The following is a 57,671-nucleotide window of genomic DNA, read 5'->3' on the forward strand; positions in this document are numbered from 1 at the left end:
CACCGGCTGACCGTGTCGACGCCGTCGATCAGCCGGCGGACCTGCGGATGCCAGCCGTCGTAGGCAGCGGCCAGATCGCCGGGGGAGCCGGCGGCCGTCCACGACTCGGTCCGCCACGTCGCGGCGGGCATGGTCGCCCCGAAGCTGACCAGCCGCCCGCCGGCCACCGGATAGCTCACCGCGTGCTGGTCCGGCCCCAGCCAGAGCACCACCTTCGGATCCACCAGCAGTTCGGGCACCCGGCCGGCGGGCACCAGCGCCCGGTGGATCGTCTGCCCCGAGAACCGCGGCCGGTCGGTGGCGAGGCCCTCCCGGACCGCCGAGTGGATGCCGTCGGCCCCGGCCACCAGCGTCGCCGTGTCCGTGGTGCCGTCCTCGAAATGAAGTGTCGCTCCGTGATCATTCTCGGTCACAGAGACGCATCGGGACGCCGGGCGCACGGTGCCCGGCGGGAGCAGGCCGAGCAGCGCCTCGTGCAGGTCGGCCCGGTGCACGGTCAGATAGGGGGCGCCGAACTGCCGTTCGCACGCGGTGCCCAGCTCGGTGCGGGCGATCACCGCGTCGTCGTCCCACCGGCGCATCTCGATCGCCGACGGCCGGACGGCCGTGTCGCGCAGGCGGTCGCGGAGTCCGAGCCGGTGCAGCAGGCGGGTGGCGTTCGGCGCCAGCTGGATCCCGGCACCGACCGTCCCGAACGTGCGGGTCTGCTCCCACACCCGGACCGGCACTCCGGCCTGTCGCAGCGCGGCGGCCAGGGTCAGCCCGGCAAGTCCCGCACCGACGATCGCCACGTCGTCCATCGATCACCTCAATGAAGATCGTCAGTAGTAGAGGATCGCCTTGTCCCAGTCCTCGTCCGGCCCGAACAGCGTCCGCGGCTTGAGGATGTCCTGGTTGACGGTGAGCGTGGCGTGCGGCACGAGCGTCCCCGGCGCCAGTGCCCGCACCACCGCGTCGACCCCCGGCCCCGACCGGATCGCCGCGGTCAGCGCCCCCACCGCCTCGGCCCGGTGCGCCTCGTCCACCTCGATCTCGACGACCAGTTCACCGTGCGCCGCGCGCGCCCGCCAGAACAGCACCCCGAGCCGGTCCGGCAGCGTGAAGACCAGGGTCTCCAGGTCGTTCTGGGTGATCCGGGCGCGGCCCACCGGATGCCCGGCGCCGGCCCGGCCCAGCACCCGGATCGTCGGCAGGTGCCAGCCGCACTCGCAGTCGCGGTAGGTGAGTTCGACCGCGTCCTCCAGGTTGTACCGCAGCAGCGGCATCGCCTCCCGGTACAGCGGGGTGACCACGAGCTGCCCGCTGCCCTCGGCGACGACGGTGCCGTCCGGCCGGTAGATCTCCGGGATCGCCCGGTCGGACCAGAAGTGCAGGTGACCGGCGGGGCACTCGCCGGCCAGGCTGCCGGTCTCGGTCGACCCGTACTCCTCGATCACCGGGACGCCCCAGATCCGGCTGATCCGGGCGCGCCGGGCCGCCGTGACCGGTTCGCCACCGACGTAGAGCGCGCGCAGCGCCGGGAAGTCGCTCCCCGGGTCGAGGCCGGCCAGGCGGGCGGCGGCCGCCCAGATCAGCGTCTCGGCCGGCATCGACCAGGTCAGGGTGACGTCCAGATCGTGCAGCACCCGGATCACCCGGGAGTAGGGCATCGCCAGCGAACGGTTGTCGCCGGGCACCACGGTCGCGCCGTGCATCCGGGCGGCCCGGTGCGCCAGATGCCCGGTGATCATCAGGGCGTAGGGGGTGCGGACCAGGAACATGTCATCCGGTCCGATCGGGATCCACTTGCGGGCGAACCGCTCGGCCAGGTCGATCCAGTCGTCGTCGGTGTAGTAGGAGGCGGTCGGTTGTCCGGCCGTGCCACTGGATTCGTGATAGGTCGCGAGCCGGGATCTTTCAACACCGAGGAGCCCGAAGGGGTACGCCTGCCGTAAGTCCCGTTTCGTCGTGATCGGCAGCGCGTCCAGCGGCGGTGGACCGCCGGACAGTGGATCCCGGTAGAACGGCGACCGCGCGGCGGCCTCCAGTGTCCGGGGCAGCCGGGCGGCCTGGAGTGCGGCCAGTTCCTCGAAGCTCGTCCAGTCGCCGAGTCGGGGCAGGTCAGAGATGGTCGATGGCATCCGGCACCTCCAGGCCGAGCACGCGGTGAGCGTTGTCCCAGGCGATGGCCGTCCACTCGTGCGGGGCCGGGCCGACCGCCCGGACCTTGGCCAGTTCCACCTCGGGGTGTTGCAGCGGGAACTCGGTGCCGAACAGCAGCCGGCCGGCACCGAGGCGGCGCAGCGCCGTGGCCAGGACGACGGAGTAGCCGCCGGACGTCTCGAACAGGATGTTGTCCCGCGGCGCGATCACCTCGATCGCGTCGACGTCGAGCTGCCCGGTGCCGCTGTGCCCGAGCACGAACGTGGTGTCCGGGAAACGGGCGGCCAGGGTGGCCAGGTCGCGGACACCGCAGCCGTCCCGGATCAGGCAGACGGTGTAGACCGGGTGCCCGGCCGCGTCCGCCACCCGGACCAGGTCGTCGATCCGGTCGTCGGTGAGCGGGACACCGTGGACGGCGGGGGAGATCTCCAGGCCGCGGACGTCACCGGCGGCCTGCTCGTAGACGACGGCGGGCCGGTGCGGGTTGGCGAACCAGAACGGCGTGAACCGGCCGCCCGACCCGCGGCAGGCGGCGATCACCGCGGCGTTGTCGGCATCGGTGGTCAGGTGGCCGCCGACGACGAGCTGGCGGGACAGCCGTTCGACGGTGATCGTGCCACCGGCGCAGAGGGCGGCCCGGCTGATCCCGGCGGCGTCCAGAGCCGTGGTCAGCCGGTCGAGGGCGCCCGGTGCGGGCGCGAGCCGGGCGTGGAAGTCGAAGATCCGCTGTGCCATGGCCCTCCGAGGCGAATCGACAATTATCTCTGCAATAGTGGTCCGTTCGACGTTATCGCTCTGCCCCAGGGGCAGAGCAAGACGCAAGAGCGCCAAGACCGGTGAGAGTCTCAGCGCCCGCAGTAGGAGGGGTCGACGGCTGTCGGGCGATGCCACGACTCCTGGAGCCCGGCCGGTTGAAGGGTGCGGCTGAAAGCCTCCCCCCACGGCCCGGACCCGGAACTCTGATCGAGGAAGTCACGCAGCTTCTCGGTGATCATGCGGCAGACCTCCGGCGAGCCGTCGGGGAGGCCGACGCCGTACAGCTGAGTGTTCTCCGACATGCCGGAGAAAGCCGGCTCCGGCGCCACGTCGGCACTTCCGAAGGCCTTCAACATGCTCCAGTCCGAGATGACCATGGAGATGTCGTCCGGTCCGGAGGAGTTCGTCTCCAGCGCCTTCTCGCAGGCGAGAAGGGACATCTCCTGCCGCGTCCGGAACTGTAGTCCGAGAACCTGCTCGCCTGACCAGTCGCGGGTGAGCAGGTCGGCGGCCTCGGCGCTGGTGGTGCCGCTGGTCGAGCAGACGCCGATGGTCTTCTCGCCGGCCTGCCGGAGGAGCTTGGCAGCGTTGAACTGGGAACTCGTCACATCCATGTAGTAGGGGCCGGCCATGTCTATCTCCTCGAGGCGCTGGTCGGTGATCGAGAAGTTCGAGATGACCATCTGGACCTTGCCCTCCTTCAGCGCCGAGGCGCGGTGCGGCTGAAGGATCGGAACCCATTTGATCTCCCGCCATCCGAACTGCCGTTTCAGGAACTCGGCGAGTTCGATGTCGAATCCGGAGGGCCCGCCTTTGCCGTCGCCCGCGTCGCTCCAGCCCGGCAGTTGGCCGTTGTAGCCGATGGCCACCGTCTGATCGGCGCCGATCTTCCACGGGGCGAGGCCGGAATGCGGATCGGGCATCCTGGCGGCCATGATCCCCATCGGCGCCAGGGCGCACACGGCGGAGAGAGCGACGGTCCGGCGGCGCACCGGTGGGCGAGCTTTCACCGGGCCGGTGAGGTTACGGGCGACCAGCACACTCGCGGCGATGGCCGCCACGGCGAGGGGGAGCGCGAGGATGGTCGCGTGTCGTTCCCCGTCCTGCTGCCATTCGAGGAGGAACGTGCCGCTCAACGCGAGGGAGAACAGCGGGAACAGCCAGAGCAGATCTCTGCGGAACTGTCCGGCGCGATCGGGGCCGGTCCCGCCGGCCGGTGAGGGCGTCACGTGCGAGAGATGGGTCACGAGGCGGAAAGCTAGCAACGGAACAGTGGCAGCCAGGGGTTGCTGATCTGTCGGCGACAGGACTGACCGGTGTTGAACCTGCGATGTCCGACCGGGGTGTGAACGGGGGTTCGGTTCGTAGGCCGGTCACCGTTGTCACCCCGGTGGAGGCACGGGTGAACGTGAGCACCATCCGTGATCGCCGTCGTCCGTTCCGGGTCGCACGGGCGGGCAGTGTTGTCGGGTGAACAGCGGGTGGGGAGCGGCAAACGGGAGGGGCTGCGGTGCGAGACGGCTTCACGCGTACCCGGAAGGGACGTCTCGCACCACGGAGAAGGAGAGGGCCTACTCCTCGGCCTCTTCCTCCTCGTCGTCCTCGAAGACCTCGTCGATGAGCTCTCCGGCGAGGTAGCCGGCGGCGAGACCGCCGGCCGCGCCCATCAGGACGCCGCCCATCCCGGAGCCGCCGCCGTGCCCGCCGTGGTGCTGGTCGTGGCCGTAACCACCGTGGCCGGGAGCGCCGTAGCCGGGAGCGCCGTAGCCGGGCTGACCGTAAGCGGGCTGACCGTAACCAGGAGCGCCGTAGCCGGGCTGGCCGTAACCGGGCGCGCCGTGCCCCGGAGCGCCGTAGCCGGGAGCGGACTGGCGGTGCTCGATCGCCTGCCGGACCCAGCCGTCGACCTGCTGTCCCCAGTCGACGCTGTCGGCCGAACCGTGCTCGACCGTGTAGCGGCCGATGGCGTCGTGACCGCCGGTGAACAGGCCGCCGCGCTTGTCGAACTCGAGGATGACCTGGACGGCGTGCGGCGTCGTCACGAAGGTCAGCTCGGCCTCGCGGATGGCGTGCGAGTACTGCGGGGCCGCGAAGTATTCGATCTCCTGGTAGAACGGGAGCGTCTGCGGCGCGCCGGCGATGTGGCCGTATTCCAGGTCGGCGCCCTTGAAGGTGAAGCCGAGCCGGGTGAACGCGTCGAGGATGCGCTGCTGCACGGGCAGCGGGTTGATGTAGATCGCGTCGAGGTCGCCCTTGTCGACGGCCTTGGCGATCGACACCTCGGTGCGCACGCCCATCACCATGCCGCGCAGCGGCTGGCCGTTGACCGCGGTGATCGGCGTCTCCCACGGCAGCGGGAACTGGAACGGCAGCGACAGGTGCTGGCCCTCGGCCAGGCGCATCGGGCCGCTGACGGTGACCCGGTGGAATTCGCCGGCGGCGGTGGCCTCGTGGTCGCCGCCCTCGACCTCCATCCGGGTGACCAGGCTGAGGGTGATGTGCTCGATCTCCACGTCGTGGCTGCCGCCGGTCAGGTTGACCTGGCCGGCGACCGGGCCACCGGGGTGGGCCTGCGGGTTGGCCAGCACGGTGTCGACGCTGGGACCGCCGACGCCGAAGGCGCCGAGCATCCTCTTGAACACAGTTTCTCCTGTGGTGAGAAAGGGATAGGAGGCGCTTGGCCTCGCAAAACGGACACTATCACGTGGCGCTGTATGGTTGCTGAATGTCAAACTGTACCGACCGTACGGTACAGTTTGAGGCATGGTGATCTCCCGTACCCGGCGCTGGGCACTCCTGGCGACGGTCAGCGCCGGCCTGCTACTGATCACGCTGGACAACGCGATCCTCTACACGGCGCTGCCCACGCTGGCCCGGGAGCTCGGCGCCACGCCCGCCGAAGGGTTGTGGATCATCAACGCGTACCCGGTGGTGATGGCCGGTCTGCTCCTCGGCAGCGGCACGCTCGGTGACCGGGTCGGCCACCGGATCATGTTCCTCGGCGGGCTCGCCGTGTTCGGGGCGGCCTCGCTGCTCGCCGCGTTCGCACCCGGCCCGGGCACCCTGATCGGCGCGCGGGCGCTGCTCGCGGTGGGCGCGTCGGCGATGATGCCGGCCACCCTGGCCCTGATCCGGGTGACCTTCCACGACGAGCGGGAACGCAACATGGCCATCGCGGTCTGGGGTTCCCTGGCCGTGGTCGGCGCGTCGCTCGGGCCGATCGCCGGCGGGCTGCTGCTGGAGTGGTTCTGGTGGGGCTCGGCCTTCCTGGTGAACGTGCCGGTGGTGGTGATCGCCCTGGTCGCCGGTCTGATCCTGGCGCCGCGCGGTGCCCCCGACACGGCCCGGCACTGGGACGCGCCGTCCTCGGCGCTGGCGACGCTGGGCCTGGTCGGCGCGGTCCTGGCGGTCAAGGAACTCGCGCACGTGCCGCCGTCCTGGCCGCTGGTCGCCGCCGGTACGGCCGCCGCGGTCACCGGGTTCACGCTGTTCGCCCGGCGGCAGCGCCGGCTCGCCGACCCACTGCTCGACCTGGGCATCTTCCGTAATCCGGTGTTCAGTTCGGGCGTGGCGGCCGCGGCGTTCTCGATGTTCACCATCGCCGGCCTGCAACTGGCCACCACCCAGCGGTTCCAGGAGGTCGCCGGGTTCACCCCGCTGCAGGCCGGGATGCTGGTCGCGGTGGTCGCGCTCGGATCGTTGCCGACCTCGCTGCTCGGCGCGGCGGTCGTGCACCGGACCGGGGTGCGCCCGTTGATCGCCGGTGGGCTCGCCTGCGCGGTGCCCGGCGTGGCGCTGACCATGACCGGTCTGGCGGCCGGGCTCCCGGTGCTGGTCGCGGGCATGGCGCTGACCGGCGCGGGCCTGGGTGCGGCGATGTCGGTGGCCTCGATGGCGATCATGGGTAACGTCCCGGCCGGCCGTGCCGGGATGGCGTCGTCGGTGCAGGAGGTGTCGTACGAGTTCGGTAGCCTCACCGCGGTCGCCCTGCTCGGCAGCCTGCTCGGCCTGGCCCGGGACGTGTCGGGCGACATGGACACCGCCTACCTGGTGGTGCTGGCGGTCGTGGCCGTCGCGCTGGCGGCCGGCGCCGGACTGACGAAGGGGGCGGCACGCTGATGCGGCAGAGCAACCGGTCGAAGATCCTGGAGGCGGCGATGCGGGTCGTCGAACGTGACGGCGTCACCGCGGTCACGTTCGAGGCGGTGGCCGCCGAGGCGGGACTGACCAAGGGCGGGCTGCTCTACCACTTCCCGGCCAAGGAGGCGCTGATCGAGGCGCTGCACCGGGACATGGCGGAGCGCTGGGAACGCGCCCTGGAGGCCGAGGGCGGCAACCCGGCGACGGCGTACGTGCGGCTGGCCGCCCGCACCGCGACCCGCGCCGAACTGGCCCTGATGGTGGACGCCGCGTCCCAGCCGCAGCGGCACCAACCGTGGGCCGAGGTGGCCGAGCGCTGGGCGCCGACGCCGGTGGAGCCGGACGACGCCGGCCTGGACCGGATCATCGCCCGCCTCGCCACCGACGGGTTGTGGCTCAACGAGTCGGTGGGCGCCACCCCGCTCGACCCCGCCCTGCGTCAGCGGGTCATCGACCGGATCTGCTCACTGGTGGACCGGGCCGAACCGGACCGTTCCCGACCCGGCCTCGAACACCGCGACGTCGCCGTCCACCCCGAGTGACCGGACGGCCCCGGTCACCCGGTAGTGGTGACCGTCCACCACGGGCAGTTCCAGCCGGGCGGTCACGTTGACCGGGATCGTCGCCTCGCCCCGGACCCCGCCGCCGACGCGCTGCCAGCTCAGGCCGATCTCGCCGCGCTGGGTGGGCACCGACCCGGAAGCCCGGTCGAGTCCCGACGCCGGCGGTTTCAGGACCGCCCCGGGCCGGATCCCGAGCAGCGTCTCGATCACGTCCACCGCGGACTGCGCACCCCACCCGTGCGACTGGCTGTAGTCGCCGGGTTCCGGATCCCACGCCTCCCAGGTGAACGTGCCGCCCTGATCCAGGATGCGCGCCCAGCCGAGATCGTCGTGGTCGGTGAGCAGCGCGAGCACGGCGTCCGGACGGCCGGCCTCGGCGAGTGCGCTGAGCAGCCAGTGCGCGGTCATCGGGCCTTGGCGCATGCCCATCCCGGCGATCCGCTCGGCCAGCGCGGGCAGGTCACCCTCCGGTGCGATCCCCAGAGCCATCGGGTACGCGGAAGCGTGCTGTCCCGCCGCCGCGGACGGGGTCCCGTCGGCCAGCAGGCCGTCCACGTAGGCGCCGTCGGCCCGGCGCAGACGCTGGTTGATCGCCGTGGTCAGGTCCCGCTGTGACGCGCGCAGGGCGTCCACCTCGCCGGCCGGCCGGCCGAGGACGCCGGCGATGTCCGCGGTCCGCCGCAGCACGTCGACGCCGAGGGCGTTGACGGTGGTCCGCGCGGCGGTGGTCATGTCGTAGCCGAAGCGTCCCGGCGCCGGCCAGTCGACGATGCCGTGGAGGTAGGGGCCGCTGCCGCCGCTGAGGTTGGTGACGAGCCCCGCGGTGGGCCCGCCGGCGGGAATGTGGTTCACGATGTATCGCGACGTGTCGCGGATTGCCGGATAGGCCTCAGCGAGCAGCCCGCGATCGCCGGTGACCTGGTAATACCGCCACACCCAGTTCGGAAACAACTCCGAGAAATCGGGGATGTCCCGTTTGCCGTCGCCGTTCGGATAAACCGCGTTGTATCTTCCCGTATCGGTTGCCCAGTACCGGCGGTTCGACGCCAGGAATTCACGGATCGCCTTCCGGGTGGCGGCCCGCTCGCCGAAACCCTGCATCGTGGCGTAGGAGATGTTCGCCGCGTCCGCGAGGAACTGGCCCTTCTCCCGGGTCGGCGTGTCGACGAACTGCTCCTGCACCGAGTACAGCGCGGACCGCTGCATCAACTCCCATACTCCGTCGAGAGTGGCGTCATCACTGTCGAAGCGGGCGGCCGGACCCTCGGTGGCGGTGTGCACCAGCACCGCGCGTACGTCGGCCGGGGTGATGTCCTCGCCCGCGCCGGGGATCTCCAGATAGCGGAACGCCAGATGGGTGAAGGCCGCGAACGTCTGGGCGCCGCCGGCCTGCGTGTAGGGGTAGGTCATGGTCGTGCTCTGGGTGGCGCGCCCGGTGGTGGACACCCGTCCGTCCGCTGCCAGCTCGTAACTCGCCCGCAGGGTCAGCGTGCGGCCCGCCACCCCCTGATCGAAATCGACCACGGGCCGGGCCGGGATGACCACGCCGAAGTCCGCGACGGGGGTGCCGTCGGCGGCGGTCAGGATCCTCTTCGCCGGCACCATGACCTCACTGACCAGGGCGTCCAGGGCGCTCAGATGGGTGAACGGTGCTGTCGGATGGGTGCCGGCGACCGCCACCGGACTCCAGGCCGCGTCGTCGAAACCGGCCTGCTGCCAGCCTCGCACGGCCTGCGCGCGGAGCCCGTCGGCGTGTTCGATCCGGTCACCCTCGCCGTTGCGCAGGGCGCCCTGGCGGTACGGGCCCTCGGCGGTGCGCCACGAGGCGTCCGAGACGACGGCCTGCCGGGTGCCGTCGGCGTACTCCACCACGACCGTGACGAGCAGCCCCGGGGCGCCGGCGGCCCGGCCCTGGCCCGGGCCGTACCAGTGCAGCAGTGCACCGAGGGTGAGCGTCGCGGAGTGCCGGACCGCGGAGGTCACGTCCGCGGCCTGGTAGAAACCTTCGCCGGGATAGCCGAACGAACTGCCCCGGCCGGCCCGGGTCCCGTTGACCCACAACTCCCACGTGTGGCTGCCGGCCACGTAGGCGCGGGCCCGCACCACCGTCGCCGCGTCACCGGTCAGCGGTGTCTCGTCGCGCAGCAGCGACCAGTCGTCGGCCACGCCGGTGGTCCGCCGGATCCACGCGGCGCCCTCCCAGCCGTCGTCACCGATGCCGGTCTCGAAGCCGGCCGGCCGCGCCCACGGTGACACCCGGCCGGTGCGGTCCCAGGTCCGGACGGTCCACGTCCAGGCGGCGCCCTCCGGCAGGGCCGGCCCGTCGTGCGCCTGATCGGCGGACCGGACCCGGCCGGAATCCCACACGGTCGCCCCGCGCGCGTCACGGACCCGCAGCTGGAAGGCGGTCTGGATCTCGCCGGGGTCGCGGTCGCGGGGCTGCCAGCCGAACCGCGGCGCCCCCTCGACGGTCAGCGGGCGGCTGAGGTCGTCGACGGTCAGCCGGGCCGGGGCGCCGGGGGAGTGGCCGCCGGCGGAGGCCGGGACGGCGATCAGCCCGGCGGCGAGAAGTCCGGCCGCGACGGCGGCCCGCAATCGTGCGGAGATCGGGGCGGTGGTCGGCCGGGCAGCGGCCCGCAATCGTGCGGAATCGATGGTAATCATCCTCCTCGACGGAATCTGAAACCTTTCAATTCATCCGACGGCAACGTTACGGAAATCAATACAACGACGTCAAGGAATGATTTGATTCACTGATCTCGATTCTGGATGTTCGGCCCATGTGCCGGTGCGCACCCGTGCGATCGGATGGCGGAGACCGCTAACGCCGTCCACAGAGGAGGTCCCGTGCGCACACCTTCGGGTGCCACGGCAGCATCCACCGCCGCGATCGTCGCGGCCGTCATCGTCATCAGCGCCGGCGCCGAGAGTTCGGCGGCCCCGGCCCCGCTCACCGCACCGGGACCCGCCGCCACCGGCTCCCAGGGCGACCACGACCACGGCCGGATCGAGGACAACCGCCGGGGCGAACTCGCCCCCACCGCACTCCAGCGCCGCAGCGCCACCGCATCCGGGGCGACGACCCGGTGGAACACCCTCGGCACACCCGCCACACTGACCGCCCGCACCGAGCCGCTGGCCACCGGACTGCCCGCCGAACCGGTCGCCGCCGCCGAGGCGTACGTGGCCGGCCACCTCGACGTCCTCGGCCTGACCGCGGCCGCCGCCGACTCCCTCGAACTACTGACCAGCGCCCCGCTCGGCGAAGGCGCCGCGGTCGTCTTCCGGCAGCGCTTCGGCGACCTCGTCGCCGGCACCGACGGCCTGCTATCGGTCGGCGTCCGCGACGGCCAGGTGTGGTACGTGAGCTCCTCGCTGGCCCGCGACGCCTCGACGCCCGCACCGGCCACCCTCACCGCGGCCGACGCCCAGCGCCTGGCAGCCGCCCATCACGGTGTCGTGGACCCCACCGTGCTGGGCACCAAACTGGTCGCCGTGCCGACCGCCGCCGGCCCCCGCGCCGCGTGGCAGGTCACCTTCGGCGCCGGCCTGACCGGCGACGCCCCCGAAGCGTGGACCACACACGTCGACGCCCGCGACGGCGCGGTGCTGGTCAGCGAGAGCATCGTGGACGCCGAGACGGACAACCCGCAGTGGGACGTCTTCCCGCACTCGCCGCCCGTGGACTACTCGTCCCGCGACACCCGGGTGACCTGGGGCGGCACCACCTGGGACGTCGACCCGGCCACCGGCACACCCACGTTCACCACCCGCGGCAACAACGCGATCACGGTGCACAACTGGACGTCGAACGACCCGTACAGTGTGGGCACCGAGACCGCCACGCCCAGCCCGACCCGCGACTACCGGTATCCGTGGGCCAACCAGTGGCACGAGGAGAGCTGCAACCCCGCGGTCTTCGACTCGCCGGAGCGCAACGACATCGACGCGGCCCGGGCCAACCTGTTCGCCATGCACAACCGGATGCACGACTGGTCCTACGGCCTGGGCTTCACCGAGGCGACCTGGAACATGCAGCAGGAGAACGGCGCCGCCGCCGGGCTCGACGGCGACTACGAGCAGGGCAACGCGCAGGCCGGCGGGATCAGCGGCGGCCCGCCCGGATTCGAGGCACGCAACAACGCCAACCAGATCACCCCGCCGGACGGCCAGCCCACCACCACCAACATGTACCTGTGGCAGCCGATCGCCGGTGCCTTCTACGCGCCCTGCGTGGACGGCGACTACGACATGTCCGTGATCGCCCACGAGTACACCCACGCGATCACCAACCGCATGATCGCCGGACCGGACGCCGGCCTCAGCTCGCCGCAGGGCATGAGCGAGAGCTGGTCCGACCTGCTCGCCGTGGAATACCTGTCCGAGTACGGCTACCTGCCGAAGGGCGCCAACGCGTTCACCGTCGGCCAGTACGTGACCGGCGACCCGAACGCGGGCATCCGCAACTTCAACATGACCCGCAGCCCGCTCAACTACAGCCACGTCGACTACGACTTCGTCGGGCTGCAGGTGCACGCCTCCGGGGAACTGTGGAGCGCCACCAACTACGACATCCGCAGCGCGTTCGTGAAACGGTACGGCGCCGGCAACGCCAAGCTGCAGAAGTCCTGCGCCGAAGGGAAGACGCCGGTCACCAAGTGCCCCGGCAACCGCCGCTGGATCCAGCTGGTGTTCGACTCGTTCCTGCTGATGGCCACCAGCGCCAACAGCCAGGTGGACGCCCGCGACGCGCTGCTCGCCGCCGACCGGGTCCGCTTCGGCGGAAAGAACCAGGACATCCTCTGGAACGCGTTCGCCAAACGCGGCCTCGGTGAGACGGCTGCCAGCAACGGCGCCGGCGACGCCAACCCGGCACCCGGGTTCACCTCGCCGCACGCCCGCGAGGCGACGGTCACGCTGCGCCCGGTCGACGAGACCGGCAAGCCGGTCACCGGCGCCAAACTGTTCGTCGGCGACTACCAGGCCCGCGCGGTCCCGGTGGCCGACACCGACCCGGCGACCACCCTGGCCGACCGGGTCAGCCTGGTGCCCGGCAAGTACACCTTCCTGGTGCAGGCCCCCGGGTACGGCCACGCCCGCGTCGCCGCCACCGCGGTCAAGGCCGGTAAGACCACGACCCTGACCGTTCGGCTGCCCCGCAACCTGGCCTCGGCCACCTCCGGCGCCACCGCCACCGGCGACGGCATCAACCTGGCCCGGCTGATCGACGACGACGAGGCCACCAACTGGGCGTCGTTGGGCAGTGCCGTGGCCGGCAAGCAGGTCACCGTCGACCTGGCCGGCGAGGCGCAGCGCGTCCGCCGGGTCCAGGTCAGCGCCCTGCTACGCCCGGCGATCACCACCGGGGACCCGGACGTGGGCACGCAGAACCGCTTCTCGGCGCTGCGCCAGTTCAAGGTCCTGGCCTGCACCGCGACGGCCACCGTGACCTGTGGCGACGCGGCGAGCTTCCGGACCGTCTACACCAGTAGGCGGGACGCGTTCCCGTCGGTCGCACCCCGGCCGCGCGCCCCCGAACTGCTGATCACATCGTTCGACATCCCGGACGTCACCGCGACCCACCTGCGCGTCGAGGTGGTCACCAACCAGTGCACCGGCGCACCCGACTACGCCGGTGAGCAGGACGCCGACCCGCGCGCCGGCACCGACTGCGCCACCGCCAGCCCGCAGGCGCAGAACGTGCGCATCGCGGAGTTCCAGGCGTTCACCCGGTAACCTCGGCGACCGTGACCGATCCCGAGGACCACGCGGCGGGCCTGCCGCACTGGATGGTCATGGTCGCCCGAGCTCCAGCCGGGTCGGCCCGCCTGCTCCACCGGGTGGGCCGGCCCGGCGTCACGCTGTTCGACGAGGAGCGGAGTCGCCAGGCCGGCCGGGTGACCGTGGACCGGTTCCCCCGGAACCGGGACGCCTCCATCGACTGGACCGGGGTGGCCGGGGCGGACACCGGTCAGACTGTCGAGGGTTTCCTTCGGGCCGGCCGCGGCGACGTGCTCGTCATCTGGGGCACCCGGATCGGGCCGGTGGCCCGGGTGACCGCGACGCTGCTGCTCGACCACCTGCCGGCGCTCCTGATCGACGGGATGCCGGTGTTCTGGCTGGTCCGCGACGGTCTCCTGCTGGAGTGCAACGGCCTGGAGGACACCGTGACGGTCATCCCGTCGCCGTCGGCAGATCTCCTGTCGTCCGGTGGCTTCGAGGGTGCCGCGGTGGTCACTGCGGTGCCGCCTCCGGTAGGTCTCCCGTCGTCCAGCGAGTGAGACGGCGCCGGTCGGCACCGCGGGTCAGCCAGGTGCCGTCGCCCAGGGTGATCGGCGGTGGTGCCGCGGCCGCGCCCTCGGCCGGGTCCGGCGGCGGGCCGTCCGTCTCGGTGGTGGTGGCGTCCGCCGGGTAGCGGATCGAGCCGATCACCTCGACCCGGCGGACGTCGACCAGCCAGTGCTGTACGTTGGCGTCGCCGTGGCCCTTGTCGCTGGTGCTCATCACCAGGCGGCCGTCGGCGGCCACGGTCAGGTCGGTCATGTCCCAGGCGCTGCGCGGGCCGTTGCCGGGCATCCGGTCCGCGAAGAACGTGCCGACCACGGCGTGGTCGCTGATCCGCTGGACGGCGAACTCCTCGTTGCGGGCGTGGCCGACGCTCAGGAACCGGTCGTCGAACGCGCCGAGCATCACCCGTTCGTCGCCGGTGACCCGGTCGACGTGCAGCTTTCCGTCGCGGAGCGTGCCCCACAGGGCGGGCGACCCGTCCTGGCCCTCGCCCACGCCCAGTCCCATCGTGGCCGGGTCGCGGTGCCCGACGTGGTGGGAGCCCTCGGTGGCGGTCGCGAGTTCGGCCTGGGCGAGGACGGTGCCCTCCTCCGCGTCCAGGACCACCCACAGTTCGCCCGTCGACACCTCGCCCAGTCCGCCCGTCGACACCTCGCCCGTCGGCACCTCGCCGGAGTCGGCTTTCGGGACGTGCGCCCACAGGGTCCGGCCGTCGCTGCCGAAGGCCACCGAGCCGCTGCTGGCCCACCGGTGCAGGTCGTCGTCGAGCGGCACGAGCGGTGTCTCGTGCATCTTCGAGCAGCCCCAGCAGGCGTGCCGGTATTCCCACCGGATCCGGCCGTCACGGTCCACCGCGCGGACCGCCGTCATCCCGCTGAACACGGCGACGTTCAGGTCCGGCCCGACCACCGCCGACCCGTTGCGGGAGCCGGGCCAGGGCTGGGCGAACCGGGCTACCGGCTCGTTGTCCCGGTCGACGTCGAACACCACCAGCTCGCCGGCGTTGCGAACGCTGACCAGCACCCGCCCCGGTGGTGCCGGGCTGAGTGGGCCCGCGACGCCTGCTCTGGCGAAGTCATTCGGCAGCGTGAACTCGCCCACCCGGACCGCCTCGATCTCCACCTGCCCATCATCGCGCAAGTCGGGGAGTGAGAAGGGAGTAGTTCGGCGGGTTCCGCTTGCATGAGGTGTCCGGCACCGCTAATTTCTCGATAATGAAAATCGCTTTCACTGGCAAGGGTGGCAGTGGGAAGAGCACCCTGGCCGCCCTCTTCGTCGGACACCTGCGTGCCGCCGGACACCGCGTCCTGGCCGTCGACGCCGACGTCAACGTGCACCTGGCACCACTGCTCGGGGTGACCGCCGAGTCCGGCGCCGCCCTGTCCCACCCGGACAACGCCGCCGCCGTCCGCCGGCACCTGCTCGGCGACAACACACTGATCGGCGGCCCGGACCGGTTCGTGGCGACCACCCCACCCGGCCCGGGATCCCACCTGGTCACCCTGGACCCGGCCGACCCAGTCCTCACCGGGCACGCGGTGGCCCTCGACCCGGCGACACACGTCATGCACGTCGGCACCTACGAGGCAGAGAACATCGGCAACGGCTGCTACCACGGGCACCTGGCGATCCTGGAGAACCTGCTCTCCCACCTGAACCCCGCCGACGGCGACTGGGTGGTCTGCGACATGGTGGCCGGCACCGACGCATTCGCGAACTCGCTGCACGCCCAGTTCGACGCGATCGCCGTAGTGGTCGAACCGACCCCGGAATCGGTGACGGTCGCCCGGCGCTACCGTGAACTGGCCGTAGCGGCGGGCGTCGACGACCTGCTCCTGCTCGTCGGCAACAAGGTCACCGACGAGGCGGACCGCGACTACCTGCGCCGGGAACTCGGCACCGACCCGCTGACCGCGCTGACACTGCAGACGGGCCTACGCCGGGCCCGCCAGTCCGGTCGCGCCCCGAGCCCCACCGACCTGGACGACGCCACCCCGCTGCGACTGATCGCGTCCCGGGTCCGTCCGGTCCCACACTCCCGGCGCGAGGCACGCCTGCGTGAGCTGCACCTGAAGCTGGCCACGAAGACCTGGGTGAAGGCCACCCACGGTGACGTGACCACGCAGCTGGCCCCAGCCACCGCCTGACCCACCGTCAATCCCACCTTATCGCGGGCAATCCGGCCTTATCACGGGCAATCACGTCTTGTCGGGGCAATTACGTCTTGCGCGGTCGATCCCGCCTTGTCGCGGTTAACCCTGCCTTGACGCGGTCGATCCCGTCTTGTCGCGGGCAACTCCGCAGCCGATCCGTGCTCCGGGCGCACCGGCACCCGTCGACGGGAGGGCAAGTGCACCCGGCTCGTGTTGTGGGTGCGCCTGCTGCCCTTCGGGGTGGTGCTTGCACCCGGCTCGTGTTGTGGGTGCGCCTGCTGCCCTTCGGGGTGGTGCTTGCACCCGGCTCGTGTTGTGGGTGCGCCTGCTGCCCTTCGGGGTGGTTGCTTGCACCCGGCTCGTGTTGTGGGTGCGCCTGCTGCCCTTCGGGGTGGTGCTTGCACCCGGCCCGAGTTTCGGGTGCTCCAACCGCCCTTCAGGGCGGAACCCGCACCCGTTCGCGTTCTGGGTGCGCCGACCGCCGTCAGCGGGAGGTCGGGCGCACCCGATCCGGGACCCGGGTGCGCCGACGTCGTTTATGGGCGGGTGGTTGCACCCGGTCGGTGTTTGGGTGCGGTGGCCGTCGCTCGGGGTGGTGCCCGTCCCCGGTGGCGGATCGGGTGCGCGGGCTGCCGTTGGTGGGAGGTTGGGTGCACCCGATCTAGGGTTCGGGTGCGGTGGCCGGCCTTTGCGGGAGGGTGAGTGCACCCAAGGCGCGACTGGGTGCGGGCACCGTCTCGAGGGGCGGCGAATGCACCCGGTCGCGCCGCGGGCGGGGTGGTGACTGCGCCTGGTCGTGCTTTGGGTGCGCGGGCTGCCGTTGGTGGGAGGTTGGGTGCACCCGATCTAGGGTTCGGGTGCGGGGGCTGCCCTTTGTGGGAGGGTGAGTGCACCCGAGGCGCGACCGGGTGCGGGCACCGCCTCGAGGAGCGGCCGGTGCACCCGAACCCCAGATCGGGTGCACCTGGCGCGCCCTGCCCGAGCCGCGATCGGGTGCGGCGACCGCCCTGTGCGGCGACCGCCCTGTGCGGCGACCGCCCTGTGCGGCGGGTCAGGACGCGGGGGCCGTTGCGGAGACCTCACGCAGGATGTCGTCCACCCGCTCCTTCGCGTCGCCGAACAGCATCGCGGTGTTCTCGCGGAAGAAGAGCGGATTCTGCACCCCCGCGTACCCCGCCGCCATCGACCGCTTGAAGACGATCACCTCGCCGGCCTCCCACACCGTCAGCACCGGCATCCCCGCGATCGGCGACGACGGATCGTCCAGCGCCGCCGGGTTCACCGTGTCGTTCGCGCCGATCACCAGCACCACCGACGTGCCGGCGAAGTCGTCGTTGATCTCGTCGAGTTCGAGCACGATGTCGTACGGCACGTGCGCCTCGGCCAGCAGCACGTTCATGTGACCGGGCAGACGGCCGGCCACCGGGTGGATGCCGAACCGTACGGTCACCCCGCGCTCGCGGAGCAGCGACGTCAGCGCCGCGACCCCGTGTTGCGCCTGGGCGACCGCCATCCCGTACCCCGGCGTGATGATGACCGACTCGGCGGTGAGCAGAAGGTCCGCGACGCCGGAGGCGGTGATCTCGCGGTGTTCGCCGTGGTCCTCGCTGCCGCCGGGCCCGGCCTCGATGCCGAAGCCACCGGCGATCACCGACAGGAAGGAGCGGTTCATCGCCTTGCACATGATGAACGACAGGTAGGCGCCGGACGACCCGACCAGTGCCCCGGTCACGATCAGCAGGTCGTTCTCGAGCAGGAATCCGGCGGCGGCCGCGGCCCACCCGGAGTAGCTGTTCAGCATCGACACCACGACCGGCATGTCGCCGCCGCCGATCGACGCGACCAGGTGCCAGCCCAGCGCCAGCGCCACCACCGTCGCCGCGACCAGTGGCCACAGGCTCGGCGCCACCACGAACCATGCGGTCAGCGCCACGAACACCACCAGCGCGCCGATGTTCAGCGCGTTCTTGCCGGGCAGCATCAGGGGACTCGATCTCACCCGCCCGGACAGCTTGAGGAACGCCACGATCGAACCGGTGAACGTGACCGCGCCGATGAACACGCCGATCACCACCTCGGCGCCGTGGATGCCCAGCATGTCCCGGCCCGCCAGCAACGCCGCCTCGGTGCCGTCCGGATCGCCTTCCACGTGCAGGTACCCGTTCCAGCCGACCAGTACGGCGGCCAGGCCGACGAAACTGTGCAGCAGGGCGATCAGTTCCGGCATGCCGGTCATCTCCACCCGGGCGGCCCGGTGCAGGCCGATCGCCGCGCCGATCAGGGTGGCGGCCACCAGCAGTCCCAGGCCGGTCGTGCCGATGTCCCGGGTGACGGCCAGCGCGATCGTGGCGATCAGGGCCACCGCCATGCCGGCGATGCCCAGCGCGTTGCCCGACCGGGCGGTCTCGTGCCGGGACAGCCCGGCCAGGGCCAGGATGAACAGCAGGGCGGCGACGATGTAGGCACCCTGCGCCGCGGTCTCGACGGTCATCATCGGCTCCTGGAGAACATGGCGAGCATGCGGCGGGTCACGGCGAAACCGCCGAAGACGTTGATCGAGGCCAGCAGTGTGGCGGCGACCGCGAGAGCGGTGACCGGGCCACCGCCGTGGCCGATCTGGAGCAGGGCGCCGACCACGATGATCCCGGAGATCGCGTTGGTGACCGACATCAGTGGCGTGTGCAGCGCGTGATGCACCTTGCCGATCACGTAGTAGCCGATCACCACGGCCAGGGCGAAGACGGTGAGGTGCCCGCGCAGGGCGGTCGGCGCCAGCGCGGCGAGCAGGAACACGACGGCTGCGCCGGCCCCGATCAGTATCGGTCGGCGTGCCGGTTTCGGTTCCGGCTTGGCGGGGGGCGGGATCTGTTTCGCGGGTACGGGTGACGCCGACACCGGCACGGGAGGAGGCGGCCACGTCAGCTCGCCGTCGCGGACCACGGTCACCGACCGCTGGACCACGTCGTCGAAGTCCAGCACCAGCCGCCCGTCCCGTCCCGGGGTCAGCAGTCTCATCAGGTTGACCAGGTTGGTGCCGTACAGCTGGGAGGCCTGTGCGGGCAGCCGGCCCGGCAGGTCGGTGTACCCGATGATCGTCACGCCGTTCGCGGTGGTCACCACCTCGCCCGGGACGGTGCCCTCCACGTTGCCGCCGTTCGCCGCGGCCATGTCGACGATCACGCTGCCGGGCCGCATCGACGCCACCATCGGCGCGGTGATCAGCCGGGGTGCCGGCCGGCCGGGGATCAGCGCGGTGGTGATCACGATGTCCACCTCGCTCGCCTGTGCCGCGTACAGCCGGGCGGCCCGTTCGGTGTAGTCACCGGACATCTCCTTGGCGTACCCGGTCGACGACACCTCCACGTCGTCCGCCTCCACCGCCAGGTATTCGCCGCCCAGCGACCTGACCTGGTCGGCGACCTCCGGGCGGGGGTCGGTGGCCCGGACGATCGCGCCCAGCGACCCGGCCGCGCCGATCGCCGCCAGCCCGGCCACCCCGGCGCCCGCCACCAGCACCTTCGCCGGCGGCACCTTGCCCGCGGCGGTCACCTGCCCGGTGAAGAACCGGCCGAACGCGTGCGCCGCCTCGACCACCGCGCGGTAGCCGGCGATGTTCGCCATCGACGACAGCACGTCCAGCGACTGGGCCCGGGAGATCCGCGGCACCGCGTCCATCGACAGCGCGGTGATCGGCCGGGCGGCCAGTTCGTCGACGAATCCGGGGTCGAGCCGCGGGTTGAGCATGCCGATCAGGGTGGTGCCCGCGGCGAGCCGGTCGAGGTCCGGCGGGTTGATGGTCAGCAGCACGTCCGCGGCGTACGGGTCGCCGATGCTCGCCCCGGCACCCGCGTAGGTGTCGTCGGTGAACGCGGAGGCCTCACCGGCGCCGGTCTCCACCACCACCTGGTAGCCGAGTTTCACCAGCTCGCCGACGGTCGTGGGGGTGGCCGCGACACGCCGCTCCGCCGGATGCGGGTCGCGCGGTACTCCGATGACCATCAATGTGACTCCCCTCGCCGGTAAAGGTGACATTAAGTGTTCGGGTCCCGGAATCCCAGGGTCCACCGGCCCGCGCGGCGAGGAGGACCGGCCCGGGGCGCGATCCGGCGGTAGGCTGACCGGCCATGCGGATCACGGCGGAGGACGGCCTGTCCCGGGACGAAACCCTGGAACTCTACGGTGCCGTCGGCTGGCACGGGTACGTCAACGACCCGGACGCGCTGCTCCGCGGCCTGGCCGGCGCACACGTCCTGCTGACGGCCCGCGACGATGACGGCCGGCTGGCCGGCCTGGCCCGCACGGTCTCCGACGACGCCACCGTCTGCTACGTCCAGGACCTGCTCATCCACCCGGACATGCAGCGCCGCGGCGTGGGCCGTCTCCTGATGGAGGAGCTGAAGAGGCGGTACGCCCACTGCCGCTTCTTCGTCCTCTCCACCGACGCGGCCGGCACCGAGGACGCGCAACGCTCGCACCCGTTCTACCGCGCCCAGGGCCTGATCGAGCATGCGGAACAGGGCATGACCGCGTTCGCCCTCCCGGTGCGCCGCGGTCCGACCCCGGACTGACCGGCCGGCGCGGAGAGAGCATCCTGCGATAAGACTTCCCCTGCCCGGACCGGCCACGATGATCGATATCTGTCCGTTCGGCGAAGGGAAGACGGGATGCCCGTCAGCCGTCAGATGCGTCTGCTCTCCCACCCGCCGGGCACCCGGCCGGTACCCGGTGAGGTGGCCCTGGAGAAGGTGGAGGTACCGGATCCCGGGCCGGGGGAGGTGCTGGTCCGTAACCTCTACATGGCCGTCGACCCGGGGCTGCTCCTGCGGATGCGGCCGCTCGACGGCCTGGTCCCGGACTTCCCGGTCGGCGAGGTGATGTGGGGCCACGCCCTCGGTGAGGTGGAGTCGTCGCGGGATCCGGCTCTGCGCCCCGGTGACGTGGTGCTGCACCGGCTGGCCTGGCGCGAGTTCGCGGTCGCACCCGCGTCCACCTTCCGCAAGGTGGACGCGGACGCGTACCCGTCGGTGTCGCACCATCTCAGCTCGGCGGTGGTCGCCTACGTCGGCCTGCGGCAGACCCGGATCGACCCGGGTGACACCGTGGTGGTGAGCAGTGCCGCCGGTGCGGTCGGCAGCGTGGCCGGCCAGCTCGCCCGGATCGGGGGCGCGGGCCGGGTGATCGGCAGTGTCGGCTCGGCCGCCAAGGTCGCGTTCGCGGTCGAGACCCTGGGCTTCGACGAGGCGTTCGACTATCACGACGGCTGGCCGGACCTCGGCGGCGTCGACGTCTACTACGACAACGTGGGCGGCCGTCAACTGGAGGCGGCGATCGACGCGATGCGTCCGCACGGCCGGATCCTGCTCAACGGCGGGACCGAGCAGCAGCTCACCGGCGAGACCTACGGCATCCGGAACATGCAGATGGTGATCGCCAAGCGGCTCACCCTGCAGGGTTTCACCACCGACGACCACCCGGACCTGCTCCCGGCGTTCGACCGGGAGTTCCCGGCGCTGGTCGCCGGCGGTGCGGTGGTGCTGCACGAGACGATCATCGACGGCCTGGAGAACATCATCGCCGCGACGCGGGCGCAGCTCGACGGCGCCTACCTGGGCAAGGTGCTGCTGCGCTTCTGAGCGCCGGGCGGCCCGGCGAGCGCGGCGCCCCGGCTGATTGCCGGGGCGCCGCGTCCGTGCGTTCGTCAGAGGACCTCGAGGGTACGGGGAGAGCGCTCACGGGGGCAGCAGGCGGTGGAACGCGCGCAGGTCGTCGACGTACAGGTCGGGTTCCTCGAGGGCGGCGAAGTGACCGCCCCGGTCGAACTCGGTCCATCGCACGATGTTCGGGAAGGCCCGGTCCGCCCACGACCGGATCGGATGCGCCGAGTCGTGCGGGTACACCGCCACGCCCAGCGGGACGGGGAGCGGCGGCTGTTCGGGCGGCGGGGTGGCGGCGGTCGGCAGGATGTCGGCCACCTCGAAGTACAGGTGCGCGGACGATCCGGCGGTCGCGGTCAGCCAGTACAGCATCACGTCGGTGAGCAGCAGGTCACGGTCCACCGCGTCTTCGGGCACCTTCGGCGCGTCGGCCCACTCCCGGAACTTCTCCACGATCCAGGCGAGCTGGCCGACCGGCGAGTCGGTGAGCGCGTACGCGATGGTCTGCGGCCGGGTGGCCTGCAGTTTCATGTAGCCGGCGCCGTCGTCCAGGAACGACGCGAGCCGCCGCAGACGCCCCTGATCGGTCGCGTCCAGGTCCCGCATCGCGGCCGGGTCCGACGGCGGCGCGGTGACCAGGAAGTTGACGTGGGCGCCGCGGACGCCGGCGGGGTCCACCCCGGCCAGGGTGAGGCTGATCCAGGCGCCGATGTCACCGCCCTGGGCGAGGTAGCGGCGGTAGCCGAGGCGGCCCATCAGCTCCGCCCAGGCCCGGGCGATCCGGGTGATGTCCCATCCGGTCTCGGTGACCGGTCCGGACAGCCCGAAGCCGGGCACCGACGGGATCACCAGGTGGAACGCGTCCGCCGGGTCGCCGCCGTGCGCCCGCGGGTCGGTCAGCGGCCCGATCACCGGCAGGAACTCGGCGATCGACCCCGGCCAGCCGTGCGTGACGATCAGCGGGGTGGCGTCCGGTTCGGGGGAGCGGACGTGCAGGAAGTGCACCCGCGCGCCGTCGATCTCGGTGACGAACTGCGGGTGCTCGTTGAGACGTGCCTCGGCGGCACGCCAGTCGTACCCGTCCTGCCAGTAGGCGGCCAGTTCCCGCAGGTAGCCCAGGGGCACGCCGCGCTCCCAGCCGGTGCCCGGGATCTCCGCCGGCCACCGGGTCGCCGCGAGCCGCCGGTGCAGGTCGTCGAGCTGGTCCTGGGGGATGTCGATACGGAACGGTTGCACGTCTCCTCCTCGTCAGGCGGTGGCCGGCACCTTGCCGTCGAGGTGGACGGGGCAGTCCTTGCGGCCGTTCATGACGAAGCTGCCCTGCGGTTCGAGTTTCTCCCGCGGGACGCTGAGCCGGACGTCCGGGTACCGTGCGAACAGCGCCGGCAGCATGATCAGGGTGGCCACCTTGGCCAGCCGGACACCCAGGCAGTAGTGCACCCCGTGGCCGAAGGTCAGGTGGGTCTTGTCCGGGCGTGCGGCGTCGAACACGTCCGCGGTGTCGCCGTGCAGGCGCGGGTCGCGGCCGATGCCGGCGTAGTCGATCAGTACCGGGTCCCCCTGGCGCACGGTGACGCCGCCGATCGTGAAGTCCTCGGTGGCGAACCGGAACGGCAGGTGCGCGACGGGGCACTCGACCCGCAGCGTCTCCTCCATGACGTCCTCCCACGAGATCTCGCCGCTGTCCAGCCGGGTCCGCAGACCGGGGTCGGCGAGCACCGCGATGATCGCGTAGTTCAGGGAGTTGACCATGGTTTCCGAACCGGCACCGAGCATCAGGTGCAGCGTGCCGATCAGCTCCGAGTCGCTCAGCTTCGAGCCGTCCTCCTCCTGGGCGGCGATCAGCGCGCTGGTGAGGTCGTCCGCCGGATGCTCGTGCTTGTAGGCGACCAGGTCGGCGATGGCCTTCTCCCACTGGTCGATGTTGGCCTCGGCCTGTTCCGGGGTGAGCCGGGTGTCCACGTTGACGTGCCCGCCGCGCAGCACGTCCTCCTGCGCCTCGGGCGGTACGCCGAACAGCTCGCACATCAGCCGGGCCGGCAGCGCCTGGCAGTACCGCTGTTTGAGATCGACGACCTCGCCGCTCGGCGTACGCCCGATGTCGTCGAGCAGGTCGTCGACGATCTGGCGGATCCGCGGGGCCATGCCCTCGACCCGGCTGGTGGTGAACGCCTTGAGCAGCAGCCGGCGCAACCGCGCGTGGTCCGCCCCGTCGTGGGTGGCCATGTTGTCCATCGCCGCCCAACTGATCATCGGCCAGTCGCGGGGGATCTCCCCGTTGATGTACGCCGGCCAGCTCCGCCGCGGATTCTTCGAGAACCGCTCGTCGAGCAGGATCTCCTTGGCGAGCTCGTAGTCGTGCACCGACCAGGCGGTGACGCCGCCGGGCAGTTCGACCAGGGCGATCGGACCCTGCTCCCGCAGGAGCGTGGTCTCCGCGTGGGTGTCGGTTCCCTGGGTGTCGAGGAGGTGGGGACACTGTGCCTGAGCCATGGAACGTCGCCTTTCGTGATTACCCGGTCCCGCTGGATCGACCTCACGCTAAGCCCGTGACCATGGACCATGATTCTTCGAGATTGCGATGATGGTGCCCATGACGACGGACCCCCCGTTCGACGATCTGTTACGCGGACTGGTGCCGGACGTGCTGGCGATGCTGATGCGCCGGTACGGCTCGTTCGACGCCTGCGAGGACGCCGTCCAGGAGGCGCTGCTGGCCGCCGCGGTGCAGTGGCGTTCCGGCGGGGTGCCGGACAACCCCCGCGCCTGGCTGTTCACCGTGGCGGCCCGGCGGCTCACCGACCAGGTCCGCAGCGACGTGGCCCGGCGCCGCCGGGAGGCCACCACGATGGCGATGCGACAGTCCGCACCGGACCCGGACGGCGCACCGGACCGCGACGACACCCTGACCCTGCTGCTGCTCTGCTGCCATCCGTCCCTGCCGGCCCTGTCCCAGGCGGCGCTGACCCTGCGTGCGGTCGGCGGCCTGACCACCACCGAGGTGGCCCGCGCCTTCCTCACCCCCGAGGCGACTATGAAACAGCGGATCAGCCGGGCCAAGCAGCGCCTCCGGGCGAGTGGTGAGCCGTTCCGCCCGCCCGCGCCCGAGGACCTGCCGGCCCGTCTGCGGGTGGTCCGGCACGTGCTCTACCTGATCTTCAACGAGGGGTACGCCACCGGCACCGGCCCGGACCTGGTCCGGACCGACCTGACCCGGGAGGCGATCCGCCTCACCCGTGATCTGCGCCGGTTGCGCCCCGGCGACCCGGAGACCGACGGCCTGCTGGCCCTGATGCTGCTGACCGAGGCCCGCAGCCCGGCACGGACCCGCGACGACGGCGTCCCGGTGCCCCTCGACGAACAGGACCGGACCCGCTGGGACCGGGTGGCCGTCGCCGAGGGGACCGCGCTGATCACCGGGGCGCTGGCGGCCGGCACGGCCGGCCCCTACCAGGTGCAGGCGGCGATCGCGGCGGTGCACGCCGAGGCGGACCGGTCCGCGGACACCGACTGGCCGCAGATCCTCGGCCTCTACGACATCCTCCAGCGGATCTCACCGAGTCCGGTGGTGGCGCTGAACCGGGCGGTCGCGGTGGCGATGGTGCACGGTCCACGGGCGGCGCTGGGCCTGCTCGGCAGCCTGGAGGCGGACGACCGGCTGGCCGGTTCGCACCGTCTGGAGTCGGCCCGGGCGCACATGCTGGAGATGGCCGGCGACCACGGTGCCGCGGCGGACGCGTACACCAACGCCGCGAACCGGGCGCCCGGCGAGGCCGAACGGCGTTACCTGCGGGAACGCGCGGGCCGTCTGCGATAGTGCGGGTCCCGGCGGGGGATCGTCCCGGTCACTCCCAGAGCGGGCGGATCTCGACAGTGCCGTACCGCGCGCCGGGATGCCCGGCGGCGATCTCGGTGGCCTCGGCGGCACCGGAGCAGTCGATGATGTCGAAGCCGCCCATCTGCTCCTTGGTCTCCGCGTACGGACCGTCGGAGACGAGCAGCTTGTCGTCACGGACCTGCACCGTGCTGCCCTCGCCGGAGGGGCGCAGCCGGCCGCCGGTCAGGCGGGCACCCCGGCTCTCCAGGCCGCCGACCCAGGCGCCGACCGCGGCCAGGTGCTCCGCGGTCTCCTCGGGACCCATCGTGAGGGACTCGTCGACGTGGACCATCAGCAGGAACTTCATCGTCAGCCTTCCGAGCCCGGCCTTCCGGCCACCGCAGGACCGCTAGCAACGTATCAGTCCCCGTGACCGTCCGCTGTGCACGGACGGGTGGATCCGTCCGGTGATCGAGAGCAATCTCGAAGATGCGGTGCACCGCCGCCCGTAGCCAGGCTCTTCCCTGACGGCACTAGTCCGGGGAGGCCACATGAGCGAGCGCATCGGTGATCGGGCGGTGGTGCTGGGCGGGAGCATCGCGGGCCTGTTCGCCGCCCGGGTCCTGGCCGACCACTACCACCGGGTGACGATCGTCGACCGGGACGTGCTGCTCGGCACGGACGGCCCGCGCCGCGCGGTTCCGCAGGGCCGGCACATCCACGGCCTGCTGGCCCGGGGCCAGCAGATCCTCGAGGAGCTGTTCCCCGGCTTCACCAAGGAACTGGCCGCGGCGGGCGTGCCGGTCCGCGACTTCGGGACCAGCCTGGGCTGGCACTTCGCCGGCCGGCCGATCCGGAAGGTGGACACCGACCTGGTGTGCGTCTCGGCCGGGCGGTGGCGCCTGGAGTCGGAGATGCGCGACCGGGTGGCGCTCCTGCCCGAGGTGACCTTCCTGGAGGGCACCGACGTGGTCCGGTTGCGCGGGACGCCGTCCGGCGACCGCATCCGCGGTGTTCAGGTCCAGGCGCACGACGGCTCGCAAGAGGCCCGGTGGCTGGACGCCGACCTGGTGGTGGACGCCACCGGCCGGGGCACCCGGGTCCCGCGATGGCTGCGGGAGATGGGCTTCCCGCAGGTCGAGGAGGAGCAGGTCAAGGTGGACCTGACCTACACGAGCTGCGACTTCGCCGCGCCGTTGCCCGCGGACCCGATCGGGGACGGGATAGCGGTCATCGCGGTCGCCACCCCGGGTAGTCCGCGGGGCGCCACGCTCGCCCGGCTGCCCGACCGGTACTCGCTGTCGCTCAACGGCCTGCTCGGCGACAAGGCGCCCACCGACTACTCCGGCTTCCTGGAGTACGCGCGGACCCTGCCGGTGCCGTCCGTCCACGCAGCGGTCCGGGACGCCGAACCGCTGGGTACCCCGGTCGCCTTCCACTTCCCGGCCAGTGTCCGCCGCCGCTACGAGCGGATGTCGCGGTTGCCGGAGGGCCTGCTCGCCCTCGGTGACGCGGCCTGCGTCTTCAACCCGATCTACGCGCAGGGCATGACGGTCGCCGGGATCGGTGCCATCGTGCTGCGCGACCACCTGCGCCGGGGCCCGGGTGCGCCGTCCCGCGCGTACTTCCGTGACCTGGCCGCCGCGATCGACGCGCCCTGGGACATGTCGGCCGGTGGTGACCTCGGCTTCCCCGGCGTCCGGGGCCGCCGGACGCTGAAGGTCCGGATGGGCAACACGATCATGCCCCGGCTGCAGGCCGCCGCGACCCGGGACGCCGAGGTGTCGCGCGCCTTCATGCGGGTCGCCGGCCTGGTCGACCCGCCCGCCGCCCTGATGAACCTGCCGCTGATGTCGCGGGTGCTGCGGCCGTCCCGGCACCGCTGACCCCGTTCCGACCCGGAGGAGAGAACCATGACCTCGACCACCTCGACCGGCACCCGCCTGGACCCGGTACGGCGGGCCACCGCCACGGTTCCGCTGTTGCGCGAGCACGCCCTCTGGGGCGAGCAGAACCGCCGCCTGCACGACGAGGTCCTGGCCGCGCTCGGCGACGCCGGGATCTACCGGATGCGGGTGGCCACCCGATACGGCGGCCTGGAGGTGGACGCCACGACGCTGCTGCGGACGGTCGTCGAGGTCGGCCGGGGTGACGGGTCGGCCGCCTGGCTGACCTCGGTGTGGTCGATCTGCGCCTGGCTGGCCGGTCTCTTCCCCGACCACGTGCAGGACGAGGTCTTCGCCGACCCGGACACCCGGGTGTGCGGCGTGCTCAGCCCGACCGCGACGGCGGTGCCGGCGTCCGGCGGGATCGTGGTGGACGGCCGTTGGCAGTTCATCAGCGGTGCCCGGCACAGCGCCTGGCAACTGGTGCTCGCCATGGCACCCACACCGGACGGCGCCGCCCAGTGGCCGGTGATGGCCCTGATCCCGCTGTCCGAGCTGGAGATCGTGGACGACTGGTTCACCGCCGGGCTCCGTGGCACCGGCAGTGTGGCCACCGTGGCCCGCGAGGTGTTCGTGCCCGCCGACCGGGTCCTGCCGATGCCGGCCATCCTGCAGGGGCAGTACGCCTCCGCCGCCAACGCCGCCTCGCCGGTGTTCCAGGCGCCGATGATCGCCACCGGCTGTGTGTCGTTCGCCGGCACCGCGGTCGGCCTGGCGTACGCGGCCCGGGAGAACTTCCTGGAGCGGATGCCCACCCGCAAGATCACCTACACCGACTACGCCGCCCAGCGGGACGCGCCGATCACCCACCTTCAACTCGCCGAGGCCACGCTGAAGGCCGAGGAGGCGGAGTTCCACGCCGCCCGCCTCGCCGCGAAGGTCGACGAGCGTGCGACGACCGGTGAGCCGTGGACGCTGCTCGACCGGGTCGGCGCCCGGGCCGCGCTTGGCCGGGTCTTCCAGCTCGCCAAGGAGTCGGTCGACGTGCTGACCACGGCCAGCGGCGGTTCCTCGATCTACGAGACGGTGCCGATCCAGCGCGCCGCCCGGGACATCCAGACGCTCAACCTGCACGCCCTGATGCACCCGAACACCAACTACGAGCTCTACGGCCGGGTCCTGTGCGGACTCGAGCCCAACACCATGTATCTCTGACTCCTGCCACGGGGAGGAACCACGATGGCCGACACCGTCACCCGCAGACCTCCGAGCCGGACGGCGGCACTAGTGCTGCTGTGCCTCGCGAGTTTCATGATGATTCTCGACTCCCAGATCGTCATCCTGGCGCTGCCGTCGATCCAGGACGGTCTCGGCCTGCCTCCGGCGCAGGTGCAGTGGGTGTTGACCGCCAACGCCATCGCCTTCGGTGGCCTGCTGCTGTTCGGCGGGCGGCTCGCCGACCTGCTCGGCCGGCGGCGGATGTTCATGATCGGGGTGGCCGGGTTCACCGTCACCTCGATCATCTCCGGCCTGGCCTGGGAGGGGCAGGTGCTGATCGCGGCCCGCGCGCTGCACGGCCTGTCGTCGGCCCTGATGGTGCCGAGCGCCCTGTCCATCCTGATGAACACCTTCCCGGAGGGCCGGGAACGCAACCGGGCGATCGCCGCCTGGTCGGCGGTCGGCGGGGTGGGCGCGGTGGTCGGCCTGTTCGTCGGCGGCGGCCTGACCACCGTACTGGGCTGGCAGTGGGTGTTCCTGGTGAACGTGCCGGTGGTGCTCGGCGTGCTGCTGGCCACCCCGTTCGTGCTGCGGGAGAGCCGGGACCAGCGGCGGGACCGGACCCTCGACGTGGCCGGGGCGGCGACGATCACCGGCGCGCTGGTCGCCCTGATCTACGCGGTGGTCAACGCCCCGGCCGTCGGCTGGGCGGACGTGCAGACCCTGGGACTGCTCGGCCTGGCGGTGCTGCTGGTCGCCCTCTTCGTCCTGGCCGAGTCCCGGTCGGCGGCGCCGCTGGTGCCGCTGCGGATGCTGGCCATGCGGACGGTCACCACCGGCAACCTGCTGATGGCCCTGGTCGCGATGATCGCCTGGGGCGAGGGCGTGATGATCTCGCTCTTCACCCAGCAGGTGCTCGGCTACTCGGCCTTCGAGTCCGGTCTGGCCAGCTCGGTCATGCCGATCGTGGCGGTGGCCGGGGCGTACGTGGGGCAGGCGCTGGTGAACCGGCGCGGCTTCAAGGTGGTCGCGGCGGCCGCGGCGATCGCCCTGGGCGCCGCCTGCCTGCTGCTGGCCCGGATGCCGGTGGACGCCACGTTCCTGGCACACATCATGGTGCCGTTGGCGGTCTTCGGCCTGGGCCTGGGAATGGGCAACACCACCGCGTCGATCGTGGCGCTCACCGGGGTCGCCGAGCCGGAGTCCGGCCTGGCCTCCGGGATGAACGCGGCGGCGTTCCAGATCGGTGGTGCGATCGGCACGGCGGTCGTCACCACCGTGGCGGTCTCCGTGACCGCGGGTTCGGAGGCGGTGCCGGACCTCGCCGAGGGCTTCCAGGCCGGGTTCCTCGTGCTGGCCGTGGTGGCGGTGATCACCCTGGTCTCCAGTGTGATCCTGCCGCGCCGGGCGGTGTCACCGGCGCCGGCCGGCGGTGACCTGGAGCCGGTCGAAGGAGTCCCGCAGACGACCTGACCCCCATCTCCCCCGATGGGTACCGGGCCACGACCGAGGGATGCGGTCGTGGCCCGGTGCTGTCACCCCGTACCCCGGAAGAGATTTCTCGCCGTGGAATGTCGCCCACGGATCTTCCGCACCGACGTGTCCATGAAAGGCCGTCGCGGACATGGGCGGCCGCAAGGATCGAGGAGTTGACGATGAGTGCACCGCACATCGAGTCGCCGCGGATCGTGAGCCGGGAGCAATGGCTGACCGCACGCCGCGAACTGCTGGCGCGGGAGGACGCCTCGGCCCGGGCTCTCGCCGAGCTGGAGGAGCAGCGGCGGTCCCTGCCGATGGTGGAGATCGATCAGGAGTACGTGTTCGAGGGCCGCACCGGCAAGGCCACGCTGCCCGAGCTGTTCGAGGGCCGCGGCCAACTGATCGTGTACCACTTCATGTTCGACCCGTCCTGGGACGCCGGCTGCAAGTTCTGCTCGTACCTGATCGACAACCTGGGCGACCTGTCACACCTGCACGCCCGGGACACCACGATCGCGGTCGTCTCCCGCGCGCCCTACCCGCGGATCGAGGCGTTCCAGGAGCGGATGGGCTGGACCGTGCCGTGGTACTCGTCGTACGGCAGCCGGTTCAACTACGACTTCCACACCACCCAGGACGAGACCATCGCTGCGGTGGAGTACCTGTACCGGACCAAGGACGAGCTGATCGACGCCGGCCTGGACTGGATGACCCAGGGCGAGCAGGCCGGGCTCAGCGTCTTCCTCCGGCGCGACGACGCGGTCTATCACACCTACTCGACCTACGGTGACGGCACGGCACTGCTGCACGGCATCGACAACTACCTCGCCTTCACCCCGCAGGGCCGTCCCCGGCTGGAGGAGAAGGGCGGCTGGCTGCGCCACCACGACAAGTACCGCGAGGGACAGCGATGAGCGCGCCGGAGGTCGCCGTCGTCATCCCGACCTACGACCGGGCCGAACTCCTCCGGGACGCCCTCGATCACCTGACCCGGCAGAGCCTGCCGGTGGACCGGTTCGAGGTGATCGTCTCCGACGACGGCTCGTCCGACCACACCCGGCAGGTGGTGGAGGAGTTCACCGGCCGTCTCGACCTGCGGTACACCTACCAGGAGGACGACGGGAACCGGGTCGCCGCCGCCCGCAACGCCGGCGCCCGCCTGGCCACCGCGCCGATCCTGGTCTTCCTGGACACCGGACCGCTGTTCGGCCCGGACTTCCTGGCCGCCCACGTCGCCGCCCACGGCGATCTCAGCGAGCCGCGCGCGGTCGTCGGGTACGCCTACGGCTACAACCCCGAACTGGACATGTCCTGGCTGCTGCCCGAGGTGCGCCGGCTCGGGCCGGTCGCGACGGTGGCGAAGTACGCGACCGACCCCCGGTTCCGCGACATCCGGCACGGCCTGCTCAAGGAGATCGACTTCGACTTCTCCCGGCGGCTCGCCCCGTGGCAGCTCTTCTTCACGCTGAACTGCTCGGTCCGCACCGAGGACTTCCACGCGGTCGGCGGTTTCGCCGAGAGTTTCGTCGAGTGGGGCGCCGAGGACCTGGAGCTCGCGTTCAAACTGTTCCGCCACGGGGTCGGGTTCCACTTCTCGGCCGAGGCGTGGGTGGTCGACGTCCCGCACCCGCGGGACCTCTTCGACCTGCGGGAGCAGCTCGCCCGGCAACTGGCCCGGTTCCTCGACCTGCACCGTGAGCCGGTGATCGAGATCGGGTACGCCCTGACCCTGCGCCACCTGCTCTGGAGCTGGGAGGCCGACTACGCCGACCTGCTCGAGTGGCAGGCCGAGGCGGAGGACCTCGGGGTGGCCGCCGAGCTGACCGAGGCGGTACGGGACCTGCCGCCCGGCACCCGCCTGGTGGTGTTCGGCGCGGGCGGCGACATCCCGGACGGGCTCCCCGAGACGACCACCCTGGTCGAGTTCGATCCGGAACACGTGGCGAAGGCCCGGGAGTCCGGCCGGCACCCGGTGCTGTACGCGCTCGGCCTGAGCACCGAACTGGCCGGTCACTCGGCCGACGTCGTGCTGATCACCTCGCGGCTGTCCGGGCTGTGGGCCCGCTGGTCCGCCGAGCTGCGGGCCGAGGCGAACCGGATCGGCCGGGACGTGCGCACGGCGCCCGGACTGGAGACGAACGTGGAGAAGGCCCATGACCGATAGCGAGGTGGCGGCGGTCCCCACCGTGGACGCCGACCGGCGGACCGTCGACCGGGCCCGGTGGGCGATCACCCTGGTGTTCTTCGTGAACGGTCTGCTGATCTCCACGTACCTGGTGCGGATCCCGTCACTGAAAGCCTCCCTCGGACTCGGCGAGACGACTCTCGGCGTGGTGCTGACCTGCTACGGCGTGGCGGCGCTCGGGTCGATGCAGAGCGTCGGCCCGCTGGTGGCCCGGTTCGGCAGCCGCAACGTCGTCCGGGTCACCCTCGCCGCGCTGCCGTTCGCGCTGGCCGGCATCGGTGTGGCCGGCGACGCCCGGCAACTGGCGGTCGCGGTGGCGGTGGCCGGCGGCGTGCACGGCACCCTCGACGTGGCGATGAACGCGCACGCGGTCGCCGTGGAGAAACGCCGCGGACGACCGATCCTCAACGGATGTCACGCCGCGTGGAGCATCAGCGCGATCCTGTCGTCGCTGCTCGGGGCGGCGGTCATCCGGGCCGGTATCCCCGTGTTCGACCACATGCTGTGGGTGGCGGTGGTGCTGTTCGCCGCCGGTCTGCCGCTGACACTGTGGCTGCTGCCGGCCTCGGCCGACCGGGCCGCACCGGCGTCCGGCGACGGCGGCGGCCCGGCCCGGCCCGGCTGGCGGACCGGCTGGACCCGGACCGTGGCGGTGTTCGGGGCCATCGGTCTGGTGCTGATGCTCTGCGAGGCGGCGGTGATCAGTTGGAGTGGGGTCTTCCTGCACGAGGACCGCGGGGCGAGCCTGGCCGTGGCCGCGTTCGGGTACGGCGCGTTCACCCTGTTCCAGACCCTCGGCCGGCTCACCGGTGACCGGCTCACCGAACGGTTCGGCCGGACCGCGGTGTTCCGGGCGTACGCGTCGATCGCCGCGCTGGGCTTCGGGATCGTGCTGGTCGGGGATTCCCCGGCACCCGCTCTCGCCGGGTTCGCGGTCCTCGGCTACGGGACCTCGGTGCTGGTACCGCTGATCTTCAGCGCGGCGGGGCAGGCCGGCGGGGAGGGCGCGGGGGCGGCCACCTTCGTCTCCCGGATCACCACCTTCACGTACGCCGGGATCCTGATGGGACCGGCGGCGGTCGGCTGGCTCGGTCAGGCGTTCGGGCTGAGCTGGACGTTCGCCGGGCTGATCCCGTTCATGCTGGCGGCGGTGCTCCTGGCCGGGGTGATGCGGTCGGTCGACCGGCCCGCCGCGGTCACCGGCTGACCCGCGGGCCGGCGAACTGTCCGGGGCGGCGGCCGGCGCCGGTGCCGCCCCGGTACGCCTGCGCGACGGTCAGCCACTCGCCGGCGATCTCCCCGGTCACGGTCAGCGCCACGTCGTCACGGTGCCGGCGGCGGGTCACCAGCAGGCAGAAGTCCTGCACCGGGCCGGTGACGCGCTGGTCGGCACCGGCCGGCCCGTACGTCCACACCGCACCGGACGGCGCGGTCAGCTCGAACCGGAACGGGACGTCCGGGGGAGTCCGGTCGCGGACCGTCCACCCGTACCCGTGATTGGTCATCGCGAACGCCACCACGTGCCGCAGCCGGTCGGTCGGCTCGCGGACCACGCCCAGCGTGTCGGCCAGGTCCTGACCGTGGGCGAACAACTCCATCTGCGCCGCCGACGCGAGCAGGGACACCGGCAGGGGCCGGGCCAGCCACGGCACCGGCCGGTCCGGTGCGGATGCCGCCAGCGCCTGCTGCGACGCGGCCCGTTCGGTGCGCCACTGGGACAGCAGCACCTCCGGCGACCGGTCCACGATCTCGGCGACCAGTCCCTCCACCACGGCGTCGAAGTCCGGGCCGTACCGGGAGACGGTGTCCCGGAACGCCCCGGGATCGGTCACCGCCAGCCGGCCGAGACGGAACACCGAGGTCAGATGGGCGTACTGGTGCCGGACCTGCCAGCCGGGCGCCGGTGTCGGCCGTTCCCAGCCGGCCAGCGCCGGGGCGGTGAACAACCGGTCGAACCGGTCTGACTCGGTGATCAGATCCGCGACGACGGACATGGGAACCTCCCGGTGGCGGGGTGCGGGGACGTCTTCGAGCATCGGTGTGCCGGTGACCGGTGTCTTCTCCGTGGCTGCCGCCAGGTGGGCACGTGCGGAGTTGGCGCGGGACCGGGCGATGCCGAGGATCGGGTCAGGCTCTGACGAAAGGGGGCGGGACATGACGATCGAGGCCGATCCCGTCGACGACCCGCAGACGTTCGCCCGGCAGGTCCGGGCGGCCTCCGAGAGGGATCTCGGACAACTGATGGGAGGTGAGTCGCGGGGAGCGATCCTGGACGGGATCTTCCGCCGGATGCCGGAGGTGTTCCGGCCGGACCGGGCCGGCGACCTGCGGGCCGTCGTGCACTGGCACGTGACCGACGGCGCGGGTGGCGCCGACGTCTACGAGGTGGTGATCGAGGACGGCCGGTGCACCACCGCGCCGGGCACCTCCCGGGAGCCCCGGCTGACCCTGCGCCTGGACGCGGTGAACTTCGTCCGGATGGTCACCGGGGCCGCCGCCGCGTGGACACTGTTCCTGCGGGGACGGCTGAAGGCCCGCGGGGACCTCGGACTGACCCGTACCTTCCCCACGCTCTTCGACACGCCCCGGGCCTGACCCGCCCCCGGTACGCGAGGCCCGCCGCAACAGCGGGCCTCGCGCCCGGTCAGACGGCGAGCCGGTCGGGCCGGCGGCTGCTGACCGCGTGCCCGGGAGCCTCGGTCACGTAGCGCACCGGCACCCCGCGTTCCGCCAGAGTCGCGACGATGCCGGGCACCGCGCGCTCGGCCAGCGCGGCGATGGTGAAGGCCGGATTGACGGTGAGACCGGCCGGGACCGCCGAACCGTCGGTGACGAAGACACCCGGGTGACCGCGCAGTTCGTGCCGGTCGTCGAGAGCGGAGATCTCCGGGTCGTCGCCGATCCGGCAGGACGCCAGCGGGTGCACGGTGTACGCCCCGATCACGTCGTTGCTCCACGGCATCACCCGCGACAGACCGTCGCGTTCCAGGATGTCCCGGACGTCGGCGTCGGCCCGTTCCCACCCGGCACGCGTGTTCGCGGTCGGGCGGTAACTCAGCGGACCACGGCTGAGCATCTGCTGCGAGATCCGTTCGGCGTTCCCGGTCGGCGGGGGCGGCCCGAAGACGCCCTCGTTGTCGTCCTCGCTCATGATGAACACCGTCAGCCAGGACTGCCAGCGGCGCAGGATCTCCTTCTTCTCCAGGCCGAACCAGGAGGGGCCGGTGGCGTCCGGTGCCTGGGCCAGGATCGTGCCGAACCCGGGCGGGAAATACAGCTGCTCCAGCGAGTGCCGGTGGAACTCCGGCAGCGTGCCGTCCAGCCGGTCCCAGCTCGCACAGACCGGTCCCTTGCCGATCTGGTACGCCTCGTACGCCCGCCCGTCCCCGCGGTCGAGCCCGAGCACCTCGCGGACCCGCTGCTCGTTCACGATCGCGGTGTTGAGGCGCTCGCCGTTGCCGGAGAAGTACCGTCCCACCGCGGCCGGCATCGCGCCCAGTTCCTCCTCGGACCGTTGCAGGATGACCGGGGTGGCCGCCGCGCCCGCCGCCACGATCACCACCGGCGCCTCGAGGACGCCGCCGCCGGTGACCACCCGGTAGTCCACCTCGTCCACCGTGTCGTAGTGCACCCGGTAGCCGCCGTCCGCGGTCCGGGAGAGCCGCTGCACCTCGTGCAACGGCCGGATGTCGGCGCCGTGCCGTACCGCCGCCGGGATGTAGTTGAGCAGCAGTGAACGCTTCGCGTCGAACCGGCAACCGGACATCATCCAGTTGCAGTTGACGCAGGTGGACCGGTCCACGGCGGCCGGGACCGGGTTGGCGGTGCGCCCGGCGTGCGCGCAGGCCGCCGCGAACAGGCCGCCCGAGAAGGTCACGTCGGACCAGTCGTTACGGCTGATCGGCAGGGCGTCGGCGACGATGTCGTACCAGGGGTCGAGCGTGTCGCGGGTGACGGCGCCCGGCCACAGCGGCCGGCCGATGCCACCCCGGCGCTCGAAGGTGAACCGGGGCGCCCGGGGCATCGCGGCGAAGTAGACGACGCTGCCGCCGCCCACGCAGTTCCCGCCGAGCACGTTCATCCCGTCGCCCATGGTGAACTCGAAGGCGCGGGTGCCGGCGCTGCCGAACCGGAAGTCGTGATCGAAGTCCTCGGCGGACAGCCAGGGGCCGCGTTCCAGCACGACCACCCGGGCGCCGCCGGCGGCCAGCCGGTACGCGGGGATCGCACCACCGAAGCCGCTGCCGATCACGATGACGTCGGTCCGCTCGATGTCCGTCATGCCGGGTCTCCCAGGGGCGTGGTCATCGGGTGGACGGGCGCCAGGACACGCCCGTAGGAGTAGGACGGGAAGCGCCACAGCCCGTCCGGGTCCGGTCCGGCGAACCCCATCTGGGTCAGGCCGGGGTGCCCGGCGGCGAGGGCCTCGGTGGTGTGGTCGGCGGCGCCGGTGTCCCAGGCCATCACGCTGAACATGGCCAGGGCCACCCACATCTCCTGTTCCTCGCAGTCCGGCGCGGTCAGGGTGGCGACCAGGGCGGTCCGGTCCGGGAACGGGAGCGCCACGAACGGTGGCACCGCGGGGTCGAGGGTACGGCCGGTGCGCCGGGCGTACCCGGTCGCGTGGTCGTCGAGCCCGGCGGCCAGCGAGTCGAGCATGCCGGCCAGGCCGCCCTCCGGGGAGAGCATGAGGTCCAGCGCGCCGGAGGTGACCGCCCCGCCACCGGTGGCCGCCCCGGCGACGGCACGGTCGCCGGGTCCGCGGCGTTCACCGGGGATGATGGTGTCCGCGTACGCCTCCAGGGTCATCACCTGGGAGGCGTCGAGGTCTGCTGCGATGTCGAGCACGCATCGCACCTTTCGTCCGATATGGATTCTGGAACCCATCGTCGGACGCGAGCGGGCGGTGGTGCATCTTCCCGGTTGCGCCGTCCGCACGACCTCGCACGCTGGAAGACGCCCGGCTCCCGGGTTCCTCGCGAGGATGAAGACCGTTGTTCGAGGAGAGGTGGAGTGATCATGACCGTCACCGACCAGGACCGGGCCGACATCGCCGCGGTGCCCGCCCGGATGGTCCAGGCCTGGGCCGCCCACGACGCCGACGCGTTCGGCGAGCTGTTCGCCGAGGACGGGACGCTGATCCTGCCCGGCGTCCTCCAGCAGGGCCGTGCGGCGATCCGGGAGTTCATGGCCGCCGCGTATCAGGGACCCTACAAGGGCACCACGGTCACCGGGAGCCCGATCGCGATCATGCCGCTGGCGCCCGGCGCCGTCGCGGTGATCACCGAGGGCGGGGTGATCCCGGCGGGGGAGACCACGCTGCCCGCGTCCGCCGCGATCCGCGCCTCGTGGATCCTGGTCCAGCGGGACGGCCGCTGGGTGCTGGCCGTGTACCAGAACTGTCCGCGCTGACGCAGCGCAATCGCGGAGAAGACAGGCCGGCTGCGGGTCCCGCATGCTCGAATCCGCTGAGCGCGGGTACGCCCGCGCACCCGACCGCAGCGGAAGAGGGCCGACAGGTGAACGGGACGTCCGACGTGATCTCCGATCTGGCCGCCGACGGTGACGAGGTCGACCGGCTGGTGCGCGACCTCGGGCCGGACGGGTGGGCGGCGCCGACGCCCGCTCCCGGCTGGACCGTCGCGCACCAGATCGCCCACCTGGCGGCGACGTTCCGGATGGCCGGTCTCGCCGCCGCCGACCCGGCCGCGTTCGAGGCCCTCGCCGGCCGGCTGTCGCCGGACTTCGACGCCAACGTCGACGCCGCGCTCCGGCAGTTCCTGCCCGGCACCGGCGACGACGGCGGTACCGGCCACGACGGCGGCGCCGGTCACGGCGAACTGCTGCGCCGCTGGCGTGCCGAACGGGAGAACGCGGTCAAGGCGCTCGGCGCGCTGCCCCCGGACCAGCCGGTGCCGTGGCTGGTCCGGCCCATCCCGGCGGCGACACTCGCCGCGGCCGGGATGATGGAGCTCTTCGGCCACGGCCAGGACGTCGCCGATGCGCTCGGTGTGCGGCGCACGCACACCGACAGGTTGCGGCACCTGGTCACCTTCGCCGTGCGCACCTGGGATTTCGGCTATCAGGCCCGGCGGTTGCCGACACCGGCGCAACCCTTCCGGTTCGAGATCATCGGGCCGTCCGGAACCCCCTGGGTATACGGGCCGGAGGCCGCCACCGATCGCGTCCGTGGTTCGGCCGTGGACTTCTGTCTGCTGGTCACCCGGCGGCGGCACCCCGACGACCTGGACGTCCGGGCGGACGGTACCGAGGCCACCCGGTGGCTGACGATCGCCCAGGCCTACCGTGGCCCGGCCGGGGAGGGCCGCCGGGCGGGCCAGTTCGCGGCCGGGCCGCGATAGGCGCCAGACGAGTTCCCGGTCAACGACCGTGTCGTGACTCGGGGCGCGTATCGCACCCGTATTCACCACGGTCCACGACGGGTGTGGTGATTCGGGGCGCGTATCGCACCCGTATTCACCACGGTCCACCACGGGTGTGGTGACTTCGGGTGCTCAGCGCGGCTGAATTCACCACGCGGGCGGATTTCGCGCCCTGACCACGAAACGTGTTCAGAGGGCCCGGCCCTCACCGAACCGCCGGCTGACGTGATGTTCCTGCGCCAGCCGGCGGATCGCCGCGTACGCCTCACCGAGCAGCAGACTGTGGGCGACCGCCGCCGCCCGGTCCGACGGGTCCGGCGGCAGCTCGTCGACCTCGCGGCGGACCAGACGGTCGGCCGCTTTGACGTATTCGTCGAGGGAGTCCGGTGTCCAGTCGCCGGCGAGGCGGCGCATCGCGGACAGCACGGTGGCCAGGTGGGCGCGGGTGGCCGCGTCCGGGCGCACCTGCCAGCCCTCGGCGCGGACCAGCCGGTCGACGTCGGCGAGGGCCTCGGCCAGCGCCGGGCTCTCGCCGGCCACGGGTTCCGCGGCCGGCGCCAGGACCTGGTTGAGGATGTCGTAGATGCCGGTGAGGGGCAGCCGGTCGTCCTCGACGGTGGCCAGCAGGCGGCGTACCGAGGTGAGGTCGAGCTGGCCGATCGTGGTGAACACCCGGATGAGCTGCAGCCGGTGGAGGTGGGCGTCGCCGTACACGGCCTGGTTGTGCCCGGTGCGCTCGCCCGGCGGCAGCAGGTGTTCCCGCAGGTAGAACTTGATGGTGGCGACCGGTACTCCGGACCGCCGGCTCAGGTCGGAGATGCGCACCGGTGCCCCTGTAATCGATGGTCTTCGCCATCGCGGCTCCGGATCCGCCGATCGAATCGCTTCGACGGCGGTGCGGGCCGCTGCGGTGAGAACGAGGGACGGGACAACGAACCGCTCAGCGCCGAGCGACGTGCCGACGGTGGGCCGGCGGAATCTCGTTCGAGGACATCGACCCCACGACAGACCTCCCTGTGACACGGCGGCATCCGGCGCACAGCGCCGGATAGCCGATCCACAACGGAGAGTAAGAGCACGTGTACTGGATTTGCAACTGCGCCCGGCCTCTCCGCAGGCGCGGCGCTGTCGCATTCGTGAAGATGCGACATCGCGGGCGGCCTGCCGACGATGGTGCCGTGACGTCTTTGTTCGCGCGCGGCGCGCGCCGGTTGTCGCTCGGCCACATTCAGCACCTGGCCGCCGTCCCGCCACCCGGATCCGGGGCGGTGGCCGCGGTCTACCGGCAGATGGAGAACGAGTTCGGCATGCTGGCGCCGCCGGTGGCGCTGCACGCCGCGGCGCCCGAGGTCCTCGAGGCGGTCTGGCTGATCCTGCGGGAGACGCTGCTCGCCGGCGATCCCGGTGAGCGGGCCGGGAAGGAGGCGATGGCGGCCGCGGTGTCGTTCGCCAACTCCTGCCCGTACTGCGTCGAGGTGCACGGTGCGGCTCTGATCGGGTCCCGGCCCGGCGGCGACGCCGAGCTGATCGCGGCCGGGCGGATCGGCGAGGTGCGCGATGCGGGCCTGCGGTCGACGGCCGGGTGGGGGCGCGACGGCGTGGCACCGGCGGGCCTGGATCCCCGGCGGTCCGCGGTGCTCACCGGGGTCGGCCTGATCTTCCACTACCTGAACCGGATGGTGAACGTCTTCCTGCTCGACTCGCCGCTCGCCCCGATCCCGCCGCGGGGCCGGGTGGCCGGGCGCCGGGTGGCGATCCGGGTGATGGGCCGGTTCGCCCGGGCCGTGGTGCCGGCCGGCGCGGCCGCCGTGCACCTGCCGCCGCGCGCCCTGCCACCCGATCTGGCCTGGTCGTCGCCGGTCGCCACGGTGGCCGACGCGGTGGCGCGCGGGTGCGGCGCGATCGCCGGGGCGGGGGAGCGGGTGGTCCCGGCGGGGGTCCGCGCCCTTCTCGCCGAGCGGCTGGCCGACCCGGCCGAGTCCGGGCCGGGTCTGGACATCCACGGCTGGCTGGCCGGTGCGACCCGGGGGCTGCCCGCGGACGAGATCCCGGCCGCCCGGCTGGCGCTGCTCGTCGCCTACGCGTCGTACCGGGTGACGGGGGAGCACGTGGCGGCGTACCGGGCGGCCGTGGGCGGGGACGGCGGCGATGACGGGGTGGTCCGGTTCGCGGGGTGGGCCGCGATGGCCGCGGCCCGGTCCGCGGCGGCCGCGATGGCCGTTCCGGGGGACGAGAACGGTGTCCGGAATCGGTGACGATGTCTCCGCCGGCCCGGGCCGGATATGGATATCGACACTATCCATATCCGGTAGTTCCGCTATCCGTTCCTACTCCCTGATTGCTCTCCGTGGCCGTCCGGTTATTCAGGGTTGATGGGAGGCCTGTGGTCGGATAACCTGGCCGATAGCCGGTGGGGGATCGGCGGTTCTAAATGCTGTTCTGCATTTGCCGGATTGATTCCGGCTTTTTATCCGTCCGGGCGGGGCCGGTCGAATCCGAACTCGTTCGATGCTGGGGTGGCGCGGCAGCCGCCACCGTCGGAGGGTGTCATGTACGACGTTTCCGAGCAGGCGGTCCTGCGCGCCATCGGAGCCATGCGGGAGCGGATGGGCGAGCAGTTGACGGTGGACGATCTGGCTCGTGCGGCGATGTTCAGCAAATTCCATTTCACACGGATATTCCAGCGGGTCACCGGTGTGTCTCCCGCACGTTTCCTGTCCGCACTGCGCCTGCAGCGGGCCAAGGACCTCCTGGTCTCGACATCGATGAATGTCGCGGACATCAGCGTCCATGTCGGCTACAACAGCGTCGGGACCTTCAGTTCCCGGTTCAGCCGTAGCGTCGGCATGTCACCGACGACCTTCCGCCGGCACAGCGGGTACGCCTCGGTGATCCACCCGGACGCGCACCGGCGGTCCCCCCGCCCGTCCACCGCCCGTCTGACCGCGCACGTGCGCCTCGCCGAGCCGGACGACCAGGCCACCTTCTTCGTCGGGATGTTCGCCGACCGGATTCCCGAGGGGCGGCCGGTCCGCTGCGCGGTGCTGTCCCGTCCCGGCCGCCTGACCTTCGACAACGCGCCGCTCGGCACCTGGTGGTTGCTGGCGCAGTCGGTCTCCGGGGACCCGGCGCTGCCGGACGGCGGTGCGGTCTCGGTGGCCACCTGGGGACCGTTCACCGTCTATCCGGACGCGGTCGTCGCGGCCGACATCGTGCTGCGGCCCAGCCGGGTGCTGGACCCGCCGGTGCTGCTGGCACTGCTCGACGCCCGCAAGGACGCGCTGAGCCGGATGCACGAGGCCGCGCCGTCCTGGCCGGCCGGTCCCCGCGCGGTCGCCTGAGAGCACCTCCTTATCCGTTCGTGCGCTTCTCCGGCATGCCATTCCACCCTCCCGACCGCGTATCAATAATGGTGTTGTCGACCGTGAACCGGGAGGGCGCTGTGGTCGCCGGAAGAATTGCATCATCGGTGGTTGGAAAACACGTGAGGCATGTCGTGCCGGTGCCGGCGGAAGCGGCCCGGGGGCTCGTTTCCGAAGTCTATGGCCAGGTGGCCGGAGAAATGCGGATCGTGGTTCCACCGGCGCTGCTCCACTCGCCGTCGCCGGATGTCCTGGCGGCCTACTGGGCGATCTGCCGGGAGCCGCTGACCCCGGCCGGGGTGGCCGGCCGGACGGTCAAGGAGGCGGTGGCCGCGGCGGTTGCGGTGGCCACCATCTGCCCGTACTGCGCGGACATGCACACCGTGGGGCTCTACGAGCTCTCCGGGGAGCGGGACGCGGAGGCCATCGCGCAGGACCGGCCCGCGGAGATCGGCGACGACCGGTTGCGCGGCATCGTCGAGTGGGCCCGGTCGGCGCACCTGGCCGACGGCCCGCCGCTGCCGGCCGGGGTGTCCGCCGCGGAGCGCGCCGAGCTGGTCGGCGTGGTGGTGGGCTTCCACTATCTGAGCCGCATGGTCAACGTCTTCCTCTCCAGCTTCCTGTTGCCGCCCGGGCTCGGGCCCCGGTCCCGGCGCCGCCTCAAGCAGGGCCTGAGCCGGGTGCTGCGGCCCACGGTCCGCGGCGAGCACCCGGCGGGCCTGGCCAACGGTCTGCTGGCCCCGGCGGCGCGGCGGCCGGACGCCGGCTGGGCGGCCGGTAATCCGGTGATCGCGGACGCGACGGCCCGGGCCTACCGGACGTTCGAGTCGGCCGGGGCGCGGTCGCTGGATCCGGAGGTTCGGCGCCTGGTGCTGGCCCGGCTCGACCGGTGGGACGGCGAGGACACCGGGCTGAGCACGCGCTGGTGCGAGGACCTGATCGACGGCCTCGCCCCGCCGTTGCGCCCAGCGGCCCGGCTGGCCCTGCTCACCGCTCTCGCGTCCTACCAGGTCGGCGCCGAGGTGGTCGAGGAGTTCCGCGAGCGCCATCCGGCGGACGGCACGCTGATCGACGTGACCGCGTGGGCGAGTTTCGCCGCGGCCCGCCGGATCGGCATCCGGCACGACCGGGCCGCCGCGGTCCCCGCGTCACCGATCCGGGGTGAGTGAGATGCCGCCGCTGCTGGGCACGCTGCGCCGGCTGGCGCTGGCGCCGGCACTGCACGAGGTGAGCTTCGCCCACCGCGGATTCCCGGTCACGCCGACCCCGGCGACCCGGCGGCTGGAGGCCGTACCGGAGGCGGTGGTCTGCGGGTTCGAGTGGGGCATCGAGACGCGTGGGCAGGCCGAGCTGGTGCGCCGTCTGGAGCTGGTGGAGCCGGAGATGCGCGGGTTCGCGTACGAGGGCGCCACGATGGCGTACACCGTGCGGGACGCGATGGCCGGCGGTCGCGGCGGACGGGCCCGGGAACTGCTCTCCGGGCCGGCCGTGCCGCACACCTTCCTGACCTACATCGGTATCGGGTTCGCGATGGCCCGGCTGCCGCGGGTGCTGTGGCGTGGTGTCCTCCCCGACCTGACCGGCACCCCGTACCACCCGACGATGAGCTGGCTCGCCGTCGACGGCTACGGCTTCGACCTGGCCTACTTCCACACCGGGCGGTACGTGGACGAGCAGCGGGTGCCCGCGTCCTACCCGTGGCAGGGCCGTCCGGACTACTTCCCGCGCGCTGTCGACCAGGGTGTCGGCCGGGCGCTGTGGTTCATCCACGGCGGCAACGCGCCGGCGGTCGGCGCCGCGGTGGGCCGGTTCGCCGTGGACCGGCGGCCGGACCTGTGGAGCGGGGTGGGCCTGGCGGCCACCTTCGCCGGTGGCACCGATGCCGCCGGTCTGGCGGCGCTGTGCCGGATCGCCGCCGAGCAGGGCGACCATCTGCCGCATCTGGCGCAGGGGGCGGTGTTCGCGGCCAAGGCGCGGGCCTTCTCCGGGTTCACGCCGCCGCACACCGGGGTGGCGACCGGTGCGCTGGCCGGCCTGTCCGCCGAGGCGGCGGCCCGTCTCGCCGACGAGGTGGCCGGCGCCGGCGAACAGCCCGAGTACGAGAAATGGCGCGGGCTGATCCGGGACCGTTTCCCGGGAGCCTGATCCGGTTCGGGCGACACCGCAATCCGGGAGAAGGCCGCCGCAAAAAGGAAGAAGAAAACAGTAGGCCGCCCGCGGAAAAATGAATCGATCAACATCGATGGGAGTTGCCATGGGCATCGTCGCAGGACTCCGTCGCCGGATACTCACCCCCGATATCGCGCAGACCACGATGGCCGTGCGCGGATTCCACGTGAAGAGCCCGGAGGGGCGCGAACGGCTGGAGACCGTCGGCCGGTCCTTCCTGCACGGGTACGCACTGGCCGCCGAGGCCCGTCGCCCGGACGACGCGGCCGCCGGGCTGGACGGTGTCGCCCACGCGTTCCGCGGCTTCGCGTACGAGGGCGCCGCCATGGCGTTCGCCGTCCGTGACGGTCTGCCCTTCGGCGGCCGGTACGTCGAACGCTTCCTGGCCGGCCCCGGAGCACCACACGTCTACATGACCTATGTCGGCGTCGGGTGGGCGATGGCCCGCCTGCCCCGGATGCGCTGGTCGACCCTGCACGCCCCGGACCCGGTGCTGCGCTGGCTGGTCCTCGACGGTTACGGCTTCCACCAGGCCTACTTCAAGACCGCCCGGTACGTCGGCGCGCGTTACCGCCCCGACGACTTCCCCTGGCCGGCCGAGGGCCCGCGCTGGTACGCCGGCCGCGTCATCGACCAGGGCATCGGCCGGGCCATGTGGTTCGTGGCCGGCACCGACGCCCGGCGGCTGCACACCATGATCGAGCGGTTCCCCGAGGACCGCCGGGCCGACCTGTACAGCGGTGCCGGGCTGGCCGCCACGTACGCCGGCGGGGCCACCGAAGCCGAACTGCGCGGCCTGCTCGGGGCGGCCGGCCGCTACGCCGGTGACCTGGCCCAGGGCTCCTCCTTCGCGGCCGGCGCCCGGGTGCGTGCCGGCCTGGTGACCGAGCACACCGCGATGGCCACCGAGGTCTTCTGCGGCTGCACGCCCCAGCGGGCGTCGGCCGTCAACGACGAGGCCCTGACCGGCCTGGACCTCAGGTCGGCGGAGTCGCCGGCCTACGAGCAGTGGCGCCGCCGCATCAAGAACGCCTACCAGCCGCCGGACGGTGCCACGTTGCCGTCGGCCGGCGGGACACGGGAGACAGCATGAGCAGAATCGCCGTCGTCGGCATGGCCTGCCGTTATCCGGACGCCACTTCGGTGCGTGAGCTGTGGGAGAACGCTCTCGCCGCCCGCCGGGGCTTCCGCCGGCTGCCGGACGTCCGGATGCGCCTGGACGACTACTGGGACCCGGACCCCACGGTTCCGGACACCTTCTACGCCAAGCACGCCGGGGTCATCGAGGGGTACGAGTTCGACCGGATCGCCTACAAGGTGGCCGGCTCCACGTTCCGGTCCACCGACATGACCCACTGGCTGGCCCTGGACATCGCCGCGCACGCGCTGGCCGACGCCGGGTTCCCGCTCGGTGAGGGACTGCCGCGGGAGCGGACCGGGGTGGTGGTCGGCAACAGCCTCACCGGCGAGTTCTCCCGGGCCAACCAGCTGCGGCTGCGCTGGCCGTACGTGCGCCGGATGGTCGCCGCCGCGCTCAAGGAGCAGGACTGGGACGACGACCAGCTCGCCGGTTTCCTGGAGGACTTCGAGGCCACCTTCAAGAGCCCGTTCCCGGCCGTCGACGAGGACACCCTCGCCGGTGCGCTGTCGAACACCATCGCCGGCCGGATCTGCAACTACTTCGACTTCAAGGGTGGCGGCTACACCGTCGACGGCGCCTGTTCCTCCTCGCTGCTGTCGGTGGCCACCGCGTGCAAGGCGCTGATCGACGGGGACGTCGACGTCGCGGTGGCCGGCGGGGTGGACCTCTCCATCGACCCGTTCGAGATCATCGGCTTCGCCAAGACCGGCGCCCTGGCCACCGGTGAGATGCGCGTGTACGACCGGCTCTCCAACGGGTTCTGGCCGGGTGAGGGCTGCGGCATGGTGGTGCTGATGCGCGAGGACGAGGCGCTCGCCGCCGGTCACCGCGTGTACGCCTCGGTCGCCGGCTGGGGCATCTCCTCCGACGGCAAGGGCGGGATGACCCGTCCCGAGGTGAGCGGCTACCAGCTCGCCCTGCGCCGGGCGTACGAGCGGTCCGGGTTCGGCCCGGAGACGGTCTCGCTCTTCGAGGGCCACGGCACCGGCACCCGGGTCGGCGACGCCACCGAACTGGGCGCGCTGTCCGCCGCACGCCGGGCCGCCGGACCGTCCGCGCCGCCGGCCGCGATCGGCTCGATCAAGGGCATGATCGGGCACACCAAGGCCGCGGCCGGCGTCGCCGGGCTGATCAAGGCGGCGCTGGCCGTCCACCACGGGGTGTTGCCGCCCAGCGTGGGCACGGTCGACCCGCACGACGTCCTCACCGGCGCCGATCCGGCGCTGCGGGTGCTGCGCAAGGCCGAGCCGTGGCCGCAGGGGGCACCGTTGCGGGCCGGCGTCACCGCGATGGGCTTCGGCGGCATCAACACCCACGTGGTGCTGGAGAACCCGCGGCCCCGGCGGCGTACCGGCCTGGACTCCCGGGCCCGGGTGCTCGCCTCCTCCGGGCAGGACGCCGAACTGCTGCTGTTCGACGGTTCGTCCACCGAGGAACTGCTGCGCCGTACCGATCAGGTCGCCGCGCTGATTCCGCAGTTGGCCTACGGGCAGCTCGGTGACCTGGCCGCGACCCTGCACGGCGAGCTGCGCGGTCTGCCGTTGCGGGCCGCGGTCGTGGTGCACTCCCCGGAGGACGCCGGCGAGCAGCTCCGGCTGCTGCGCGAGCGGATCGTCGCGGGCGTCACCCGGCTGATCCCGGCGGACGGCCGGGTGCTGATCGGCCGGGCCGGGGACACCGCCCGGATCGGCCTCCTGCTGCCCGGCCAGGGTTCCGGCACCGGGGTCAGCGGTGGCGCGCTGCGGCGGCGGTTCGCGGTGGCCGACGCCGTCTACACCGCGGCGGCGCTGCCCACCGGCACGGACACGGTGGCCACCGAGGTCGCGCAGCCGCGGATCGTGACCGGGTCGGCCGCCGCGCTGCGGGTGCTCGACAGTCTCGGCATCGAGGCCGAGGTCGCGGTCGGCCACAGCCTCGGCGAGATCGCCGCCCTGCACTGGGCCGGCGCTCTCGACCAGCCCACCCTGCTGCGGGTGGCGGCGCTGCGCGGCCGCACGATGGCCCGGCACAGTTCGTCCGGCACGATGGCCGGGATCGCCGCCTCCGCGGACGTGGTCGCCGGGTTGATCACCGGTCTGCCGGTGGTGGTCGCCGCGTACAACAGCGACGAGCAGACCGTGGTGGCCGGTGCGGTGGCGGACGTCAAGACGGTGTGCCGGCGGGCCCGGGACGCCGGGATCACCGCCACCGTGCTGACCGTGTCGCACGCGTTCCACTCGCCGTTGGTCGCGCCGGCCGCCGCCGCGTTCCGCGACGAACTCGCCGCGATCGACGTGCGTGCGGTAGGCCGTACCGTCATCTCCACGGTGACCGGCGACGAGCTGACGCCCGGCACGGACCTGGTGGCCCTGCTGCATCGGCAGATCACCGATCCGGTGCTGTTCCGCCAGGCGGTGGCCCGGGCCGCCGCCCGCGTCGACCTGTTCGTCGAAGCCGGTCCGGGCCGGGTGCTCAGCACGCTCGCCGCGCAGGTCACCGACGTGCCCGCGCTGGCCGTCGACACCGACGCGGAGTCGCTGTCCGGGCTGCTGCGGGTGGCCGGCGCGGCGTTCGTCATCGGCGCCGCCGACCTGGACCCGTCACTGTTCCACGACCGGCTGGTGCGCCCGCTGCCGCTGGACGCCGAGTTCACCTTCTTCGCCAGCCCGTGCGAGGAGGCGCCGACCGGGATCCCGGCCCGGCGCCGGCCCGCGCCCGCGACGGCGGCCGTTCCGGCGTCGCCTGCGGCATCCGCCACGGCCGGCACCGGCGAGTCGACCCTCGATCTCCTGCGCCGGCTGGCGGCCGAGCGGGCCGAGCTGCCCCTTGATCTGGTACGCGCGGAGAGCCTGCTCCTGGACGATCTGCACCTCAGTTCGATCACGATCGGACAGGTGGTCAACGCCGCCGCCTCGGCCCTGCGGCTCCCGCCGTCCCAGGTACCGACCAACTTCGCCACCGCCACCGTCGACGAACTGGCCGGGGTGCTCGACCAGGTCCGGTCGACCAGCGACGACGGCGAACCGTCCACGGTTCCGGTGATCGCCGGCGCGGCGTCCTGGGCCCGCCCGTTCCGGGTCGACCTCGACGTCGTCCCGCTCGGCGCACCGGCGGCCCGGGAGAGCTCCGGGGAGTGGACCGTGTACGCGAACGCCGGTCACCCGTACGCCGAGCATCTGCGCCGTGCACTGCTGGCGGCGCAGATCGGCGGGGGAGTGCTGGTCTGCCTGCCGCCGGACTGCACCGAGGACGACCTGGGCCTGGCCCTGGCCGGTGCGCGGGAGGCCATCGCCGCCGGACCGGACACCCGGTACGTGCTCGTCCAGCACGGGCGCGGCGCCGCCGGCCTGGCCAAGACCCTGCACCTGGAGGCCCCGCGGGTCCGGGTCACCGTCGTGCACATGCCGTCCGGGTCGATCGCCGTCGAGCCGGTGGTGGCCGAGGTGGCCGCGACGCGTACGTTCGCCGAGGCGCACTACGACATCGACGGGGTGCGGCACGTGCCGACGCTGCGCCCGATGCCGGTCCGCCCGGCCCGTACGGTGGCCCCGCTGTCCCCGGGCGACGTCCTGCTGGTCACCGGCGGCGGCAAGGGCATCACCGCCGAGTGCGCCCTGGCCGTGGCCTCGGACACCGGTGCCGCCCTGGCACTGCTCGGGCGTTCCGACCCGGCGGCCGACGCCGAACTGGCCGCCAACCTGGAGCGCATCGCCGCGGCCGGGGTCACGGTCCGCTACCAGCGGGCCGACGTCACCGACCCGGATCAGGTCGCCGCGGCGGTCGCCCGGCTGGTCGCCGACCTGGGCCCGGTCACCGCGGTGCTGCACGGGGCGGGACGCAACGAGCCGGCCGCCCTCACCGCGCTGGACGCCGCGGCGTTCCGCGACACCTTCGCCCCGAAGGTCGACGGGCTACGGGCGGTGCTCGACGCGGTCGACCCGGCCGGCCTGCGCCTGCTGGTGGCCCTCGGCAGCATCATCGGCCGGGCCGGCCTGCGCGGCGAGGCGCACTACGCCACCGCCAACGAGTGGCTGGCCGACCTGACCGGTGAGGTGTCCCGCCGGCATCCGGACTGCCGGACGGTCTGCCTGGAGTGGTCGGTCTGGTCCGGGGTCGGCATGGGCGAGCGCCTCGCCGTGGTCGAGTCGCTGACGCGCGACGGTGTCACCCCGATCACCCCCGATCAGGGCGTCGCGATCCTGCGCCGGGTGCTCGCCGACCCGGACGCGCCGGAGGTGGTGGTGATCAGTGGGCGGACCGAGGGGATCGGCACGGTCCGCCGCCCGCAGCCGCCACTGCCGATGTCGCGGTTCGTGGAACACCCGCTGGTCCGCTACCACGGTGTGGAGCTGGTCTGCGAGGTCGAGCTGAACGTCGGCACCGACCTCTACCTGGCCGATCACGACCTGGACGGCAACCTGCTGTTCCCGGCGGTCTTCGGGATGGAGGCGATGGTGCAGGTCGCCGCCGCCACCACCGGTCTGGACCGGCTGCCGGTGATCGAACGGGCCGAGTTCCTGCGCCCGATCATCATCGCCCCGCACGGCCGGGCCCGGATCCGGGTGGCCGCGGTGGTCACCGGCGACGACACGGTCGAGGTGGCGATCCGCAGTGCCGACACCGGGTACGCCGCCGACCACTTCACCGCCCGGCTCACCTTCGGCGCCACCGCGGTGCCGGACGGGCCGCCCGAGCAGGCCGGCGACGATCTGCCGGTGGTCGACCTGGACCCGGCGACCGACCTGTACGACGCGATCCTGTTCCAGGGCCGGCGGTTCCAGCGGCTCGGCCGGTACCACGTGGCCGCCGCCCGGCACGTCGACGCCGAGCTGCACACCGGCACGCCGGCGCCGTGGTTCGCGTCGTTCGTGCCGGACCAGTTGATGCTCGGCGACCCGGGCATCCGGGACGCGCTGATGCACGGCAACCAGGTCTGCGTACCGGATGCCACGCTGCTGCCGGTCGGGGTGGACCGGATCCACCCGGGCGGCGAGAAACTGGCCGCGGCCCAGGGCCTGCGGTACTGCGCCACCGAACGGTCCCGTGATGGCGACCTGTACGTGTACGACGTCGCGTTGCGCTCGGAGTCCGGCGAGGTGCTGGAACGCTGGGAGGGCCTGCGGTTGCGGGCGGTCCGCAAGCAGGACCCGGCCGGCCCGTGGACTCCGGCGCTGCTCGGGCCCTACCTGGAGCGGACGGCCGAGGAGCTGCTCGGCGTACCGGTGGCGACGACCGTGCAGCCGGACGGCGGACGGTCCCGCCGGGGGGCCACCCGGCTCGCCGCGTCCCGGACCTTCCGGGCACCGGTGGAGCTGCGTTACCGCGCCGACGGCCGCCCCGAGTACGGCGACGGCACGGTGTCCGCCGCGCACGCCGCGGGCCTGACCCTGTTCACCGCCGCGGCCGGGCCGCTCGGCTGTGATCTGGAGACCGTCGTGGAACGGGACGCGGGAACCTGGACCGGGCTGCTGGCCGGGCACGACGGGGTGGCCGCGCTGATCGCCCGGACCACGGGGGAGAGCACCGACCAGGCCGCGACCCGGGTCTGGTCGGCCCTGGAGTGCCTGCGCAAGGCCGGGCGGCCCCTCGACGGCCCGCTGACCGTGCTGCCCGCCGGCCGGGACCGGTGGATCACTCTGCGAGCCGGTGACCTGACCGTCGCGACGTTCGCCACCGGGGTCCGTGGCGTTCCGCGGCCGGTCGTGGTCGCCGTGCTCGCCGGATCGGGGAGGTGAGATGGACAAGTACTACGAGTACCCGCACACCGTCGGTTTCGAGGAGACCAACATCGTCGGGAACGTCTACTACGTCAACTATCTGCGCTGGCAGGGCCGGTGCCGGGAGATGTTCCTCAAGACCCACGCACCGGACGTCCTGACCGATCTGCGTGACGGCCTGAAGCTGTTCACCCTGCGGGTGGACTGCGAGTTCTTCGCCGAGATCACCGCGTTCGACGAACTGTCGATCCGGATGCGGCTGGTCGAACTCGGCCAGACCCAGTTGGAGTTCGGCTTCGACTACGTGCGCCTCGACCCGGCCGGCGGCGAGACCCTGGTGGCCCGGGGCAGCCAGCGGGTGGCGTGCATGCGCGGGCCGAACACCCGGACGGTGCCCACCCGGGTACCGGAGGAACTGGCGGCGGCGCTGGAGCCGTACGCGGCGGCCGGGAGTGTGACCCGGTGACCGCCACCGGGGAGCCGGCGCTGGACCGGTCGGTGTTGCGCCGGGTTTTCGGCACCTTCGCCACCGGCGTCACCGTGGTGACCGTCGGTGGTGGTGAGCCGCACGGCATGACCGCGAACTCGTTCACCGCCGTCTCGCTCGACCCGCCGCTGCTGCTGGTCTGCGTGGAGCACGACGCGGTGATGCACGAGGCGCTGGTGGCGGCGGGCCGGTTCGCGGTGTCGGTCCTGGCGGCCGGGCACGGTCCGGTCGCCCGGTACTTCGCCGACCGGCGCCGGCCGCTCGGCGGGGAACAGTTCGTCTCGGTGGACGTCCACCCCGGCGAGCACACCGGCGCGCCGTTGATCGACGGCGCCCTGGCCCACTTCGAGTGCGCGCTGTGGAACGCCTACGACGGCGGTGACCACACCATCTTCATCGGACGGCTGCTGGACGCCCGGTGCGGCGAGGACGACGCGGCGTTGCTCTTCCACCGCGGGCGGCTGTCCCCGGCGGACCGGGACCCGAGCGGGGTGGCGGCATGAGCAGCCCTGTGCCGCCCGGCCCGCCGCGGAGCGCGGCGATGCGGATGCTCCTGGTGATGGGCCGGGACCGGCTGGGCATGATGACCTCGGCGGCCGGCCGCTACGGCGACGTGGCCCGGCTGCCGGTCGGTCCCAAACGGCTGTGGTTCTTCAACCACCCGGCGACCGCGAAGCACGTGCTCGCCGACAACGCCGGCAACTACCACAAGGGGATCGGCCTGGTGCACGCCCGCCGGGCGCTCGGCGACGGTCTGCTCACCAGCGAGGGCGAGTTGTGGCGTAAGCAGCGCCGGGTGATCCAGCCGGCGTTCCAGAGCCGCCGGATCGCCGCGCAGGCCGGCATCGTCGCGGAGGAGGCGGAGAAACTGGTCGCCCGGCTGCGCCGGCACGCCGGCGGGGAACCGGTGGACGTCCTGCAGGAGATGACCGGGCTGACTCTCGGGGTGCTGGGCCGGACCCTGCTGGACACCGACCTGAGCCGGTTCGCGACGATCGGCGACGACTTCGCCGCGGTGCAGGACCAGGCGATGTTCGAACTGGCCACGCTGGGCGCGGTCCCCGGCTGGGTGCCGCTGCCCCGGCAGCGGCGGTTCCGCCGGGCCAGAAGAAACCTCGAGGGTACGGTCGACCGTCTGGTCGCCGACCGTCCGGATCCGGTCGGCGACGACGTCCTGTCCCGGCTGATCGTGTCGACGGGCGCCGAGCGGGACCCCCGGATCGCCCGGGAGCGCCTGCGCGACGAGCTGGTCACCCTGCTGCTGGCCGGGCACGAGACCACCGCCAGCACGCTGAGCTGGACGTTGCATCTGGTGGACCGGCATCCCGATGTGCGCGAACGCCTGCACGAGGAGGCGGTCCGGGTGCTCGGTGACCGGCCGCCGGTCTTCGAGGACCTGCACCGGTTGCGATACACCGCGATGGTGCTGGACGAGGCGATGCGGCTGTTCCCGCCGGTGTGGATCCTGCCCCGCAAGTCGGTCGGTCCGGACGTGATCGGCGGGTTCCGGGTGCCGGCCGGGGCGGATGTGCTGATCTGCCCGTACACCCTGCACCGGCATCCGGGGTTCTGGCCGGACCCGGAGCGTTTCGACCCGGAGCGTTTCGATCCGGACGCCTCGCCGGACCGGCCCCGGTACGCGTACATCCCGTTCGGTGCCGGGCCCCGGTTCTGTGTGGGCAACCACCTGGGGCTGATGGAGGCGGCGTTCGTGCTGGCCATGATCGTCCGGGACCTGCGCCTGACCTCGGTGCCGGGCCGTCCGGTGGTGCCGGAGCCGATGTTGTCGCTACGGGTGCGGGGTGGTCTGCCGATGACGGTCGAGGAGGTGGGCTAGCCCGGGCGCCGCGGTCTCTCCGGGGGTCACCCGGTTCTTATATATCGATATTCATCGATCTTATGGGCTCGAAGACGAAGGGAAAGTCATTGCCACCCCACAACGTCAGCCGCGCACGCCGCCTGCTGCCCGCCGCGTTCGTCCTGGTCCTGGTGCTGGGCGCGTACCTGGTGGCCCGGTTGCCGTCGGCCTCGGCCGCCACCCGGTCCACCATGGCCGCGGGCTTCCGCTTCACCGAGCTGCCCATCGCCCTGCCGGCGGGCCTGCCGGAGAACACGGTCCGGCAGGTCAACCCCAAGTACGAGCACATCAAGTCGTGGATCTCCTCGGTCGGCGCAGCGATCGCCGTCAACGACCTCGACGGTGACGGCGCCGCCGACGACCTGTGCCTGGTCGACACCCGCAGCGACAGCGTCGTCGTCACCCCGGCGCCGCAGACCGGCGACTACCCGCCGTTCGTGCTCACCCCCGACCCGCTGCCCACCGGGCCGGCCATCGCCCCGATGGGGTGCACCCCCGGCGACTTCAACGGCGACGGCCGGACGGACCTGCTCGTCTACTACTGGGGGCGTACCCCGGTGCTGTTCCTGCACCGGGCCGGCGCCACCGGGCTGACCCCGGCGACGTTCCACCCCACCGAGCTGATCCCGCAGGCCGACCCGCCCGACAACCTGTACCGCGGGCCGCTCTGGAACACCAACGCGGTCGCGGTGGCCGACTTCGACGGCGACGGCAACCCGGACATCGGAATCTTCAACTACTTCCCGGAGACCAAGGTCCTCGACCCCACCGGCAACGCCAACGTGGAGATGAACCACTCGATGTCCCGGGCCCGCAACTCCGGTGGTGCCCACGTCCTGCGCTGGACCGCCGCCACCTCCGGCGACCAGCCCTCGGTCACCTATCAGGAACAACCCGCCATCCGCTCCGAACTGGCCACCGGCTGGACCCTCGGCTCCGCCTCCGCCGACCTCGACGGCGACCTGCTGCCCGAGCTGTACCTCGCCAACGACTTCGGCAACGACCGGTTCTTCCACAACGTGTCCACGCCCGGCCGGATCCGCTTCACCCTCGCCGAGGGGCGCCGGGACCCGCTCACCCCGAAGTCGATGGTGATGGGCCACGACTCGTTCAAGGGGATGTCCGCCGACTTCGCCGACCTCGACCACGACGGCCGGTTCGACCTGTTCGTCAGCAACATCACCGAGAGCTGGGGCCTGGAGGAGAGCAACCTGGTCTGGCACAACACCGCGAGCAGCCCGGCCGAGGCTGGACGGCTGATGCGCGACGGGGTGGCGCCCTTCGAGAACCGGGCCGCCGAGCAGAACCTGGCCTGGATCGGCTGGGGCTGGGACGCCAAGATGGCCGACTTCGACAACAGCGGGCAGCTCGCCGTCGTGCAGACGTCCGGCTTCGTCAAAGGTGAGATCAACCGGTTCAACTGGCTCCAGGAACTCGCCATGAGCAACGACCTGATGCTCCAGGAACCGCAGATGTGGCCCAAGGCCGAACCCGGTGACGACCTGGCCGGCGGCAACCACGTGGCCTTCTGGGTCAAGGAACCGGACAACGGCCGGTACGTCGACCTCAGCCCGCAACTCGGCATGGACGCCCGGATCCCCAGCCGTGGTGTGGCCGTCGCCGATGCCGACGCCGACGGCTCCCAGGACTTCGCCGTGGCCCGGCAGTGGGGCGCACCCGTCTACTACCGCAACACCCGCCCGGCCGGTGACGACTACCTGCATCTGCGTCTGTACCGCCCGGTCACGGTGCCCGGCGGTGCCGCCACGACGGCCGCGGTCCCGGGCAGCCCCGCGTACGGCGCCCAGGTGCGGATCGTCACCGCCGACGGCCGGATCCAGGTGGCCCAGCTCGACGGAGGCGGCGGGCACTCCGGCAAACGCAGCTTCGACATCCACTTCGGACTCGGCGCGGCCGGGGCGCGACCGGTGTCGACCGAGATCAGTTGGCGGGCCGCCGACGGCTCCCCGCACACCCAGAAGCTCGACCTCACCGCCGGATCGCACGACTTCGTGCTCACCGGCCAGGCCCAGGAGGTGACAGCCCGGTGACCGACGTCCGCAACCCCCGGCTCGCCGACGCACCGTCCGTGACGGCGGAACGCGCGGAGCGTACCCCCGAGATCGCCGCGGCAGCGGCGCAACGCCCCGGAACGCCGCCGCGCGTCGACAAGCGCGACCCCCGCTACCTCGCGCTGCGCAACTTCGCGATCTCCATGTCGATCTTCAACATCCTGGGGTACACCGTCCTCGGCTTCGAACAGCCCTGGCTGTGGCCGTTCCTGGCCCTCGCCGTCGGATACACCGCGGAGATCGTCATCGAGGTGGTCTCGGCCCGGGCACTGCGGCGTCCACCGGCCTTCTCCGGGAACGGCGCCTGGGGCGTGTACACCTTCCTGCTGCCCACCCACATCACCGCCCTCGCGGCGAACATGCTCCTCTACGCCAACGACACCTTCTGGCCGATCGCCTTCGCCGTGCTGGTCGCCATCGGTCAGAAGGCGGTCTTCCAGGCACCGATCAACGGCCGGATGCGGCACTTCCTCAACCCGTCCAACTTCGGCATCACGGTGGCCCTGCTCTGCTTCGGCTGGGTCAACATCGCCCCGCCCTACCAGTTCACCGAGAGCGTGCCGGACGTCATCAGCATCATGGTGCCGGTCGTGATCATCACCGCCGGCACCGTGCTCAACGCGATGCTGACCAAGAAGGTGCCGCTGATCGTCGGCTGGGCGGGCGGCTTCGTCATCCAGGCCCTCCTGCGGCACTTCATCTGGGACGTGGCCCTCTGGGCGGCCCTGGTGCCGATGACCGGGGTGGCCTTCATCCTCTTCACCAACTACATGATCACCGACCCGGGCACCACGCCCTCCGCCCCGCGCTGGCAGTTCATGTTCGGCTCGTCGGTGGCCATGGTCTACGGCGTACTGATGGTCTTCAACGTGGTGTACACGCTGTTCTTCGCCGTCACCCTCGTCTGCATGGCCCGCGGCCTGTACTGGTGGGGCCGCTGGCTGCTCGACCGGCGCCGGCAGCACGGCCTGGAACCGGTCGCGCCGCCCGCTGCGGTGGAACTGCCCGTCGCCCGCTGAGAACCGGGGGAGGCGCGCCGACCGCCGCCTCCCCCCGTCCGCCACACGATCGTTGGGAGCGTCAGTGGTCCTCGTCTCCGCACCCCAGAGAGCCCGCACCGGCCGGGCCGTCATCGCCGCCGCGGTGGGTGGCGTCCTGCTCGCCGTACTGTGGTCCTTCGAATTCGTCGACTCGGTCATCGGCGACAACGTCGCGAACACCATCCTGGACCGGGACGCGAAACACACGGCCATCACCGGCGTCACCGCCGGACTGGTCTTCGCCTTCGTCTCCGGGCTGGCCGGCACCTTCACCGCCTGCAACATCGCCATGGCGGCCGCCGTCGGCCCGATGAGCCAGGCCGGCGACACCGCCTCGCTGCGCGGCCTGCTCCGGCCGGTCGGCCTGCTCACCGCCGGCATGGTCACCGTCTCCGCCCTGTACGGAATCGCCGGTGTCCTGCTCGGCGACCGCCTGCCGCAACTGTCCACGGCCACCACCGCCGGCGGTGTACCGGTGCGCATCATCCAGGCCTCGGTGGTGTTCGGCCTGATCGGCCTGGCGCTGATCTATCTCGGACTCGCCGCGCTCGGCGTGGTCCGCGACGTGTTCCGCGACCGGCCGTCCGGCCGGGTCGTCGCCCTCGGCGCGCTGATCGGCGGCTTCCTGATCGGACGGCCCTACCCGCTGTTCAACAAACTGTTCCACTGGGCGGTGGACACCCACAACCCGCTCGCCGGCGCCGCAGCCTTCGTCCTCCAGTCCCTCGGCAACATCCTGATCGTCACGCTGATCTTCGTGCTGCTGGTGGTGGGCACCCGCGGGCGGTTCCCGCGCCGGCTGGCGGCGGATCCGCGCCGGGCGGCGCTGATCACCGGGGTTCTCCTGCTCGGACTCGGTGTCTTCACCGTCGTCTACTGGGACCTGCGGGTGCCCGCCCACTTCGGCTTCGGCTGGTTTCCCACGCTGCCGTACAACCGCTGACGCCCGGGTTGTTCAGCCCCCGACATCTATGAACGGAGATCCGTCATGAACCACCGATGGCACCGGGGCGCGCTCGGCGCCTTCATGGTCGTCGTGCTCGCCCACTGGGCCGAACACCTGGTGCAGGCGTACCAGATCTGGGTCCTCGGCTGGGCCCGCCCCGAGGCCCGCGGCGTGCTCGGCCAGTTCTTCCCCTGGCTGGTCACCTCCGAGTGGATGCACTACGGGTACGCCCTCGT

Annotated in this window: 46 protein-coding genes (2 of these 46 only partly in view); 30 read left to right on the forward strand and 16 right to left on the reverse strand. The window is 72.2% G+C overall.

Annotation, left to right across the window (positions count from 1 at the left end):
- From WH85_RS21360 to WH85_RS21380, 5 genes are all read right to left on the reverse strand, one after another.
- Positions 1–800, reverse strand: partial view of an FAD-dependent monooxygenase gene (locus tag WH85_RS21360; protein ID WP_045743702.1) — the 5' portion only. 370 nt of this gene lie to the left of the window's left edge; 800 of the gene's 1,170 nt are visible here — the first part of the coding sequence; its start codon is at positions 798–800; its stop codon lies off the left edge, out of view.
- A gap of 21 nt (positions 801–821) precedes the next feature.
- Entirely contained in the window at positions 822–2,120 is a 1,299-nt protein-coding gene (locus WH85_RS21365; protein ID WP_045743703.1) for a phenylacetate--CoA ligase family protein, read from the reverse strand.
- Entirely contained in the window at positions 2,101–2,877 is a 777-nt protein-coding gene (locus WH85_RS21370; RefSeq protein WP_045743704.1) for an amidohydrolase family protein, read from the reverse strand. The genes WH85_RS21365 and WH85_RS21370 overlap by 20 nt, the downstream gene beginning before the upstream one ends.
- Positions 2,878–2,987: 110 nt before the next feature.
- The gene (locus tag WH85_RS21375; RefSeq protein ID WP_045743705.1) at positions 2,988–4,145 is read right to left on the reverse strand and encodes a transporter substrate-binding domain-containing protein; all 1,158 of its coding nucleotides are present in this window, start codon (positions 4,143–4,145) and stop codon (positions 2,988–2,990) included.
- Between the two features lie 324 nt (positions 4,146–4,469).
- Positions 4,470–5,528 carry a sporulation protein gene (locus WH85_RS21380; RefSeq protein ID WP_045743706.1) on the reverse strand — a complete coding sequence of 353 codons (1,059 nt, stop codon included), beginning with the start codon at positions 5,526–5,528 and terminating at the stop codon, positions 4,470–4,472.
- Between the two features lie 133 nt (positions 5,529–5,661).
- On the opposite strand from WH85_RS21380, the gene WH85_RS21385 reads away from it, so the two are divergent.
- Together WH85_RS21385 and WH85_RS21390 are read left to right on the forward strand one after the other, a co-directional pair.
- Complete coding sequence (locus WH85_RS21385; protein ID WP_063775531.1) at positions 5,662–7,017, forward strand: MFS transporter; 1,356 nt, start codon at positions 5,662–5,664, stop codon at positions 7,015–7,017.
- On the forward strand, positions 7,017–7,580 hold the full coding sequence (locus tag WH85_RS21390; RefSeq protein ID WP_045743707.1) for a TetR/AcrR family transcriptional regulator: 564 nt from the start codon (positions 7,017–7,019) through the stop codon (positions 7,578–7,580). Before WH85_RS21385 ends, WH85_RS21390 begins: the two co-directional genes overlap by 1 nt.
- Here WH85_RS21390 and WH85_RS21395 read toward each other — a convergent pair.
- Complete coding sequence (locus WH85_RS21395; RefSeq protein WP_045743708.1) at positions 7,503–10,265, reverse strand: family 78 glycoside hydrolase catalytic domain; 2,763 nt, start codon at positions 10,263–10,265, stop codon at positions 7,503–7,505. The two genes, WH85_RS21390 and WH85_RS21395, sit on opposite strands and share 78 nt — an antisense overlap.
- Before the next feature lie 183 nt (positions 10,266–10,448).
- On the opposite strand from WH85_RS21395, the gene WH85_RS21400 reads away from it, so the two are divergent.
- Positions 10,449–13,337 (forward strand): M36 family metallopeptidase, encoded by a 2,889-nt coding sequence (locus WH85_RS21400; RefSeq protein ID WP_045743709.1) that lies wholly within the window; start codon positions 10,449–10,451, stop codon positions 13,335–13,337.
- Positions 13,338–13,348: 11 nt separating this feature from the next.
- Positions 13,349–13,882, forward strand: coding sequence for a hypothetical protein (locus WH85_RS21405; RefSeq protein WP_045743710.1), 534 nt, complete (start codon positions 13,349–13,351; stop codon positions 13,880–13,882).
- On the opposite strand, the gene WH85_RS47200 is transcribed toward WH85_RS21405, so the two are convergent.
- On the reverse strand, positions 13,836–15,011 hold the full coding sequence (locus WH85_RS47200) for a hypothetical protein (protein ID WP_052720613.1): 1,176 nt from the start codon (positions 15,009–15,011) through the stop codon (positions 13,836–13,838). The genes WH85_RS21405 and WH85_RS47200 overlap by 47 nt on opposite strands.
- Before the next feature lie 92 nt (positions 15,012–15,103).
- Between WH85_RS47200 and WH85_RS21415 the strand changes: the two genes are divergently transcribed.
- Complete coding sequence (locus WH85_RS21415) at positions 15,104–16,036, forward strand: ATP-binding protein (protein WP_045743711.1); 933 nt, start codon at positions 15,104–15,106, stop codon at positions 16,034–16,036.
- Between the two features lie 1,057 nt (positions 16,037–17,093).
- Here the strand turns inward: WH85_RS21415 and pntB are convergent.
- Together pntB and WH85_RS21425 are read right to left on the reverse strand one after the other, a co-directional pair.
- Positions 17,094–18,533: a Re/Si-specific NAD(P)(+) transhydrogenase subunit beta gene (gene pntB / locus WH85_RS21420; RefSeq protein ID WP_211275411.1), complete on the reverse strand. Its 1,440-nt coding sequence runs from the start codon at positions 18,531–18,533 to the stop codon at positions 17,094–17,096.
- The gene (locus WH85_RS21425) at positions 18,533–20,041 is read right to left on the reverse strand and encodes a Re/Si-specific NAD(P)(+) transhydrogenase subunit alpha (protein WP_045743713.1); all 1,509 of its coding nucleotides are present in this window, start codon (positions 20,039–20,041) and stop codon (positions 18,533–18,535) included. The genes pntB and WH85_RS21425 overlap by 1 nt, the downstream gene beginning before the upstream one ends.
- Before the next feature lie 125 nt (positions 20,042–20,166).
- Between WH85_RS21425 and WH85_RS21430 the strand changes: the two genes are divergently transcribed.
- Entirely contained in the window at positions 20,167–20,610 is a 444-nt protein-coding gene (locus WH85_RS21430) for a GNAT family N-acetyltransferase (protein ID WP_045743714.1), read from the forward strand.
- 96 nt (positions 20,611–20,706) lie between these two features.
- Positions 20,707–21,675, forward strand: coding sequence for an MDR family NADP-dependent oxidoreductase (locus tag WH85_RS21435; protein WP_045743715.1), 969 nt, complete (start codon positions 20,707–20,709; stop codon positions 21,673–21,675).
- Positions 21,676–21,771: 96 nt separating this feature from the next.
- Here the strand turns inward: WH85_RS21435 and WH85_RS21440 are convergent, their stop codons facing one another.
- Positions 21,772–22,932 carry an epoxide hydrolase family protein gene (locus WH85_RS21440; protein ID WP_045743716.1) on the reverse strand — a complete coding sequence of 387 codons (1,161 nt, stop codon included), beginning with the start codon at positions 22,930–22,932 and terminating at the stop codon, positions 21,772–21,774.
- 12 nt (positions 22,933–22,944) lie between these two features.
- Entirely contained in the window at positions 22,945–24,189 is a 1,245-nt protein-coding gene (locus WH85_RS21445; protein ID WP_045743717.1) for a cytochrome P450 family protein, read from the reverse strand.
- A gap of 100 nt (positions 24,190–24,289) precedes the next feature.
- On the opposite strand from WH85_RS21445, the gene WH85_RS21450 reads away from it, so the two are divergent.
- Positions 24,290–25,513, forward strand: a complete 1,224-nt coding sequence (locus WH85_RS21450; protein WP_045743759.1) for an RNA polymerase sigma factor — start codon at positions 24,290–24,292, stop codon at positions 25,511–25,513.
- Between the two features lie 28 nt (positions 25,514–25,541).
- On the opposite strand, the gene WH85_RS21455 is transcribed toward WH85_RS21450, so the two are convergent.
- Positions 25,542–25,880 carry a YciI family protein gene (locus WH85_RS21455; protein WP_045743718.1) on the reverse strand — a complete coding sequence of 113 codons (339 nt, stop codon included), beginning with the start codon at positions 25,878–25,880 and terminating at the stop codon, positions 25,542–25,544.
- 184 nt (positions 25,881–26,064) lie between these two features.
- Between WH85_RS21455 and WH85_RS21460 the strand changes: the two genes are divergently transcribed.
- The 6 genes from WH85_RS21460 (at position 26,065) to WH85_RS21485 (ending at position 33,488) form a co-directional block, all read left to right on the forward strand.
- On the forward strand, positions 26,065–27,399 hold the full coding sequence (locus WH85_RS21460; protein ID WP_045743719.1) for an FAD-dependent oxidoreductase: 1,335 nt from the start codon (positions 26,065–26,067) through the stop codon (positions 27,397–27,399).
- A gap of 27 nt (positions 27,400–27,426) precedes the next feature.
- Entirely contained in the window at positions 27,427–28,614 is a 1,188-nt protein-coding gene (locus WH85_RS21465) for an acyl-CoA dehydrogenase family protein (RefSeq protein WP_045743720.1), read from the forward strand.
- 24 nt (positions 28,615–28,638) lie between these two features.
- On the forward strand, positions 28,639–30,090 hold the full coding sequence (locus WH85_RS21470) for an MFS transporter (RefSeq protein WP_045743721.1): 1,452 nt from the start codon (positions 28,639–28,641) through the stop codon (positions 30,088–30,090).
- A 197-nt stretch (positions 30,091–30,287) separates the two neighbouring features.
- Positions 30,288–31,010 (forward strand): DUF899 domain-containing protein, encoded by a 723-nt coding sequence (locus tag WH85_RS21475; RefSeq protein ID WP_211275413.1) that lies wholly within the window; start codon positions 30,288–30,290, stop codon positions 31,008–31,010.
- Positions 31,007–32,260: a glycosyltransferase gene (locus WH85_RS21480; RefSeq protein WP_045743723.1), complete on the forward strand. Its 1,254-nt coding sequence runs from the start codon at positions 31,007–31,009 to the stop codon at positions 32,258–32,260. Before WH85_RS21475 ends, WH85_RS21480 begins: the two co-directional genes overlap by 4 nt.
- Positions 32,250–33,488, forward strand: a complete 1,239-nt coding sequence (locus tag WH85_RS21485; RefSeq protein WP_045743724.1) for an MFS transporter — start codon at positions 32,250–32,252, stop codon at positions 33,486–33,488. The genes WH85_RS21480 and WH85_RS21485 overlap by 11 nt, the downstream gene beginning before the upstream one ends.
- Here the strand turns inward: WH85_RS21485 and WH85_RS21490 are convergent.
- Positions 33,478–34,275: a TIGR03084 family metal-binding protein gene (locus WH85_RS21490; protein WP_045743760.1), complete on the reverse strand. Its 798-nt coding sequence runs from the start codon at positions 34,273–34,275 to the stop codon at positions 33,478–33,480. The two genes, WH85_RS21485 and WH85_RS21490, sit on opposite strands and share 11 nt — an antisense overlap.
- Positions 34,276–34,435: 160 nt before the next feature.
- Here WH85_RS21490 and WH85_RS21495 point away from each other — a divergent pair, with 160 nt between their 5' ends.
- Positions 34,436–34,876 (forward strand): SCP2 sterol-binding domain-containing protein, encoded by a 441-nt coding sequence (locus WH85_RS21495; protein ID WP_045743725.1) that lies wholly within the window; start codon positions 34,436–34,438, stop codon positions 34,874–34,876.
- A gap of 49 nt (positions 34,877–34,925) precedes the next feature.
- On the opposite strand, the gene WH85_RS21500 is transcribed toward WH85_RS21495, so the two are convergent.
- Positions 34,926–36,563 carry a GMC family oxidoreductase N-terminal domain-containing protein gene (locus WH85_RS21500; protein ID WP_045743726.1) on the reverse strand — a complete coding sequence of 546 codons (1,638 nt, stop codon included), beginning with the start codon at positions 36,561–36,563 and terminating at the stop codon, positions 34,926–34,928.
- The gene (locus WH85_RS21505) at positions 36,560–37,129 is read right to left on the reverse strand and encodes a DUF5987 family protein (RefSeq protein WP_245674033.1); all 570 of its coding nucleotides are present in this window, start codon (positions 37,127–37,129) and stop codon (positions 36,560–36,562) included. The genes WH85_RS21500 and WH85_RS21505 overlap by 4 nt, the downstream gene beginning before the upstream one ends.
- Positions 37,130–37,300: 171 nt before the next feature.
- On the opposite strand from WH85_RS21505, the gene WH85_RS21510 reads away from it, so the two are divergent.
- Both WH85_RS21510 and WH85_RS21515 read left to right on the forward strand, forming a co-directional pair.
- Positions 37,301–37,693: an SgcJ/EcaC family oxidoreductase gene (locus WH85_RS21510; protein ID WP_045743762.1), complete on the forward strand. Its 393-nt coding sequence runs from the start codon at positions 37,301–37,303 to the stop codon at positions 37,691–37,693.
- 107 nt (positions 37,694–37,800) lie between these two features.
- On the forward strand, positions 37,801–38,643 hold the full coding sequence (locus WH85_RS21515) for a TIGR03084 family metal-binding protein (RefSeq protein ID WP_045743727.1): 843 nt from the start codon (positions 37,801–37,803) through the stop codon (positions 38,641–38,643).
- 210 nt (positions 38,644–38,853) lie between these two features.
- Here WH85_RS21515 and WH85_RS21520 read toward each other — a convergent pair whose 3' ends face one another.
- On the reverse strand, positions 38,854–39,489 hold the full coding sequence (locus tag WH85_RS21520) for a MerR family transcriptional regulator (protein WP_045743728.1): 636 nt from the start codon (positions 39,487–39,489) through the stop codon (positions 38,854–38,856).
- Between the two features lie 353 nt (positions 39,490–39,842).
- On the opposite strand from WH85_RS21520, the gene WH85_RS21525 reads away from it, so the two are divergent.
- The 13 genes from WH85_RS21525 to WH85_RS21585 form a co-directional block, all read left to right on the forward strand.
- Positions 39,843–40,919 carry a carboxymuconolactone decarboxylase family protein gene (locus tag WH85_RS21525; protein ID WP_045743729.1) on the forward strand — a complete coding sequence of 359 codons (1,077 nt, stop codon included), beginning with the start codon at positions 39,843–39,845 and terminating at the stop codon, positions 40,917–40,919.
- A 294-nt stretch (positions 40,920–41,213) separates the two neighbouring features.
- Complete coding sequence (locus WH85_RS21530) at positions 41,214–42,005, forward strand: helix-turn-helix domain-containing protein (protein ID WP_045743763.1); 792 nt, start codon at positions 41,214–41,216, stop codon at positions 42,003–42,005.
- 221 nt (positions 42,006–42,226) lie between these two features.
- Entirely contained in the window at positions 42,227–43,195 is a 969-nt protein-coding gene (locus WH85_RS21535) for a carboxymuconolactone decarboxylase family protein (protein WP_083449153.1), read from the forward strand.
- A gap of 1 nt (position 43,196) precedes the next feature.
- Entirely contained in the window at positions 43,197–44,171 is a 975-nt protein-coding gene (locus WH85_RS21540) for a DUF1702 family protein (RefSeq protein WP_045743730.1), read from the forward strand.
- 109 nt (positions 44,172–44,280) lie between these two features.
- Positions 44,281–45,288 (forward strand): DUF1702 family protein, encoded by a 1,008-nt coding sequence (locus tag WH85_RS21545; RefSeq protein WP_045743731.1) that lies wholly within the window; start codon positions 44,281–44,283, stop codon positions 45,286–45,288.
- Positions 45,285–51,050: a type I polyketide synthase gene (locus WH85_RS21550; RefSeq protein ID WP_045743732.1), complete on the forward strand. Its 5,766-nt coding sequence runs from the start codon at positions 45,285–45,287 to the stop codon at positions 51,048–51,050. The genes WH85_RS21545 and WH85_RS21550 overlap by 4 nt, the downstream gene beginning before the upstream one ends.
- Position 51,051: 1 nt before the next feature.
- Positions 51,052–51,498 (forward strand): acyl-CoA thioesterase, encoded by a 447-nt coding sequence (locus WH85_RS21555; RefSeq protein WP_045743733.1) that lies wholly within the window; start codon positions 51,052–51,054, stop codon positions 51,496–51,498.
- A complete protein-coding gene (locus WH85_RS21560) occupies positions 51,495–52,022 on the forward strand; it encodes a flavin reductase family protein (protein WP_045743734.1) in 528 nt (175 codons plus the stop codon). Before WH85_RS21555 ends, WH85_RS21560 begins: the two co-directional genes overlap by 4 nt.
- Positions 52,019–53,356 carry a cytochrome P450 gene (locus WH85_RS21565; protein WP_045743735.1) on the forward strand — a complete coding sequence of 446 codons (1,338 nt, stop codon included), beginning with the start codon at positions 52,019–52,021 and terminating at the stop codon, positions 53,354–53,356. The genes WH85_RS21560 and WH85_RS21565 overlap by 4 nt, the downstream gene beginning before the upstream one ends.
- Before the next feature lie 62 nt (positions 53,357–53,418).
- Positions 53,419–55,428, forward strand: a complete 2,010-nt coding sequence (locus tag WH85_RS21570) for a CRTAC1 family protein (protein WP_083449154.1) — start codon at positions 53,419–53,421, stop codon at positions 55,426–55,428.
- The gene (locus WH85_RS21575) at positions 55,425–56,468 is read left to right on the forward strand and encodes a hypothetical protein (RefSeq protein ID WP_045743736.1); all 1,044 of its coding nucleotides are present in this window, start codon (positions 55,425–55,427) and stop codon (positions 56,466–56,468) included. The genes WH85_RS21570 and WH85_RS21575 overlap by 4 nt, the downstream gene beginning before the upstream one ends.
- A 64-nt stretch (positions 56,469–56,532) precedes the next feature.
- The gene (locus WH85_RS21580) at positions 56,533–57,432 is read left to right on the forward strand and encodes a hypothetical protein (protein WP_245674035.1); all 900 of its coding nucleotides are present in this window, start codon (positions 56,533–56,535) and stop codon (positions 57,430–57,432) included.
- Positions 57,433–57,477: 45 nt separating this feature from the next.
- Positions 57,478–57,671, forward strand: the start of a protein-coding gene (locus WH85_RS21585; protein ID WP_045743738.1) for a hypothetical protein. It continues 340 nt past the right edge of the window; the window shows 194 of its 534 coding nt (coding positions 1–194); it begins with the start codon at positions 57,478–57,480; the stop codon falls past the right edge of the window.

Source organism: Actinoplanes rectilineatus (assembly GCF_000962825.1).
Classification (GTDB): Bacteria; Actinomycetota; Actinomycetes; order Mycobacteriales; family Micromonosporaceae; genus Actinoplanes; species Actinoplanes rectilineatus.

Excerpts from the sequence above, each read along its gene's own strand:
- WH85_RS21385 (WP_063775531.1), top strand. The coding sequence starts at position 5,662 with ATGGTGATCTCCCGTACCCGGCGCTGGGCACTCCTGGCGACGGTCAGC.
- WH85_RS21550 (WP_045743732.1), top strand. The coding sequence starts at position 45,285 with ATGAGCAGAATCGCCGTCGTCGGCATGGCCTGCCGTTATCCGGACGCC.
- WH85_RS21445 (WP_045743717.1), bottom strand. The coding sequence starts at position 24,189 with ATGGCTCAGGCACAGTGTCCCCACCTCCTCGACACCCAGGGAACCGAC.
- WH85_RS21425 (WP_045743713.1), bottom strand. The coding sequence starts at position 20,041 with ATGGTCATCGGAGTACCGCGCGACCCGCATCCGGCGGAGCGGCGTGTC.
- WH85_RS21365 (WP_045743703.1), bottom strand. The coding sequence starts at position 2,120 with ATGCCATCGACCATCTCTGACCTGCCCCGACTCGGCGACTGGACGAGC.
- WH85_RS21465 (WP_045743720.1), top strand. The coding sequence starts at position 27,427 with ATGACCTCGACCACCTCGACCGGCACCCGCCTGGACCCGGTACGGCGG.
- WH85_RS21500 (WP_045743726.1), bottom strand. The coding sequence starts at position 36,563 with ATGACGGACATCGAGCGGACCGACGTCATCGTGATCGGCAGCGGCTTC.
- WH85_RS21535 (WP_083449153.1), top strand. The coding sequence starts at position 42,227 with ATGCGGATCGTGGTTCCACCGGCGCTGCTCCACTCGCCGTCGCCGGAT.
- WH85_RS21530 (WP_045743763.1), top strand. The coding sequence starts at position 41,214 with ATGTACGACGTTTCCGAGCAGGCGGTCCTGCGCGCCATCGGAGCCATG.
- WH85_RS21490 (WP_045743760.1), bottom strand. The coding sequence starts at position 34,275 with ATGTCCGTCGTCGCGGATCTGATCACCGAGTCAGACCGGTTCGACCGG.
- WH85_RS21510 (WP_045743762.1), top strand. The coding sequence starts at position 37,301 with ATGACCGTCACCGACCAGGACCGGGCCGACATCGCCGCGGTGCCCGCC.
- WH85_RS21555 (WP_045743733.1), top strand. The coding sequence starts at position 51,052 with ATGGACAAGTACTACGAGTACCCGCACACCGTCGGTTTCGAGGAGACC.
- WH85_RS21570 (WP_083449154.1), top strand. The coding sequence starts at position 53,419 with ATGGGCTCGAAGACGAAGGGAAAGTCATTGCCACCCCACAACGTCAGC.
- WH85_RS21460 (WP_045743719.1), top strand. The coding sequence starts at position 26,065 with ATGAGCGAGCGCATCGGTGATCGGGCGGTGGTGCTGGGCGGGAGCATC.
- WH85_RS21480 (WP_045743723.1), top strand. The coding sequence starts at position 31,007 with ATGAGCGCGCCGGAGGTCGCCGTCGTCATCCCGACCTACGACCGGGCC.
- WH85_RS21540 (WP_045743730.1), top strand. The coding sequence starts at position 43,197 with ATGCCGCCGCTGCTGGGCACGCTGCGCCGGCTGGCGCTGGCGCCGGCA.
- WH85_RS21370 (WP_045743704.1), bottom strand. The coding sequence starts at position 2,877 with ATGGCACAGCGGATCTTCGACTTCCACGCCCGGCTCGCGCCCGCACCG.
- WH85_RS21565 (WP_045743735.1), top strand. The coding sequence starts at position 52,019 with ATGAGCAGCCCTGTGCCGCCCGGCCCGCCGCGGAGCGCGGCGATGCGG.
- WH85_RS21455 (WP_045743718.1), bottom strand. The coding sequence starts at position 25,880 with ATGAAGTTCCTGCTGATGGTCCACGTCGACGAGTCCCTCACGATGGGT.
- WH85_RS21545 (WP_045743731.1), top strand. The coding sequence starts at position 44,281 with ATGGGCATCGTCGCAGGACTCCGTCGCCGGATACTCACCCCCGATATC.
- WH85_RS21390 (WP_045743707.1), top strand. The coding sequence starts at position 7,017 with ATGCGGCAGAGCAACCGGTCGAAGATCCTGGAGGCGGCGATGCGGGTC.
- WH85_RS21435 (WP_045743715.1), top strand. The coding sequence starts at position 20,707 with ATGCCCGTCAGCCGTCAGATGCGTCTGCTCTCCCACCCGCCGGGCACC.
- WH85_RS21430 (WP_045743714.1), top strand. The coding sequence starts at position 20,167 with ATGCGGATCACGGCGGAGGACGGCCTGTCCCGGGACGAAACCCTGGAA.
- WH85_RS21495 (WP_045743725.1), top strand. The coding sequence starts at position 34,436 with ATGACGATCGAGGCCGATCCCGTCGACGACCCGCAGACGTTCGCCCGG.
- WH85_RS21380 (WP_045743706.1), bottom strand. The coding sequence starts at position 5,528 with ATGCTCGGCGCCTTCGGCGTCGGCGGTCCCAGCGTCGACACCGTGCTG.
- WH85_RS21415 (WP_045743711.1), top strand. The coding sequence starts at position 15,104 with ATGAAAATCGCTTTCACTGGCAAGGGTGGCAGTGGGAAGAGCACCCTG.
- WH85_RS21470 (WP_045743721.1), top strand. The coding sequence starts at position 28,639 with ATGGCCGACACCGTCACCCGCAGACCTCCGAGCCGGACGGCGGCACTA.
- WH85_RS21395 (WP_045743708.1), bottom strand. The coding sequence starts at position 10,265 with ATGATTACCATCGATTCCGCACGATTGCGGGCCGCTGCCCGGCCGACC.
- WH85_RS21450 (WP_045743759.1), top strand. The coding sequence starts at position 24,290 with ATGACGACGGACCCCCCGTTCGACGATCTGTTACGCGGACTGGTGCCG.
- pntB (WP_211275411.1), bottom strand. The coding sequence starts at position 18,533 with ATGACCGTCGAGACCGCGGCGCAGGGTGCCTACATCGTCGCCGCCCTG.
- WH85_RS21485 (WP_045743724.1), top strand. The coding sequence starts at position 32,250 with ATGACCGATAGCGAGGTGGCGGCGGTCCCCACCGTGGACGCCGACCGG.